Origin of the sequence: Rhizobium sp. RM (assembly GCF_013390595.1) — a bacterium.
GTDB lineage: Bacteria > Pseudomonadota > Alphaproteobacteria > Rhizobiales > Rhizobiaceae > Agrobacterium.
On record NZ_JACAWV010000012.1, the window covers coordinates 1 to 57,671 of the forward strand.

Consider the following 57,671-nt stretch of genomic DNA (forward strand, 5'->3'; position numbering starts at 1 on the left):
GTAATTCCATTTGGAGAACGATTATCGGCGGTTCCAATTTCGGCGTTGTGGCATTAGCGCCTGGGAATTCTCTCTAGGCTCCAGACGCGCGAGCGGTCCTGGAAGTCCGGCGGAAAAATGGGACTTAAGTTCGATTCCCTTCAAGAGCATAAATTGTCCTTGGGACGTCGGCATGCGTGACTAACAAACCCGGATAGCCACCGGCCCCGAGCTTGATCCGATAGTACGTATCTGGAGGCGGTTCTGCTCCGGCATTTTCAGCTACAGCGTCATTTTGGCTGTGCTTTTTGCGAATACTAGACGCCTCGTCTTTATTGAACGGGATCGAGGCTTGCAAAATATGACACTCTCCTCCTTGCAACCAATCATATATCATGCATGATGCGCGGCTCAGTTTTGGAGGAACCAACCACACGGCGTGCCTAGCGTGCACGCGTCGGGCGGCGTGATGGTTGCGGCTATGGGAGTGAAAATGACAAGTACAAGTATGGATCAGATCGACTGCGAGGAGCACGGCGCCAGCACTGCAACATCGCGCCGAAGCACATTGTCCGGATTTTTGGGGACAGCGCTGGAATATTACGACTTCGTGATCTACGGGCTGGCTGCTGCAACGGTCTTCAACACGTTGTTTTTTCCAGCAACAAATCCAACCCTTGGACTACTGGCGAGCTTCGCCACCTATGCTGTAGGCTTCGCCGTGCGACCTGTCGGGGGACTGCTCCTTGGGGCGATGGGCGATCGTCTGGGCCGAAAGTATATCCTGGTCGTCACCATCGTTCTTATGGGGGTTTCTACCTTTGCAATCGGTTTGCTCCCAACCTACGCCCAAATCGGTGTCTGGGCGCCCATCCTCTTGCTTGCTTTGCGAATGCTGCAGGGGTTTGGAGCAGGGGCCGAGCTAGCAAGTGCCTCAACGTTGCTTGTGGAAAGCGCGCCGGCGGATAAACGAGGGTTTATCGGTTCGATCCTTTGCATCGGGACAAATACCGGTACTCTTATCGCCTCAGCTGTATGGCTTCTTGTGACCCTCCTGCCGAATGAGCAATTGTTGAGCTGGGGGTGGCGTCTGCCATTTCTTGCCAGCTTCCTTGTGGCGATGTGGGGCCTTTGGATGAGGCGCGGTGTAGAGGAAAGTCCGACATTTGTGGAGGTTTCTGCCAAGCAGGAACGAAAGACAATCCGTGAGATTTATCGCGGTGTCTTTGGTAGCGGAAGAAAGGCTTTCGCGACATGCTTCGGGCTTCGGCTCGGCGAGGGTGGTACATCCGTCGTTTATCAGGTGTTCCTCGTCGGATACATCGGCACCTTGTCCAACAGTAGCAAATCGATCGGCACAATGGCGCTTATTGTCGCGTCAGTATTTGCTTATCTAAGCATTCCCGTGGTCGGGAAGCTAATCGACATTTACGGACGCAAGCCGGTATACATCGCCTTGTCTGGTTTCCAGACACTCTTTGCCATTCCCGGCGTCTACATGATCAACACCGGAAGTACACCGCTTATTATGATCGCCTTCGTTCTCGCGTTCGGCACGTGTGTTCTTGGTATGTACGCGATCGAATCTGCATGGATGGCAGAGATGTTCGGCTCTCGCCATCGTCTGGCAGGGATTACCGCATCGAAGGAAATTGGTGGCCTGCTGGGCGCGGGTATCGCACCGTTCATATGTGCGGCTCTCGTTTCCTATTTCAGCTCGTGGTGGCCAATCGCTTTCTACATCATGCTCCTTGCCGCGATTTCTCTGATATCGGCTTGCTTGGCGCCGGAGACGAGAACACGCGATCTTATCGACGAACGCGACGCCTTGTAATTGGCGTCTGCCATCCACTGGAGTTTTGCACCCGGTCCTTGATCCGATCGGGTGCGACTGCGTTATTTAACGTCGGCTCCCCGCAGTCGTTTACCGGACGTTGCGCGGCAGCCTTTGAAAAAGCCGGTACACGCGAACAACCCGTGGCATCGGAAAATCCGTTTTATTTCTCAGTCAACGTGGACCAACGAAGTGTCGCAACTGATCAGGTCGTGCTGTGAGGCGACTGGACTTTTTGGTCGGCATGCCAGCGCGTATGGAAGTTACTTTTGGGAAGGCGCTTCAAAACTAGCGCAGCTCACATCATATATGATGCATGATGCTTGACGCATGATATTCCCTCAGCTATCTTCATATGGCTGATGGTGGAGGCCACAGCGGAGGACTGCCAGTAGATCTTGGCCCGCCGGATGCCGGCGCCTTCTAACTTTAAAATTGTGGGATTTGTTCATGCAGAACACCGAACTTGGGGCGGAGCAGATTGCCTTGCTCGAGGAGAGGGCGAAGTTCGTCCGTCTGGAGACCATCAGGCTCATCAGTATTGCGAAAGTCGGACACTACTCGTCCGTTTTTTCCTGTGCTGAGATTTTCTCTTCCCTCTACTATGATGTGATGAACATCCGACGCGGCGAGCCGAAGTGGGAGGAGCGTGACCGCTTCCTTATGGGCAAAGGCCATGCGGCAGTTGGGCTGTTTCCGATACTCGCCGATCTCGATTACTTTCCGAAGGAATGGCTCGACGACTACACACGTCTTGGTAGCCCTCTCGGCGATCATCCTGATATGCGCAAGGTACCAGGCGTTGACTTCAGCTCTGGCTCGATCGGCCACGCGCTTTCAAACGGCGTGGGCATGGCGCACGGCGCACGTATCCAGAAGCAGCATTTTGACGTTTTCGTCCTTCTCGGGGACGGAGAAATGCAGGAGGGCCAAGTTTGGGAAGCCGCGCTGAACGCATCAAGCCACGGTGTTTCCAACGTTATCGCGATCGTCGACCGCAATGGTTACCAGTTGGATGGCAAGGTCGATGACGTGATCGCGATTGAACCACTGGATGAGAAATGGCGTTCGTTTGGTTGGGAAGTTCATGTCGTCGATGGTCACGATATCGTCGAACTGACCCAGAAACTTCGGGAGGTGAAGGCAGACCGAAGCCGGACGAAACCGTGCTGCATCATAGCAAAGACGCTTAAAGGCAAAGGTATCGACTATATGGAAACCGAGCCCGGCTGGCATCTCGGCTGGCTTGCCCCAGACGATGAAGAACGTGCACGCCAGACAATTCTTGACGGAGTCCTATCATGAATGCCCCACAAAACCCGCAGTCCTGGCAGTACCGTGATCTGAACAAAAAGGCGCCATCACTGTCCGTGCTCTCGGACGCGCTGATCGAACTGGTCGAGGCTGGTCATCCCATTGCCGCAGGCACCGCAGATCTCCAGCACTCAAACGGTCTTGTTGCCTTTGCAGAGCGCTACCCCGACCGTTTCGTCCAGTTCGGCATCTCGGAGCAGAATATGGTCTCCGCGGCGGCCGGCATGGCCACAACCGGTCTGATCCCATATGTCGCGACCTTCGCTTCGTTCATTGGCCTGCTTGCGTGCGAGCAAATCCGCATGGACGTTGCGTATTGCGCTCAGCCGGTGAGACTCATCGGTCATCATACGGGCATATCAATGGGTTTCTACGGTACGTCGCATCATGCCACGGAGGACATCTCCACCATGCGTGCGATCGCAGACCTGACTGTCATTTCTCCGTCTGATGGCCAACAGTACAAGCAATTGCTATTGGAATCAGCTGTCTACAAGGAACCCATCTATTTCCGTACCCATCGTGGCCACGATCCGGTGATCTACGACGACACGGAGAAGTTCCGCATCGGCAACGCGAAGGTCCATGCCATCGGAAAAGATCTCACGATCATTGCCTGCGGCATGCCAGTCCATGGTGCAAAAGCGGCCATGCAGGCGCTCAATGCAAAGGGCCACTCGGTCGGCCTGATCGATATGCATACGATCAAGCCACTGGATGCCGATGCGGTTCTGGAAGCGGCGAAGGCTTCCCGGACCATACTGACTATTGAGGAGCACAACATTCTCGGCGGATTGGGCTCTGCAGTTGCCGAAGTGATGGCTGAAAACCCCGGCACTGCACGGCTTGTGCGGCACGGGATCATGGATGAATACAGCCTGATCGCACCGCCAACGCACCTTTACCGGCACTACAAACTCGATGCAGCTGGTATCGAGGAAGTAGCATCTCGCTTCGTCTGATCACGAAAAATCCAAGATTAATAACGGCAACAAAAAAGGCGGCTTCGAAAGAAACCGCCTTTTTATTTGATTATTGGGAGCGATTAGCTCCCAATGCCCCCCAGGCAGATATATTTGAGTTCCATATAATCCTCGATGCCGTATTTCGAGCCCTCGCGGCCGGTACCAGACTGTTTTATGCCACCAAATGGTGCAACCTCGGTGGAAACCAGTCCTGTATTGACCCCGACGATACCGTATTCGAGCGCCTCTGCGACCTTGATGACGCGAGACAGATCACGGGCATAGAAATAGGCGGCCAATCCGAAAATCGTGTCATTGGCCATTTCTATGACCTCTTCAACGCTGCTGAAGCGAAAGACCGGGGCGAGCGGCCCGAAGGTTTCTTCACGTGCAACCGCCATGTCCTGACTGACATCACGCAACACCGTCGGCCGGAAGAAACGTCCACCACGATCATCTTTTTGACCGCCAACGACAAGCGTCGCCCCTTTCGACAGGGCATCCGCGACGTGCTCTTCGACTTTTTCTACCGCAGCGTTGTCGATCAACGGTCCGATTTTCGTTTCTGCAGCCAGCCCATCGCCAATCTTGAGATTGGTCACGGCATTCGCCAGTTTCTCGACAAAAGCTTCGTAGATGCTGTCATGGGCGTAAATGCGGTTGGTGCAAACGCACGTCTGACCTGCGTTGCGAAACTTTGAGAGGATTGCACCTTCGACCGCTGCATCAATGTCCGCATCTTCGAAGACGATGAAGGGTGCGTTTCCACCAAGCTCGAGACTGAGCTTTTTGATCTGGTCCGAAGCCTGGCGCATCAGGATACGGCCAACTTCCGTTGATCCGGTAAAACTTAGTTTTCTGACTTTCTCATTCTCGCAAAATTCGGCGCCGATCGATGAACTGGAGGCTGACGTTAGGACGGAAAACACGCCAGCGGGAACACCCGCGCGCTCTGCCAAGACCGCCAGCGCAAGTGCTGAAAGCGGTGTCTGTTTCGCGGGTTTCGAAATGAATGTGCAGCCGGCAGCAAGTGCCGGTGCTGCCTTTCTGGCGATCATGGCGATCGGGAAATTCCAGGGGGTTATGGAGCCCACAACACCAACAGGCTGCTTGATGACCATGATGCGTTTGTCTTCGGCATGACCCGGTATCATGTCACCGTAGGTGCGTTTGGCTTCCTCAGCGAACCACTCGACATATGCCGCACCGTACGCAACTTCGCCTCGCGACTCCGAGAGCGGCTTGCCCATTTCCGTGGTGAGGATGATGGCCAGATCCTCCTTATTTTCCATCATCAGCTCGAACCACTTGCGCAAGATCTTGGAGCGCGCGCCTGCCGTAAGCGACGCCCATTTTTTCTGGGCAATGTGGGCGCAGTCAATGGCACGCGCGGCTTCCGGCCGCCCCATGTCTGGTACGAGCGCTATTGTCTGACCGGTAGCGGGATTGTCGACAGCCAATGTAGCGCCACTGTCGGCGGTTGCCCATTGACCGGCAATGAAGGCTTTGTCTGTAAGCAGGCTCGCATCATTGAGCCGGGATCGAAGATCGTTTGTCATTATATGCTTTACCTCTTTTATGCGAATTCGAGCATGACCTTGATGGCCTGCTGCCTGTCTCGGGCGAAGGCAAACGCATCATCGGCGCGCTCAAATGGAAATGTTCGCGAAATAATCGGCCGAACGTCGATCGTGCGGTCCGAGATTAGCTGGACAGCCAGATCGAATTCGCTGTCGAACCGGAACGTACCCCGAAACGTGATTTCCTTGGTGATCATTGGGTTGAATGCGGCCTTGATCTCGTCCGGTAGCAAACCCACCTGAACAATCGTTCCACTTGGCTTGGTGACACCAATGGCCAACCGCATTGCGGCGGGACTGCCAGAACACTCGAAGACCACGTCGAATTGTCCCCGATCGCGGAATTCTTCCTCCATGACATCTGCCGCGGAGACGTTCCAGGCCGCTTCCGCGCCCAACTTTTTTGCAAGTTCGAGAGGCATGTCGGCGATATCGGTAGCCGAAATCGCGTCGGCACCAGCGTGTCTGGCTGCAAGAAACGTGAGCGCCCCAATTGGTCCAAAGCCCGTGACGAGCACACGCTTTCCTCGTAAATCCGGCGCCTGGGAGACGGCGTGAAGGCACACAGCCAGCGGTTCAGCGCAGGCCGCCTCCTCGAGTCCAGCCATTTCGCCGACCGGGACTGCTTGGGTCGCCCGCACCACAACATACTCACGAAAACCACCATCAATATGGGGGGTCCGCATGGCGCTGCCCATAAAACGCATGTCCGAGCAATGTCTGGACATACCCTTTACGCAGAAAGAACAAGTACCGCACGCAAGCGATGGATTGACCGCAACCGCCGTGCCGACAGCGATACTGGAGACACCGGCCCCAAGGCGCTCGACGATGCCTGAGAGTTCATGTCCTGGCACCATCGGAGATTTGATGCGCACGGTTCCGAAGCCGCCGTGGTGGTAATAGTGCATGTCGGAGCCGCAGATGCCGCCTCGGTGAATTCGAACAAGCACGTCACCTTCACCCGGCATCGGTATCGGGCGATCTTCAATCATAAGATTGTGTGGTGCGTGTAATACAACTGCCTTCATTGTTCCTCCCGTGGACTTTAGCGTTGACGGAAATCAAATATCATGCATGATACGTGATGACAATGCGAGGGAGGCGCAAATGGAGATTAACGGGAGAACGCAAGTTCTCGTGCACATAGCGTATCCGTCGGCGCATTTGCGAACGCCACAGCTCTTCAATGCGCGTTGCGCCGAGCGCAGGCTGGATGCAGTACTGGTGCCCTGGCAAGTCCATCCCGACAATCTTGCGGGTGTGATGAACGCGCTGCGTGTCAGCGAGAGCGTACCCGGCGCAATCATAACGATTCCCCATAAGGAAACGGTGGCTGCCTTGTGCGACAGGCTCGAAGGTCCAGCAGCATTGCTCGGCGTTGCAAATGTCGTCCGCAAGGAGGATGACGGGGCGCTGGTTGGGCGCATTCTTGACGGTGAAGGCTTTACCGGCGGGCTGAGCCGCACCGGGCGCAATCCCGCAGGAAAACGGGCGCTCCTGATAGGGGCGGGAGGCGTTTCAGTCGCTATAGCCGATGCGCTCCTGGCATCAGGCATTCGCGAGCTGGTTATCAGCAACCGCACTGAGTCTCGTGCCAATGCGCTGGTGGAACGGTTAACACCGCTCTATCCCGCCATTCCCATCAGTGTCGGGAAAGCAGATGGCACGGGCTTTGACCTGGTAGTCAACGGAACGGCACTTGGCATGCACGATAACGATCCGCTGCCCATAGATCCAGCTACGCTGGAGCGCGGGACTATAGTCGCCGAGGTCATCATGTCCCCCCCGGTCACGAGACTTTTGCAGGAAGCGCGGTTGCGTGGTGCGACGGTCCACGAAGGCGTTCATATGCTGACGGGCCAGATAGATCCTTTCATTGATTTCGTCGTCCGAAACGCTTCGGGCGAGCATTTTTCGAATATCCGGAGAGAAAAAGCATGATCATTTTTGGGGCTCCCCGCCGCTACATTCAGGGGCCAGGCGTTCTTGCAGCCATTGGTAAAGAACTTGCGGGTTTCGGCACTTCCGCGATCCTGCTTGCCGACGACAACGTCAACAAGATCGTGGGCAAAGCCATTACCGACAGCGCGAAGCAGGCCGGGGTCACAGTCACAGATCTTCGTTTTGGCGGTGAAATCACCTATGCCGAAATCGAACGGCTCGTGGGTGAGGCATCAGGTGCGAAATTCGATGTGGTGATCGCAGCCGGTGGCGGAAAGACCATCGATACAGGAAAACTGGTATCGAAAGCTCTGAAAGCAGCGTTTGTTTCGGTGCCAACAGTTGCCTCGAACGATTCTCCCACCAGTCATATCGCCGTAGTCTACGACCGCGATCACAAGCTGGTCGGCGTCGAGCAAAATCGTTCTAATCCTGATCTGGTGCTGGTCGATACAGCAATCATCGCAAAGGCACCCCTCAAACTCCTGTCCGCTGGCGTGGGTGATGCACTCGTCAAGCGCTTCGAAGTCGAGCAATGTGTTGGTGCGAAGGGTAACAACGTATTCGGTGCTGGCTCGCCGCGTTCTGCCCTTGCGCTTGCTCACGCCTGTTACGATACGGTGCGAGACCATACTGTGGCCGCCTACCAGTCTCTTGAGCGTGGTGAACCGGATGAACATCTGGAAGCACTGGTCGAGGCCTGCGTTCTAATGAGCGGCCTGGCATTTGAAAGCGGTGGGCTTTCGGTCTCGCATGGCATGACTAGAGGTCTTTCTGCGGTGCCCGGAGTAGCCAACGCCCTTCACGGTCATCAGGTTGCCTATGGGCTCCTCGTCCAGCTCGTGCTTGAAGGGCGTGACGACGAATTCATGGCGGACATGTACAATTTTTACCGGGACGCCAGATTGCCACTGAAGCTAGCTGATCTCGGCCTTGACGATCGATCGAATTCGGTTGTGGACACCATCGCGACCGTGTCGGCCGAGGCCGCGCACATGAAGAAGTTTGCAAAGCCGATTTCAGCCGAAGACATTGCCCGCGCCATCACAGTCATCGAGGCCGCCTGATCATGATCACAGGAACCGAACTTTTCTCGTTGAAGGGCAGGGTTGCGCTCGTGACTGGTGCCGGGCGTGGCATCGGGTATTCGTTCGCCAAAGGACTTGCTTCGGCCGGCGCGCATGTCGTTATCAACGACATCAATGCCGATAACGCCAATGCCGCAGTTGAAAGTCTGAGGGCCTCAGGTTGGAGTGCCGAAGCAGTTACCTTTGATGTGACTGACACACCAGCTGTTGCCGCAGCCGTCGATGGTATTGCAGAGCGCAATGGCAGGCTCGACATCCTGATGAACAATGCCGGTATTCTTATTCGAAAGCCGGTCGAGAGCCATGACATGGATGACTGGAACAAGGTCATCGCCATCAATCTCAGCTCGCTCTATGGCGTTGCTCGGGAGTGTATCCGCCACATGCGCAAGCAGAAATATGGCCGTATCATCAATACTGCTTCCGTTATGGCCATAAGCTCGCGGCCGGGCGTTATCTCCTATGTTGCTGCCAAACATGGGGTGGTCGGCATTACACGCGGATTGTCGGCAGAGCTCGGGTCCTGCGGTATCACCGTCAATGCGATCGGTCCTGGCTATATCCTGACGGATATGAACAAGAAGGTATTGGGAACCGGGACATTCGAGCAGCAGGTCATCGACCGCACGCCACTGGGACGTTGGGCCGAGCCAGATGAACTCATGGGGTCGGCGATTTTCCTGGCGTCCGAAGCGGCCAGTTTCGTGACCGGTCATGTCTTGATGGTGGATGGTGGCATGACAGCCAACGCATTCCTGACAGAAAGTGCAGATCTGGGCGCGGCAAGCTGATGACGACAATTACACAAATCGAGGCAAGGTCTGTCTGTATTCCGCTGCAGAAACCGGTTCAGCTTGGACCGATAACCATTGTACAACGGGACTATGTCGTTGTGCGGCTAGTGCTTTCGGATGGATCGGAAGGTTACGCATATGGTTACGATCGCGGCCTGCCACTGTTCGACCTGGTTGCAAGAGCCGCCAGACTTTATCCTGGCGAAAAAGCTGCCGACCGAAACCGGCTCCGCAAGCTTGCACTGGGGCCGACCCCCGCACCACGTGCAGCCATGATCCGGGGGATGAGCCTGTGCGATGTTGCCTTGTGGGACGCATGGTGCGTCTCCATCGGCCAGCCGCTTTCCAATGTGTTGGGCGCAGTCCGTGACAGGGTCGCTGTGATGCCGGTGATTGGTTACGGCATGACACCACAACGGGCCGCAAAAGAAGGCGCCAATCTCGCAGCTCGCGGGTTCAGGACCATCAAGTGCATGATTGATGGCCATGACTTTGAGGCTGACAAGGCAGTGATGGAAGCTCTGGCCGGTTCGTTGCCGGCAGGAGTTAAATTCGGGATTGACGCGCATTGGTCGTGGACAAGTATTGATCAGGCGCTTGCATGGTGCCGGCTCGCGGAAAAGCTTGGTGGTGCTTTTGTGGAAGATCCGTTCGCGCCGACACAAGTCCATGCCATCGCATCTCTGTCAGTACGTCTCGATATTCCATTGGCGGTTGGTGAGGATGTCATTGATCTGGCCGGGTTCCGTGATCTCTCCGCTGCAGGTGGTATTGTTCGGGTGGATGCTTCGGTGAGTGGTGGAATCACCGGCGCGGTCGAAGCGATTGCAGTTGCCCGCGCCTTTGACAGACCTGTTATTCCGCATGTTTTTGCGGGTCTCCACGCGCAACTGGCACTGGCGTTCGATACGGTCCGCTGTGTCGAAATGATCATGCCGGAAGTTGGTGCCGATCCTATCGATCAGTTCTTCCTGTCTCCCCCGATCGTGGAGAACGGAGAGATCGTTGCCACTGGGCGGCCAGGCGCAGGACTGGCCCTCGACTGGGACCGTCTGGCTCCCTACACAAACCGTCAGGATATTTTCTCAAAATGACAGATCAGCAATACCTCGAGAAGTGGGGACAATCCAGCCTTGACCATACTGGATGGATTACCCCTGATATCGATCGCTCCGTAACTTTTTGGACCAACGTCATGGGCTTTGAAGCAAAGCCGGTCGGCGAGCGGCGGGAGCCTTGGATCTCACGCTTTATGGGGGTTCCGGGTGCTAAGGTGAAGCTGGTGCATCTCTACGGTCATGGCGGCCATATCGAGTTCATTGAGTTCGAAGAGCAGGACACGCCGTCTATTCCTCGCGGGAGCCAGCCTGGCGCGGCTCACATTTGCTTGAGAATCAAAAATGTCGAGGCGCTTCGCGACGATATTCTCCGTCATGGCGGATCCGAGCAAGGCCAACTGGCCGAAATAACCGAAGGCATCGCGGCCGGCTTACGCGGGCTTTACATGCGTGATCCACATGGCGTGCTTATCGAGTTGGTCGAGCTACCCAGATCATAAAGAAGTATGTTAGATCATATATGATTTGTTCAGTTGCCAGAAAGGAAACCGCATTGGCCCAGAAACCTCTTTCGCGGGAGAACCTATCGACACAGCTTTATGGCAACTTGCGCACGGCCCTTATGGATGGCCAGTACGCTCCTGGCCAACGCCTGACAATATCGGGTGTTGCGGAGGAGTACGGGACGAGCATCACTCCAGTGCGAGAGGCTATTTTCCGCCTCGTTAGCGAACGCGCACTGGAAATGCGTGCTGCGACGTCCGTTCAGGTACCTGACCTATCTCCACAAAGCCTGCGTGAGGTGCAGCGCATCCGCATGGAGCTTGAAGGCGTTGCTGCGGGGCGCGCGGCCGAGCTGGCGACAAAGGCGGACATAAAGGCACTCAAGTCGATCAACGCTGAGTTCATCAAGGCGGCTGCCACAAGTCCTGAGCGCGCAAGCGTTCTGAACCGCGATTTTCATTTCGCTATCTTGCGTATGGCACAGTTGCCGATCCTGGAAAGCATCTGTGAAAACATGTGGGTTCTTATGGGACCCTTCCTTCGCACGTTCCACGACCGTATGCCGGTGAGGCAGCTTTCGGGCGACAATCACAAGCATTATGACCTGATTGCAGCGCTGGAAGCTGGGGACGTAGAGGCAAGTCGCGCCGCCATGCAGGAGGATATCCTGTGGGGTGAGGAGATGGTGCGTACCCTCGAAGCAGAGCGCAAAACCGCCGTCTGATTAATCCTGAATTTCTGAATTTTGTGGCCGTCGATGACCTCATCGGCGGACGCTTTTTCACGTCTGGAGAACCCTATGAAACTTCTTTACGCAGTTCCTTCGCCCTATTCCCGTAAGGTGAGGGTGGTAGCACACGAGCTTGGTGTGCCGCTTGAGCTCGTTCCCGTCAACGCGATGTCAGACGACCGCGCCCTTGGTGCGATCAATCCCCTGAACCGTGTGCCGGCACTGCTGGCGAACGATGGTACCGCCTTCTTTGATAGTCCTTTGATCAGTGAATATCTTGATGTCACCTATGGTCCGAAGCTCTTTCCGCTTGAGAGCAGCGCGCGTTGGCGGGCGCTGTTGCAGCAGGCACTTGGTGACGGGATCATGGATGCTGCTGTCCCACAACGCCATGAAACCCTTCGCCCGACAGAGCAGCAGTCCCCTGAGCGGATCAGGCTTTACAGGCGCTCCATAGATCAGGCGTTGGCGCGTCTTGAGGATGAGGTAGCAGAACTTTCCCGTTTTCATGTCGGTACGATCTCGATCGCCTGTGCGCTCTCTTATCTGGATTTCCGATTTTCAGCCGATGCTTGGCGCGATCGTCATCCCGCACTTGGCCGGTGGTTGGAAGAGGTTTCGCAAAGACCGTCCATGCAGGCCACTTTGTTTGAATAAGACGCAGCCGTGGGCCGGTGGCGGGCTTGACGCCGAAAGAATATGATGCATGATATATGACTGAGGCCAAGAGGATCGAGTGTCGCTGGAGGAGCAATGCGTCGCTCACGACCACTGGTCGCGATCGTATTAACCGTGCCGGGGAGGCACGACACGTCCATCGGGAGGAAATATATGTTGAAATTGACACGTCGAGCCGTCTCAGCGGGTGTAGCCGTCAGCCTTGCAGTGTCCTGTGCGTTGCCAGCATTTGCGCAATCGCCAACGTTGCTACGCATGAATATGGTTGTCTCCAATCAGGACAAAACCTTTCCACTCTGGCAGGATTTTGCAAAGGAGCTGGAGGCTGCCTCCAACGGAACCTTGAAGGTCGAGATTTTCCCATCAGAATCTCTGGGAAAGACGGTCGACGTGATCGATGCAGTTTCCCGCGGAGCTCCGATTCTGCAGGATTCAGATCCGAGCCACCTGTCCAATTACGTGCCCGATTTCTCCACCTTCATGGCACCTTATCTGGTGAAAAAGCCTGAAGACATCGAGAAGCTCTGGACGTCAGATACTGTGAAGGCCATGGAGACCAAGCTTGCCGAAAAAGGCTTGAGGGTTGTGACACTCGTCTACTTTGGCACTCGCCATCTGCTCTCCAACCGGGTGATCAAAACCCGGTCCGATACGGCGGGCATGAAGATCCGAAACGCTCCGACGAAAATGTGGAATGAGGTCTCCAAGGTTCTCGGTGGCAATCCGACGAACACAGCTTGGTCGGAAGCCTACAGTGCACTCGAGCAGGGTGTTGCTGATGGAGTGGAGGCGCCGCTGTCGTTGCTCTACTCCTCCAAGCTTTACGAGACACGTCCAGACATCTCGTTGACCGGCCACCTTGTTGCAACCACGTCGATCCTGATGAGCCAGAAAGTCTATGACGCTTTGCCGGACGACGCAAAGAAGGCCGTTGATACGGTCGGGCGAGCGGAACCTGCCAAACGAATTCCAAAAATTCAGGCTCTGGAGACGGAATTCCGCAAAACCCTTGAGGACAAGGGCATCAAGTTCAACGATGTCGACAAAGCTTCATTCCTCGAGGCGGCAGCCCAAGTCCCGGCCAGTTTCCCCGAATGGACTCCCGGTGTCTACGAAAAGATGGCTGAGACCATCAAGTAGGACCGCAGCTTCTAAGTGCAGCAGACCCGGTGTCTGGCATTGCCAGGCACCGTCACTCTACATCGGGGTCGATAATCATGAATACCATAAACAGGATAATGGGAGCCTTCGCCAGGCTTGAAGCTTACGTATCGATGGCAGCATTTGCGGTCATGGTATCTGTGATTTCCATCAATGTGATCATCCGTTTTACCACCGGCAACTCCCTCGTGTTCACAGAGGAAGTCGCCTACCTCGCCTTTGGCTATTCGGTATTTTTCGGACTGTCTTTCCTGTTTAGAACCCGCGCCATGATCGCAGTGGATCTTGTCGTCGACATGCTGGGCGATCGCAGCAGATTTGTAGCGAACATCATCAGCTATGTGATTATGGTCGTCATTTGCGGGTACTTTTTCTACCTCAGTGCGGGTTTGGCGCTAACAGGCTGGGTACGGCGCACCGCCTTCTTGGATATTCCCTACTTCTGGGTCAATCTTGCGCCAGCCGTCTCGTTCGCTCTCATGACCTTCTACAGCCTCGTTTTCCTCGGAATGCTTCTCAAGGGAGAAGAGCTACCTTCCGTCGACCTCGAAGAACAAATGTAGGACAAGGGCCATTCCCGCAACTTCTTTCAGTTTTTTGCTCTCGCAAGGGAGCCTATGGGGGCTCAAATGAGCTTTACGTCGTATCTGCCGCTTTTTCTGCTATTCGGTTTATTCATTCTCCGTGTTCCCGTTGCGCTTTCACTCATCGGTGCTGCGGCGTTCTATTTCGTTTTCGTCAACAGTCTGATGCCGACCGATACGATGGTCACGAACCTCATGGCGAATACGGAAGCCTTTTCCTATCTGGCCATCCCGTTGTTCACCTGTGCCGGTGTGATCTTCAACTATTCGGGAATTACCGAGAAGATCCTGAAACTCTCAAATGTGCTCGTCGGCCATTACACCGGCGGCATGGCGCAGGTGAACGTGCTCGTCAACATGCTGCTCGGCGGTCCCTCCGGTTCGGCCAATGCGGATGCAGCCATGACCACGAAGATGATCGTGCCGGAAATGACGCGCCTTGGCTACGACAAGGGTTTTTCGACCGTCGTTACTGCAGCGTCGTCGTGCATCGCGCCAATCATTCCGCCCGGTATTATCTTGATCCTCTACGCACTTGTCGCAGACGTATCGATCACGCGGATCTTCTTTGCTGGCTATCTTCCCGGATTGCTGATCTATGTCGCAATCGCGATCACAGTTGCAATCATCTCGAAAAAACGTGCCTACAAGCCGAGCCGCGACAGTCGTGCGTCCTGGCGAGAGATTGGTATCCAGGCACTCGATTCAAGCTGGGCACTTTTCCTTCCGATCGTCATCCTCGGTGGTCTGCGCTACGGTTTGTTTACACCGACTGAAGCAGGCGCAGTCTGTGTGATCTATGCTATCCTTGTCGGAGCCTTCGTCTATCGTCGTCTGCGCTGGGCCGATGCTGCAAAAATTCTGATGGAATCCGCTCTGGCAACTGCTGGCGTTATGTTCCTTATCTGTGCTGCCACAGTGTTTTCTGCCTATCTGACTTGGGAGGGCATCCCGGGAATGGTGGCAACTGCGTTGACCAGCAGCATTTCCGATCCTCTTTTGATGTTGCTTGTAATCAATCTCATCCTGCTGCTTGTAGGGGCCTTTTTTGAAGGCGGATCTGCGATGATTTTGATGGCGCCGCTATTCGTACCGGTCATTCTGGGGATGGGGATTGATCCCGTTCACTTCGGGATCATCATGTCGATCAACCTGACGATCGCAGGTTTCACTCCACCGGTCGGGACGATGATGTTCATCACGATATCGATCGCCAAGGTCAAAATCGGCCACTACATTCGCGAGAGTTGGCCTTTTCTGTTCGCCTTGTTGGTCGTTCTCTTTCTCGTCACCTACATCCCTTGGATTTCCCTCGTCGTACCTCAGATGTTCCTTTGATCCATGGTGCTTTGAGGCAAGTCGTTGGTCGCAGGTTGGGTCGATTATCTCTAATCTTGATCGACCGCTGCGGTCCTTTTCGAAAACCGGACGCTTTTTAGGGTGATGCCCCGATTTCAACGAAAGCGCATTCCTTTCGCGGGTCCGTTTCACAGTTCTTGCGGAGTATTCATGAGCAAACGCGCGGCATCCTCACTGGCCTTGGAAAGCTCTCAGTCAAATGTACCTGCATTGCGCCGATCTGTTGATATTCTTGATATGGTTGCCGGTGCGGAAGGTGCGCTAAGTGCTGCTGACATTGCCCGCCTGCTTTCATTGCCCAAAAGTACCACCCACGGGCTTTTGAAGGTCCTGGTCGAACTTGAGCTGCTTCGCAAGCTCGAAACTGGACGGTTCATTGTTGGCGCCCATCCGACGCGCTGGACCAAGAGTTTCGACACAGAATTTGATATCGTCTCGAAGTTCTACGCGCTGGTCTCTGAACGATCCGATTTTCGAGTCTGTACGATTACGTTGACTGTTCTTGATGGCAATGATGCCGTTTCCATTGGCTCCAGCAATGCGGACCGCTCAATGGGCCTCACTTTTCCGGTAGGAACAAGATTACCGGCATGTTTTTCGGCATCTGGCAAAGTTCTTTTGTCGGAACTGTCAGAGATCGAGTTACACAGCATGCTTCCAAACGGGTTGCCCGCACCTACGACATTGCTCAGTACCAGAACGATGGAGCAACTGGTAAAAGAACTGGCTGAAACGCGCGAGCGTGGATTCTGCTTTGAGCAGGGGCAGGTGAGGGAGAGCGTGAGTTCCATTGCAGCGCCGGTCCGTGATCCCCACGGAAGGACGGTGGCTGCAGTGTGTGCGAGCACGTTCTCGTGCGAGATCGGACCCCAGAACATAGATCGGATTAGAGAGATGGTTGTCGAATTCGCGAACCGACTAACCGGATAATCTTGCGGTGACCGTACCTGACCCAGGGCAAACGACAGGGATGTCGGACATATTCCAAGACAGGATGCTCAGTACTGCTGGCCCTCGGCTTCAGTCACCAATGTATCGCACAGACAGCACATTACAGGAATGCCATCAGATGGACCCCGATTGGATGCGCAGAAAACGTCTTGAAAACATGGCTTATAGATTCTCGCGCAAGGAGATCTTCATTGGGATGGAAAAGATAACTGGTGACCGCTTGCGCTCTCCGACGATAGAGGCTTCCATATTCTGAACCGCGGCTTCGGCCACGCGCTCAAACTCATGACTGAGGGCAACGTCTATCAATTCCTCAATCAGGTGACCGGGAGTTTGATCGGATATCTCGGCACTTACAACCCGAACATTTCGATCTGGGCATTCTGCTAGTGCTTTGACAACGCCGTCGATACCCCCGCCACTCATGAAGATTCCGCTCAGATCTTTGTTCTCGGCCAGAAGCTGACGTGTCGCGAGGGAAGCGGTCTCGTCGTCTTCGTTCGTTTGCCTTGTCGGGAGGCGTGTAAGTTCGCACGTTGCTTCCTGAAGATAATTGAGGAAGCCTGCTTCATACTCTTTCTGGCACAGATACTGTTCAGAGCCAATCAGGACTGCGATCGTGCTGTTTGGTGGGCAAAGGCGAGACATGAACCATCCGGCTGTTCGCCCAAGTTTCCATCCGTTGGTTCCAATAAAGCCTGTACGGTTTGACGCGGAAACATCTGAAAGCAGTGCCCAAAATGGGACGCCCCGTGCGGCAAGCTCGTTGATTGCCTGATTGACGCGCGGATGTTCAATGCAAACACCGGCGATGCAATCGCATTCATCCGCAAGGCCGAGTAGGGCATCAGCGATCGAGCGTGGCGACATATCATCGACATGACGAATAATGGCGCGCCCCTTGATTGTGGTCGAGGCGTGGGTTGCGTCAACCAATGCTTTTGCAAAGCTTCCATAAAGGTGCCGCTCACGCTTGTTGAGCACGAAACCCAGCGTTCTTGCCGGAGCATCTTCGGAAATTCGCTGGCGAAGGCTCGGAACGCCCTTGAAACCTATCTTCTGCGCGACGGATAGAACATGTTCGGCGGTGGCGCGTTGAACCGGGCCTCGCTTGTTCATGATGCGATCAACTGTCGAAACACTGACGCCTGCAGCTTTGGCAAGATCGATGATCGTAACCCGGTTTTTCATGGCTTGATATCTGTTACACCGTTGAATGACTGACGGACCGGTTTTCAATGAGATATGGCAACGGGAGTCAAGCTGCCATATCTTTGAGCGACTTCGCTGCGCGTTCAGTTCGCAAAAAGGTTAGGTCGGGCGTTCAATTGCTTGCGCATCTTTGCGACGTCGCCTGAGCTTACCGGTGTTGCGGTATTACCCCAACTGTTACGGATGTATGTGAGCGTTTCGGCAATCTGGCGATCATCCATTTTCCACTCAAACGAAGGCATGCCGGCACCCGTTGGTTTGTCATGGGTCGCGACGGCGCGGGCACCAACCAACATTGCTCGAATAAGGTTGGTAGCATCATCTGCCATGACAGCGTTGCTCTTGGCGAAGGCCGGGATCATCGACGGAATGCCTTCGCCCTGAAAGCCGTGGCAGGCCGAACAATTGACCTCGTAACGCAGCGCCGAAGCTACCATGCCCGGCTCGTCGGCGGGGATCGGCGCTGGAACGGTCGTCTTGCCTCCCTCGATCGATTTCAGGTAAATCGCGACCGCATGAAGGTCGGGATCGGTAAGGTATTGTGTCGAGTTCTCAACCGCTTCCGCCATCGGACCGGTGGCGATCGAAAGGTGGTTCGAACCGGTCTTCAGATATTCGACGATAGCCTCGTTGGACACGTCGCCAAGCCCGGTATGCGGGTTGCCTGTGATGTCGGGCGCAAACCATTCACCCAGATTTCCGCCTTCCAGGTAATTGCTTGCCATTTCAGCGCCGAGTGCGTTGCGCGGGCTGTGGCATGCTGCGCAGTGTCCGCCGCCTTCAACGATATATTTGCCGCGGTTCCACACGTCCGATTGCGCCGGGTTAGGGACGAAGCCGTTATTGTCGAAGAACAGCATGTTCCAGCCGGCCATGGCGAGACGGATATTGTACGGGAAATTCATCCCTGCATTCTCGTCCACCGCATGTGCCGCCGGCTCGACGTTGGACATGTAGGCCCACAGGTCATGCATGTCCTGGTCGGTCAGCTTGGCATAGGCGGTATAGGTCATCGCCGGATAAAGGAAACCCTTCGAACCCTGACCATGGCGCACGGCATCGAAAAAGTCCCGCTCCGTCATCGCGCCAATGCCCGTATCGCGATCCGGCGTGATGTTGGAGGACAAGAGCGTGCCGAAAGGCGTCTTGAACTCATAACCGCCAGCAAATGGTGATTTGCCGTGCTCGGTATGGCATGCCATGCAGTCGCCGGTTCGCATCACGTATTCGCCGCGCATGATGGCGTCCGGGTCGGTCGATTTGAAGTCCGCCAAGGCCACTTTGTCATCCGCCACTGAGGAGCGTCCAGTATTGAGACTGTCATAGACCCAAAACCCCACACCTGCAGCCGCGACCGCGCCGATGGCGGCAAAGCCGCCGAGTATCTTTTTCCAGTTTGGCATGGATCAGCCCTCCACCAATGCGCCGGGACTGCGGACATAGTTTTCACGGATGGCGCGAGCGGCGCGAAGTGCAAGCGCGCCGACAGTGCCGGTCGGGTTGTAGCCGCCATTGTTCGGGAAGGCAGAGGCGCCGACGACGAAGACGTTATGGCAATCCCAGCTTTGCAGATAAGGGTTGACTGCCGACGTGTTCGGGTCGGCCCCCATCACGGCACCACCGATCGTGTGGTTGGAAGCAACAATTGCGGTGGTGAACGGTTTGGCTGCGAAGTTGAAAGGCTCGACATGCGACGCGCCCATCTGTTTACCGATCTCGACGGCGCGATCCATAGTGAATTTCGCCATGGCACGGTCGTTTCGGGCATAGTCGTAGGTCAGTCGCAGAAGTGGTACACCGTACCGGTCCTTGTAAGTCGGGTCGAGGTCGAGATAGCCGTGCTTGGTGGGCATCGACGTGCCCTGGTTAAACAGCACGCCGTAATTCTGGTAATATTTCGAATAGGCCTTCTTGAAGCCGGAGCCCCAGCGCGGCGTACCCGGCGGCAGGTTATTGGCCTTGGCGATCGGCGCGCCATCGCGCGACAGCGTCAGGATGCCCGCGCCCCCGATGAAGTCCAGATCGGAATGGTCGAAATTGTCGCCGTTATAATCGTCGATCTGCGAGCCGAGGCCGCCGGTCCCGATGAACGGATTGATCTTGTCGCCCTCGAACCACAGGTCTGCGCCTGAAACAGTCTGGAACGAGAAGTTTCGGCCGATCGTCCCTTCCGAGGTGATCGGGTCGTAGGGTTTGCCGATCTGCGAGTTCAAGAGCAGGCGGACATTGTCCATCTGAAACGCCGTCAGGCAGACGATGTCAGCCGGTTGCTCGATCTCATTGCCGGCCTCGTCGATATAGGTAACGCCCGTCGCGGTCTTGCCGTCGGCAGCCTTGTTGACGCGTGTGACGTATCCCTTGGTGATGACGGTGAAGTTGGGCTGGCGCATCAGTGCCGGAAACACACAGGCCTGCGGGCTCGATTTCGAATAGTTGCCGCAGCCATAATAGAGACAGAAACCGCAATAGGTGCATGGCCCCATGCTAACACCAAGCGGGTTCACATAGGCCTGCGAAACGTTGGCGCAGGGAATGGTGAACGGGTTAAGCCCCATCTCCGTCGTTGCCTTGTTGAAGATCTCCATCATCCGTAGGGTCTTAAGCTTCGGGGTCGGATATTCGCGCGAGCGTGGACCCTCGAAAACGTTGCCTTCCCTAGAGATTTCGCCCTTCAGGTTACCGGCTTTGCCAGCGATACCGGAAATCCGCTCCCAGCGGTCATAATCCTGTTCCAGGTCATCATATGTGATGCCCCAGTCCTGCAACTGCAGCTCGCCGTCTTCGGCGCGGGCCATGCCGTAACGCTCGATCGTGCGTTTGCGCACCTCGAAATCCCAAGGCGTGAAGCGCCAGGCCATGCCGGCCCAGTGGAAGCCTTGGCCACCCGTTCCGCCGCCCAGTTCGAAAATGCCGAAATCACGCTGCGGTACCGCTGTCTGGTTCAGGTTATTGCGCATCGTCACTGTGTTGTCGCGCGGCGGCGCCAGCAACTCCTTTCGCGAACTCCAGCGAAGTTCGTCGGGATCGACAGCCGGCGGGGTGTGGGTAGATGTGTCGAGCCAGGGACCGCGATCGATTGCGACCACGTTCATCCCGGCGCGGGAAAGTTCTTCGGCGATGAGCGAGCCAGCCCAGCCGAGACCGACGACAACGGCGTCGGCCTTTGGACGTTTTGTAACCATGTATATTGCCTTGGTGTAAATTCGTGCGGAGAGGGCGTGTCAGTCCTTGGGAATTAGGCTGACTGGGACGAGGTTGAGTTCCTGTCCGGTGCGATCGGTGTAGGCGCGGTAATCGTAGCGCGCGCCCGGAAACCCGATCATCTTCCAGCCGGCCATGTCTTTGTTGCCGCCATAGAGCGGATCGGCGAAGTAACCTTCGCGGACATTCATCAGCATCAGCTCGAAGAAGGCCTTGGTATTGACGTCCTTGCCGAGGTCGATCTCGCCTATTTCCATCCCGGAAAGGATCTCGTCCTGGCGATTAGGTTGCAGGTCGGCGAAGGATGCGCCGTCCGTCTTGCGGGCATAGGTCTCGAGAGCCTTTAGACCGGTACGGTAACGCTCCCGCGGAGTGGCGATGAACTGCGCCTTCTGCAGCATTTGCTCTTCGTGCGGCTGCGCTGGACCCTCTCGATAGACCGACGCTCCTTCCCCAAACGCGCCGGAAAGCTGGGCGTCGAGGAAGTCAAGACAGCCTGCTTCCGAGGCAGAGGGGCCTAGATCGTCGCCTGGAATGAACCGATCAAAGACCGCCTTCAGGGTCTTCACCTCACGGTCATCGGTAAGGAATGCGCGGGCACCCCCACGCTTTATCGTCTTTGGCAAGAAATTTGGGTCAAGTGCCATATCCTGCGGATATCCGTGCAGGACCTCAGCGTTTGCTTTTTTTGCTGCCACCGGTGCCGCAATAAGGGCTCCGAGCGAAAACAGTGCTTCTCTTCGTTTCATCGGATACTTTCGATCGAACACGCGCCATCGGCCGCGGAATGACCGAAGACATGCTCGTTTGATTGGTGGAAAAGGACGTTTAGGAGGCCGGCCGAAACCAGTGCTCAACCCCGCGAATGGGGTGCTATTAAAAACGTGTGTTCGGCGGATGCGTGCCGAAAAGACAGATTGAACCAATGGATCGATATAAGGGGCGTTGGCTGGTCTGAATGTTCCAAAACATCTCTACCTCATGCCTCCCTCCGACCTCCCTATCGCCGTGCATCTGACGCGACAAGACGCCGCAATGCGAATTCAATGACGAACCGCAAAACTCTTTCAATTTGAATGAGAGATTGAGGCATCGATCGCGCGGGCTGGGCCCTCAGAATGGATTCAGCAATTTTCGATAGTGTGGAGTTGAACCGGCGTCATGAGCGAGGCTGGGGGATCTTCCTTGCGTCCAAAGAAAGCTGCGAGTGCCTCAATCGCAGTGCGAACCTCGAAAACCGGTCCTTGGTCGATGACCACGTCGATCAGGCCCTTTCGAAGCAATTGTCGTCTGTCGTCCGTCAATTCGTGAGTTATGAAGACGATTTCTCCGGCTCGGCCCAGGGATTCAACGGCATTAACGACGGATGACGCTCCCGCTGACGCGTTGTAGATGCCGCGAATGGCGCAGTTGCGTTTCAAAGCGCTGAAAACGAGATCCCCCGCCCGTTCAGCGCGCTCAAGACTTTCGAGCACGTCAGTTATACGGCAATCAGGATAGCGTTCGTTCAAGACGGCACGGAATCCGGCTTCACGCTCTTCATGTCCCATCATGCTTAGCATGCCGGAAACCACAAGGACATCTCCACCGCCCTTGCCCAGAAGGCGCCCCATCATATCCCCGGCAATTCTGCCGGCCTTGACGTTGTCGGGACCGACGTAGGCAAAACGCTCCGAGCCTGCGATGTCTGTGACAAGCGTGATCACCGGCTTGCCCAACCTGCCAAATTCTCGCAATGCCGCGGCAATACTTTCATCTGCCGCACTGACAATTACCAATCCATCGCATGTCTTCAGCAGGCTCCTGATCAGGCTAGCTGTTGCACCCGGCTTCGCCGGCTCGATGTGATAGATCCGGAATTGAAAATTGAACTGTGGAAAATCCCGCATTGCTGCCTCAAAATTAGTCTGGACAGCGGCGTGAAAAGGGTTTTCGGGGCGCTGTAGCAACACCGCAATCCTGAGCGTTCGGGCCGCCCTCTGATTGAGAGCACGATCAATCTTGAGCTTGCGAGCCCATTCGACAACGCGTCTTTCCTTCGCTTCCGTGACGCCGCCGCGATTATTGAGAACCCGGTCAACGGTCGAAAGCGAAACGTTTGCAGCTCCGGCTATGTCCTTGGCCGTGATCTTTCCCATGCTTAGAACCTCCATTTGAAGAAATCTCTTCAAAAATAGAATACCGCGTCAAGAGCCTAAAGCTATCATCTTCTCCAACCGAACGTCATGGAGGGCGCTTCGGGGCAGGGAGGCTAAATACATGATCGAGCTCGCCGTTTTTGGCGCGGGCCGCATTGGGCAGGTGCACGCCCTGAATGCGGCCGCCCACCCTTCAGTGCGCCTGAAATACATCGTTGACCCCGTAGCTAGCGAGCATCGCGACCATCTGGCAATCCAAACCCATGCCGTGCTCTGCGAGCCGGAAGTGGTCTTCGCCGATCCCGACGTCACAGGCGTCATCATAGCAAGTTCCACTGATACCCATGCGAAACTTCTTTTGCGGGCGGCCCGAGCAGGCAAAGCCGTATTCTGTGAGAAGCCGGTCAGCCTTGATTTTTCAACCGTCGTGGACGTCACAAGCAAGGTTGAAAAATCCGGTATAGCCTGCCTCCTGGGATTCCAACGCCGATATGATCCGGATTTTCGTCTGATCCGAGAGAGAATTGTGAGCGGGCAGGCTGGCCGATTGGAGCATATCGTCATGCACACGCGCGATCCGTCACCGCCGCCACGCGTTTATGTCGAGCGGTCGGGCGGAATGTTCAGAGACCAGGCAATTCATGATTTCGACATGGCCAGATATCTCCTTGGAGAGGAAATTGCCATCGTCTACGCCGCTGGAAACAGCTTAATAGATCCGGAGATCAAAGCCGCAGGTGACATAGACACGGCAATGATCACACTGACCTCGGTTTCGGGCCGCTTCGTCCAGATGATCAATTGCCGGCGAGCGCCCTTTGGCTACGATCAGAGGCTCGAGGCCCTTTGTTCCAACGAGGTGCTCTACGTCGAAAACCGGCCGCAACGAGGCGTCATGATCGCCGATGCAAACGGTTTTCATTCCTCGACACCCATGAGCTATTTCATTGAACGGTTTGCCGACGCCTATCGCGCAGAAATGCACGCCTTTGTCGACATGATCGACAATGGCTCCAAACCCCTTGCTGGGATCCGTGATGGGCTGGAGGCGCAGCGCCTTGCCGAGGCGGCCATCGTTTCGATGAAAACTGGCTCACCCGTCCGCATCAGTCACGACTGGCACCCTTGAGAAAGTAGGCATTACTATGAATATCACCAATCTTCTGCCCGAAGGTGTCAGGATTGCCGTCAGCCCGTTATCATGGGTGAACGATGTGCTTGAAGATCTCGGACGCGACATACCGCTAGAGACCTGTCTCAACGATGCGGCGGCAATCGGCTATAAAGGTGTCGAGTTGGGTCGAAAGTTTCCCCGAGAGGTGGCAGTGCTTCGCCCGCTCTTGCAGAGCCACGACCTGGAACTCGCCTCCGGCTGGTACTCGGGGGAGCTTGCGGAACGTGGCGTTGATGCTGAGATGGCCGCGGTGGCCGCTCACGCAGCCCTCCTGCGCGATATGGGCAGTAAGGTTCTAGTCTACGGCGAGGTAGCGATGATGACGCCAGGCGCCCCCCTTGATTCACCGATGTCCGAACGCCTCATCATGCCAACGGCAGATCTTGCCGCCTATGCTTCCAGATTGACGGAATTCGCAAAGCGCCTTCGCGGAGCGTACGGTCTGAAACTCGCCTATCATCATCACCTGATGATGGTCGCAGAGACCTTCGACGAGATTTCCTCGCTCTTCGACAGGGCGGGGCGGGAGGTAGGGCTTCTGCTTGATACCGGACATGCCGCCGGTGGTGGGTTCGAGTACGCGAGGCTGATTGACCGTTTCGGCGATCGTATCAACCACATCCATCTGAAGGATATGCGTGAGCCCGTAATGGCAGACGTCCGTGGCAACGATCTCAGCTTTAATGCTGGTGTGCGCGCCGGCATGTTCACTGTTCCTGGTGACGGCAATGTCGATTTCGGCCCCGTCGTGCGCTTTGTTCGCAATGATTATCAGGGCTGGCTTGTTATCGAGGCTGAACAGGATCCGGCCAACGCACCGCCGCGGCCAGCAGTGACCCGAGCCTTCCTTCACATGCACGACCTTTTCGCAGCTTGACCCGATTGGAACGGAGAGAGGCCATGGCCCAGAAAACACTCAATATCGGCCTGATCGGTTCAGGCTTCATGGGGCAAGCCCACGCCGACGCCTACCGTCGTGCTGGCATGCTCTACCGCGATCTCGCAGCCTTCCCACATCTTTATATGCTCGCCGATGCAAACGAGACACTGGCTGCGGATGCTGCTGCCCGATACGGTTTTGAGAAAAGCACCGGCGATTGGCGCCGGCTGGTTGAAGATCCGAAAGTCGACATCGTCGACATTACCTCACCAAACGCCATGCACCACGAGATGGCACTCGCAGCGATTGAAGCAGGCAAACACGTCTACTGCGAAAAACCGCTTTCGGTGACTTTGGCAGAGGCCGAAGAAATGGCCGCAGCAGCAAAGAAAAAAGGCGTCAAGACGATGGTCGCCTTCAACAACATCAAGACACCGGCAGCCATGCTCGCGAAGCAGCTGATCGACAAGGGCGATATCGGCCAGCCCATGCGCTTTCGCGGTTGGTTCGATCAGGGTTTCTTCAATGATCCTGAATTGCCGTTCTCTTGGCGTTGCACGCGTCGTGAGGCGGGATCAGGGGCTCTGGGAGATCTAGGAAGTCACGTGATTTCCGTCGCGCAATACCTCTTGGGTCCAGTTGAAAGCGTTATCGCCCAGAGCCAGACGTTCTTTCCAACGAGGCCCGTGCCCCAGGGTGGCTCAGGTTACGGTGCAAAGGCCGGCATTGATGCCCCTCGCGCGACGGTCGAGAACGAGGATCAAATCCAGGCACTTGTCCGCTTCAAGTCTGGTGCTGGTGGCACAATCGAGGCATCGCGCGTGGCCGCAGGCAAGGTATTCGGTGTCTACTGGGAGATATCTGGGACCGAAGGTACGATCATCATGGACGGCGAGCGCTTCAATGAGCTGAAGATATCGCGTTTCAACGATCCCAAACCGGACCGAGGTTTCAAGACGATCCTCGCCGGTAGCCAAGTACCGCAGTTTTCAGCGTTCTTCGGTTTCGATTTTGCCGGAGGCGGCCTTGGCTACTTCGACGTCAAGGTTATCGAGGTTCGGGATCTGATCCAAGGCATCATGGGCGATCTCGATTGTTACCCCAACTTTGAATTCGGTCTGGCAAACGAGCAGATCATAGACGCGATGGAGCGCTCGCTTGCAACGGGCCAGTGGGAACAGACTGTGGTCTGAGCAATACGCCGACGCACATTTAGGAGTATTTGACATGACATTTCCATCTGCCCTCCCTGCGTCCCGATTGCGGCCACCCCAGGACGCTCCTCCAATGCGCTGGGGCATTTTGGGAACTGGCTGGATCGCAGCAAAGTTCACAGAATCGGTCAAGGCACACACTCGGCAGGTGATCGCGGCCGTGGGATCGAGATCGGAAGAGGCTGCGAAGCGGTTTGCATCCGAGTGGGGCATCCAGAACGCCTATGGGAGCTACCAAGAGCTGGTTCAGGCTTCCGACATAGATATAATTTATGTTGCCACCCCACATGGTCAGCATCACGAGCACGTCCTGCTCGCAATCAATGCCGGTAAACACGTGCTCGTAGAAAAGCCGATGGCCTTGAACCACGCCCAAGCGGCCGAAATGGTCGCTGCGGCTCGAAAGAAAGGCGTTTTTTTTGCCGAGGCACTCTGGACGTATTTCCTGCCGAAATTCGACGTTGTTCAACAGATCCTTGATGCCGGCGTCATTGGTGACATCAAATCGGTCTATACGGAGTATGGCGAATATCTTCCACGGGACCACCGCATCTTCGATCCAACACTGGCTGGCGGGCCACTACTTGATCTCGGAACATATCCGGTCTCTTTGCTGACGAAGTTGCTTGGTGTGCCGTCCAAGGTTGTCGGCGTCGCTACCGATGATCCGGCCGGTGTTAATGGGCAGTTGGCTGTCGCAATGATGAATTATCATGGCGCCCAAGGTACTATGGCAACAACACTTTATGGTTTTACTCCAACAGGTGCCGCAGTGATCGGAACGAAAGGCTCGATCCGCTTTGCGAACGAATTTCATCTGCCGGGGTCTTTTGAAGTGTGGTCGCTCGACGGGTCTGTCAGACTGAAATACGACGAGCCGCGTGGTGCGCATTTCGAAGGTCTTTTCCACGAGGCCGCCGGCATCGCTTATGTAATAAGCGAAGGGAGCTTCGAAAGTCCTTGCAGACCACTCGATGCTTCCCTCGACACAATGAAAACACTTGATGCGATCCGTTCGGCAGTTGCAATCAATTTTAGTCGAGCAGGCTTGCGTGAATGACCTCGAGCGCAAAGCTTCTATCAGGTCGTGCGAGCTTGCTCTTCTCGCAACAGACTTACACCGGACGCAAGTACCTCGCCTAGTGCGATGGCCGCAATGGATTTTTGCATAACGCCCGCACCCGTCACAGTGAAGCAGACGGATGCAAGCTCTGACAAAGGTGACAGCTCCGTGTCTGTCATCGCGATGACGGGGATTCCCCGCCTAATAAGTTTTGAGGTGGAACCTGCCATTTGATCCGCATCCGATCCACAGGCAAAAACGATCGCTGCATCGCCACGGGCAGCACAGGCCAATTGTTCCTCACCGCCAGCAATATCTGTGAGCAGGATCGTCTTGATTTTTGACCGCATCAGGACGTGCCCAATGCCGACCATAACAGGATACGTGCTTCCTCTTCCGATAACAAACACGCAATTCGCACAGTTGATGATGCGGACGGCAATTTGGACATTTCGTATCGTAATCGAACTAGACAGACCATCCAGCGCGCGGTGGAATGCGTCCAATGTCTGGCGAAAAATCCGGGTATCCGGCCCCTCGTTGCGCTCGGAAATTTTCTGATCTGTCCTTCCAACGCCCCTTGAGACCTTATCGCGCAAGGCGTCGCGAGACATCGTCTGGATCGCAGCAAAGCCGTCATAGCCGAACAGTTGCGCGAACCGTATCAAGGTCGATGGCGTGACATGTGCAGCTGCCGCGATGTCAGTGGCCGAATTCAGGGCGACGTCATCAGGGGAATCCAGTATATAACGCGCAATTGCTGCGAGGCGTTTCGGCAACGAGACATACCGTGCGCGGATTCTCGCCCGCAGGCTATCGAAATCCTCGGGCAATCCAGCACCTTCACCCTTGCTATCAGGTTTGGCGGGCATCGCGTTCCATGATCCATTCGACAGCAGGGTCGGGTACGAAGCGCCATTTGCGCAATGGTCCTGCCATCACGTTGAGATAGTACATTTCGAACCCGTGCGGTGCTCCACACGGATGATGACCGCGCGGAACCAGCACAACATCGCCATCTGCAACGGCAATTGTTTCATCAAGGCTGCGATCGTCGGTATAGACGCGCTGAATCCCGAAACCGTTTATCGGATTCACTCGGTGATAATAGGTCTCCTCTAGGTAGGTGATACGTGGATAGTCGTCCTCGTCGTGTCGATGACTTGGATAGGAAGACCAGTTGCCAGCTGGCGTAAAAACCTCGGTCACCAAAAGACTATCGCAGTAATCTTCGGCTTCCATTGCAATGTTGTTGATGTGGCGTTGATTGGAGCCGACGCCGCGTGGTGTCAGTTTGATACCATCGGGACCGATCCTTCGAGCGGTGTGTCCGCCTCTTCCCGGCGCAAGACAGACGGCGATGGTACACTCGGTTGTCGCGCGCGCTTCCCAGCGCACATCATTCGGCAAATAAAGGCAGTGCGGAGCTGTCTTTTCGAAGACGCTCATCCGTTCACCGAGCTCACCCCAGTCCTTTCCATCGGCAGTAAAGCTGGCCTTGCCCTCAACCATCACCAATATGGCTTCCATGCTGCCGGTTGCCTCGCCGATGATCTCGCCTTCGCGCAAGCGATAAAGGTTGAAACCGACATACCGCCACCCGGCGGACTGAGGGGTAATTTCGTGGACCTTACCGTGGCTACCGAATGGTCGGCGCAAAAGTTGGCTCATGATGATGTTTCTCCAATTTTCGCGTTGCGGTTCATGCCGCAGCTTTGTCCAAGCCGACTTCGCGGGAAATCGATTTCAGCGCCTTCAGGCCCATGTTCTGGTAATGGAACGGTTCCCGAACGGCGCTGTCCTGTTCGGCCTCAATGACGAGCCAGCCGGAGTAGCTGTGCGCGGCCGCAATCTCTAGAACCGGTGCGAAGTCGACGCAGCCGTCGGGATCGCCAGGAACCGTAAAGACGCCGCGGCGCACACCCTCGAGGAAGGACAGGTTTTCCGAACGAACCTGTTTCATGATTTCGGGACGGATGTTTTTGGCATGGATGTGCGTGACGCGGCCCATGTACCGGCTTGCGATATCCTGCGGGTTTGCACCGCCAAAGGTGCAATGGCCTGTGTCAAGCAACAGACGGGTATAGGGACCAGCCATTGTCATGAAGCGGTCAATATCCGCTGCACTTTCGACAATCGTCCCCATATGGTGGTGATATCCCATTTTAACGCCCTGATCGTGCGCATATTTGGATAACGTCTCATACCCTTGGGAGAAACGCGCCCATTGGTCGTCAGTCATGATTGGCCGATCGTTCACAGGCGTTCCGTCGCTGCCGTGGACAGTGTTAGAGCACTCACACGCATTGATGTGATCGCCACCAGCGGACTTGGTCATGTTGATGAAAGTCTGCAAGGCCGCAATCTCAGTCGCGATGTCGTTCACCAGCAGGTTGGTCGAATGCCAACCACCAACGAAGCGCAGACCAAACTCCCCGAGCTTTGCCTTCAGCGCCTCGCCTTCGTTTGGCATCTTGTGTCCCTTCTCGATGCCGTCGAACCCGATCTTGCGGCAGTCGGAAAGGCAATCCTCAAGCGACAGATGCGCCCCGATCGTCTGATCGTCGTCATTGGACCAAGCGATGGGGTTGGTTCCATAAAGTATCATTGTTAAATCCTCCGCGACGCACTCAGCGTCAGTTGATGCGCTGGCGCTTCAAGTTCGCCTCGTAATGGGCACGCGCTTTCTTCAGTTCTTCCGTATTTCCGACTTCGGGAACTGCCACGTCCCACCACCCGCCTCCAATGCCGGCACCTGTCTCGGCTTCGGTATCGATAACGATTACGGTCGGAATTGAACGGGCGCGGGCGTCGACAAGCTCGCGCTCCAGTGCGGCTATGTCGTCGACCTTCAAAGCATGGGCACCCATCGATTGGGCGTGCGCAACGAAGTCTATCTCCGGCTGCGCCTCGATGTTGCTGTCCTTGTACATGTTGTTGAATTCCGCCCCGCCGCACTCCTGCTGAAGCCGGTTTATGCAGCCGTAGCCCCGATTGTCGGTCAGCACTATGGTGAACGGCACCCGCATCATGACCGCGGTGGCAAGTTCTGAGTTGGCCATCATGTATGAGCCATCGCCGACGAAGCAGATGACGTCCTTGTTTGTGTCCGCAAGCTTAATCCCGAAGGCGCCGGCGACTTCGTAGCCCATGCAGGAATAACCGTATTCCATGTGATAGCCATTGGCCGACGCACGCCACAGCACCTGCAGTGCACCGGGCATCGTGCCAGCCGCACACATGGCGACCGTGTTTTCCTTGGCCTGACGCAGCACAGCGCCGATGACATGAGCGTCTGATGGCAGGAAGTTCTCGCCATCCCGCGTCGGAGCGGCGAGCGCGTCGTCAGACAGCTTGAACCAGGCATCGCGCGCTGCGAAATCCGGATCGGTAAATCGATGACCACCAAGACCTGCCGACAGACGGGACAGTGCAACCTTGGCGTCTGAAACGAGGGCAGTAGCACCATGCTTGGCGGCGTCATAACCGGTAAGATTGATCGACACGAGCTTGCGATCTGGGTTGCCGAAGGCCGTCCAGCTCCCGGTCGTGAAATCCTGAAACCGCGTACCTATCCCGACAATGAGATCGGCATCTGCTGCAACCTTGTTGCCGCAATCGGTTCCGGTCACTCCGGGCGATCCAAAGTTCAGCTTTTCTTTCCAGTCTATGGCGCCCTTTCCGGCCTGGGTTTCGACGATCGCGATATTATGCGTCTTCGCAAAGTTCAGCAGCTCTCGCTCGGCGCCAGAATAAAGCACGCCACCGCCGGCCACGATCACCGGGCTCTTAGCTGCCTTCAGCGCCGCCACCACGTCCTCCACCTCGCGGGGATCGGGCTCAGGCCTGCGAATGCGCCAGGTTTTTTCAGCAAAGAAGCTTTCCGGCCAGTCATAGGCCTCTGCCTGTACATCCTGGCAGAAGGCAAGCGTTACCGGGCCGCAATTGGCAGGGTCGGTCATCACCTGCATCGCCCGGGGCAAAGCCGACAAAAGATGCTCAGGCCGGGTGATACGGTCGAAGTAACGGCTGACGGGACGGAAGCAGTCGGTAACGCTCATGGTGCCGTCATCAAAATCCTCAATCTGCTGCAGGACCGGATCGGGTCGACGATTGGCAAACACATCGCCGGGAATGAACAGCACTGGAAGGCGGTTGACGTGGGCAAGCGCTGCCGCCGTCACCATGTTGGTCGCACCTGGTCCGATCGATGAGGTGATCGCCATTGCCTTTCTCCGCCGCTTGGTCTTCGCGTAGGCGATGGCAGCGTGCGCCATGGTCTGTTCATTCTGGCCGCGCCAGGTGGGGAGTGTTCCCTGGATACCATGCAGAGCCTCACCGATGCCGGCAACGTTGCCATGCCCGAAGATCGCCCAGACACCGTCTATGAAGCGCTCACCATCCTCGTTCATCTGCACCGACAGCCAGCGGAACATCGCCTGTGCTGCGGTCAAACGGATCGTTGTCATATCAATTTCTCCCTGGCGGCGTTGCGTGCCGCATCCCAAATGTCGCAGAGCCGGCGATATCTGTGCGCCATCTCGGTGACCGCATCCGCATCGGCGGTGTCGCCTTTCATCCACCCGCGCGCGACCTCTCCGAATATCGTGCGCCCAACAGCAAAGCCCTTGACCAGCGGGTACCGAGCGGCGACCTTGAAGCTGGCCTCAAGCTCCGCCTCTGGAGCATCGAGACCGAGCACAACGATGCCGCGGGTGTTCGGATCGTTGTCGTTAATTGCGGCGCAGGTCTTCTCCCATGCGGCAGCGCTGACCATCGGCTCAAGTTTCCACCAGTCCGGAAAGATGCCAATCTCGTAGAACCGACGGATCAGGGTTGCCGTTGTGTCGTCGTTGACCGGGCCGGCCTTTGAGGGAATGATTTCCAACAGGAATTCGAGTCGATTACGCCGGGCAGCCGAAAAAAGTCGGCTGATCGTAGCTTCTTGCTCGGCTCGCATCGCTGCCGTGTCATCCGGATGGCAGAAGCAGAGCACCTTGACGACATTCTCCAACGCCCATTCACCGAGGCCTCCATAGTCGAGCCCAAGCTCAGGCTCCAGCGTCAAAGGACGTGACCCTGGCCATTCGACGGGTCGTCCGATCCACAGCCCGCTTCCGGAGGCCGCATGCAGCGCCTGCCTCCCAAGCCTGTTGTCGCAGAGAATGCCATAACCCTTCTGCCCGTTCTGAACATCGAGCGTCGCTTTTAGGCAAAGCAGTTTGAATTGCCCGATCCGCTCTGGTGTCGCGCCATCCATCGCCTCGAGTTGCATACGGTGGTCGAAGGCAAAAACGCGCATCGTTGACCAGTCATTGTGGCGGTTGGTTGCCCAATGGATCTGTTCCAGCTCTCGATCGTTGCGAAGCGCCTTTCGCCTGACACCACGCGCCAGAAAGAATTCCAGTTCCTCCAGTGAAGGGTAGGCCGGGGTACAGCCATGCCGACTGACGGCGAATGCGCCGCAGGCGTTGGCGTATTCCAATGACTTCGGCCAGGGCGCATCTTCCAGCCAGCCCTTGATCAGGCCGGACATAAAGCCATCTCCGGCACCAAGTACGTTGAAAACCTCGATCGGGAAACCCGGTCCGCTTTCGCCATCGTCGAGACTGTCAGGTATCGCATCGGTAAAGGCCACGGCGCCCGCGGCACCTCGTTTGCAGACCAGTGTGGCAGACGAGACGGCTCGTACGGCGCGAAGCGCCTTGATAGTGTCGGTCGATCCGCCGGCGATGTGGAATTCCTCTTCTGTGCCGACGACCAGGTCGAAGAGGTTGAGATGGCTTTGAAGTTTGGCCGTGACGCGGGCGCTTTCGATGAAACGGCTTTCTCCGTCACCGTGTCCTGCCAGTCCCCACAGATTGGGGCGATAGTCGATATCGAGGCCGATGCGGCTGCCATGTTTGCGGGCGAGGTCGATCGCCTTGAGGACGGCGCTTTCGGTTTTAGGGTGGCTGAGATGAGTGCCAGTCACAACCAGTGCACGGCTTTCGGCAATGAAGCTCTCGTCAATGTCGTCTTCACAGAGCGCCATGTCTGCGCAGTTCTCACGATAAAAAATCAGCGGAAACCGCTGCTCATCGCGGATGCCGAGTAGGACGAGGGCAGTCAATCTCTCTGGATCGGTCTTCACCCCGCGCACATCGACGCCTTCTTTTTCGAGCTCTTCACGGATGAAGCGGCCCATATGTTCATCGCCGACACGGGTGATCAGGCCGCTCTTGAGGCCAAGCCGCGCGGTTCCGGCTGCCATGTTGGTGGGTGAGCCGCCGATATATTTCTGGAACGATCCCATGTCTTCCAGCCGGCCGCCGACTTGCGCGCCATAGAGATCAACCGAAGAGCGGCCAATCGTAATCACATCCAGGTTTTTTTCCATTTCACTCCTCCGGCACTCCGGGAGACATTCGCGTCAGCGGATTGCTCGCGGCAACGCCGCGAGCACTAGGTGTCATATTGATCGGGCGATGTGGTTGATGCTGTCCCGGACGGCGCTCACAGGGTCCTTCAGTGCATGAACCTCGGTCGCAAAAGGCTCGAAACTGAAGGGACCACGATAACCAGCGGCGTTCAGTGCTTTTATCTGCGCGATGTTTTCCAGGCGATCGGCACCATCGACAAGTACGCGATGCGCGTCGAGCATGTCGGCAATGGAAACTTCGGGATCAACAACGCCCGAGATATGGACGAGGCCAGTCTTGTCAGGAAAAAATTCCGTCTCGCCGGCCAGATGATGGTGGAAGGTATCATGCACGAGCTTGTAGACGCCTTCATCTCCCGCCGCTTCAATGGCCTCAAGTGCTTCCCTTTTCGTGCGTAGCGACGAAATCGGGAAGCCGAGCGGCTCGACAAGCCCGATAAGGCCACGCTCCTTAAGTATCGGCTTCATCGCCTTCAGTGCCGCCACGAGGTCGTCGAATGAGACTTTAGTACCATCGTTGAGCGGGCACATGACCAGTGCCTCTGCGCCACTAGCTGCGGCATAGTCGGCCAGCGCCACTGCTTTGGCCCGAAGATCGTCTGTCCAGACATTGAATGGATAAAGCGCGTTGATCGAAATGATGGAGACGCCGGATTTTGTAGCTGCAGCCTTGACCTCGGTGGGTTCGATTGTGCCGACAACATTGGGCAGGTCGTTGCGGATTTCGACCTCGGTAAGACCAAGGGTTCGAGCCGCGTCGAAGAACGCTTCGAGCGAAAGGGTGGGCGTGGTGATATGGTTGAGTGCAAAACGCATGGGGAGCCTCAATTGTACAATGTCGGACGGGCCGGCAAGTTGATAGCGACGGCCTGGCCGTCCCTTTCCTGCGCGGCGACGCAGGCGTCAGATGTGATTGCCGCCACATAGCCGTCCCATGATGTCGGGCCGGAGGCTGTCCCTTGCGTTGCGGCATCGACGAAGTCCTGGAGCTCGACGTCGTAGCTTGCGATGAAACGATCTTTCCAGTCGGTCAGGATATCGTTCTGAAGTTTGGCTCCAAGCCGCATCTGGATCGCCATCGGTTCAGGCAATCTAGCAATCCCGTCTTCTCCAACGACCTCGCACTGGATGTCGTAGCCATAATGGCAGTTCACGAAGACCTCGACATTGATGATCGTTCCCTTGGCTGTTTCGAGAATGACGATCTGTGGGTCTTTCAGTTTCGCATGGCTGCGCGCGGCAGCGCGTGGGAAAAGAACGCGGGCAGAAACGTAGTCGTCGTCCAGCAGCCAGCGGAACACGTCGATCTCGTGAATCAGGGTGTCATGGATCGCCATCGGCGTCACATATTGCTCGGGAACCGACGGATTGCGATGCGCGGCATGAACAACGATTGGTGCGCCGATTTTACTGTCGACAGCCTGCTTCAATGCAACATAGCCGCTGTCGTAGCGACGCATGAAACCAATCTGGACGAGACGTTTACCGTGCTTGACCTCTGCGTCCACGACACGTTTCGCGCCCTCGGCGGTCGTTGCAAGCGGTTTTTCGCAAAAGCAGGGTTTGCCCGCTGCGATGGCGGCCAGCACGTACTGCTCGTGTGTTGCGCCCCAGGAGGTGACAAGTACCGCGTCGACATCGGGTGCCGCAATCAGCTCTTCGCCGGTGTTATAGATCGTCGCCTCCGGTGCGATCTCGGTCTTTACGGCTTCGGCAGACGCCCGGTTCACGTCGCTCAGCGCCACGATTGTCGCACCACCGAGAACCTTGTTGATCCTGCGCGCGTGTTCACGGCCGATGGCACCTGTGCCGATGACCCCAATTCTCAACGTCATTTGAAAAGCCTCACTTCTGGTATTTGTCGATGTATCTGTTGATTTCGGAGCACATGAAGCGTCCGGATTCGTCGGCCTTGTCTTCCCAGGCGAAAACGCAGGACGTCACGATCCCGTCAAAGCCGATTTCGGAAAGCGTGCTGAAGAAGTCTTCCCAGGGAACTTCACCCTGGCCGATATTGAGGTGCTGGTGGACGCGCGCCTGCGTCCCGGGCGGATTGAGTATGTAACGCAGGCCGGAGCTTGCCTTGTGATTGAAGGTGTCGCCGACATGAACGTGGGCAAGAACATCTTTTGCCTCGCGCAGCATAGCCTTCGTGTCATCGCCGAAATAGAAGGTATGCGGCGCGCAATAGAGGAACCTGACGTTCTTCGAGTTCACCGTTCGGATGATATCGAGCGCTGGCTGCAGCGTCTCGCACCAGTCTTCCGGATGCGGTTCGACATTCAGCTGGATACCTTCACGTTCAAAGATAGGTACCAGCTCTTCCATAGACCGCCACCAGGCGTCCTCGCAGGCTTCGATCATCGAGCCGGTATGGCAGCAATAGCATGAACCCTTGTCAGGGTGCGGACCCCGTCCGAATTCTGAGTTCATCGTATCGACTTCGAGCTCGACCGCGATTTCGATCGCGCGCTTCCAATGCTTGACCGCCGCCTTTCGTTCGGTTTCATCATTGGAGGCCCAGCGATACATCGGTAACAGCGAAGCAATGCCGACATCGGCCTCTTTAAGCGATCTCTTGAGTGTCCTGATCCGCTCGGGGAATACGCGCGGTGCCTTGAACCATTCGAGGAAATCGGCGCGAGGCGATAGCTCGATCCAGTCGAAGCCGAGCTCCTTCACCTTGTGAGGAAGTTCTTCAAGGCTCAAGTGTCGATGCATGAACGGGTCTATGGCGATCTTCATGGATGCCTCCATTTCTTTTTACTTGTGCAAGGGAATGGTTGGGGCGCGACGTTGAGAGGAGCCGATCGCGCCCCAAGGCTGCTACTTCGCGTAGCTGGCCATGTTCTCGGGTGTCACGAGTTCGAATGGGACCCAGTAGGTCTTTTCGCTCTTTTCGCCGCCCGCCATCTTCACTGCTGCCTGCGCGGCGACCTCACCCTGCTTGGTGGCGTTCTGGTAGACCGTGATGTCGATGTCGCCGGCTTTCATTGCAGCCAGACCGTCAGGCGTCGCGTCGATCCCTGCGATCACAATCTTGTCCAAGGACTTCCCTGCCGCCTTGAGCGCCTGTGCTGCTCCGATCGCCATTTCGTCGTTGTTTGCAATGACGGCGTCGAACTCAATGCCGGCAGTCAACCAGGACGAAACCAGATCCTGTGCCTGTGTGCGGTTCCAGTTCGCGGTCTGTTTCTCGAGAATCTCGATATTGCATTCCGGCTTCGAAAATACGTCTTCGACGTCTTTGGTCCTGACCAGGGCTGCATGGTTTTCAAGCGGTCCCATCAGGATCACTGCCTTGCCCTTGCCGCCCAGCAGCTTGCAGGCGGCCTGAGCTTCCATTGTTCCGGAATCGAGCTCATTGGAGCCGACAAACGCTGTGCCCTCAGGCAACCCAGCATCAAGTTCTGCTGGCGGGTGATTGACATAAACGAGCGGCACGTTGGCGTCAGCCGCAGCCTTCGTGATGGCAGCGGTCGCGTCTCCATCAACAGCGTTCACGATCATCGCGTCGACGCCATTGGCGATGAAATTCTGGACCTGGTTAAGCTGTTTTGCCGGGTCAAGCTGAGCGTCTTCTGTCAGAAGCTCGATCTTACCGTTTCGCTCGGCCTCGCCGCGAATACCATTGAGAAGAATGGTCAGGAAAGGATTGTCGAATGAGGTCATGCTGACCGCAACACGGGTATCGCTTGCCATTGCTGGAATAGCCAGTGTCAGGCAAAGCGATGTCGTCATCAGAAGCTGTTTCATTACAGTTCCTCACAAATTGGATATTGATACGGGCTTGCCTGGAGAGGCGAGGGCAGGGCGGGCAGCTAGCCCGCCATCGATCAGCTTTTCTTGACGCGTTTGCGCTGCCGGTAGACGTCAGCCACAACGGCCGCGACGATGATCCCGCCCTTCAGCATTTCTTGGTAGTAGGCGTCGAGCCGCAGGAAGGTGAAGCCGGAGATGATTACCCCGAAGATGATCATACCGATCATGGTGCCGAGAACCGAGCCGCGTCCGCCGGACAGGGAGACGCCCCCGATAACAGACATGGCTATGGCATCGAGCTCATACATGGTGCCCATCCCCGCTTGGGCAGTGAGGCCACGGGCCGCGACCACGATTCCGGCGAGGGCGGAAAGCAGACCGGCGACGGCATAGATCTTTACGACGTGCCGCTCGACATTGATACCGGAAACGCGTGCCGCCTGCGGGTTGGCGCCGATCGCATAGGTGAATTTGCCGTAGCGGGTATAGCGAAGCACGACATGCATTATCGCCGCAACGAGCAGAAAGATGAAGACAGGGGCCAAACCCTTGCCAAGCGCGGCGAAGCTGTCGGTCGGAAAGCTAATCGGCTGGCCCTTGGTATACCACTTGGCGAAGCCACGGGCGGTAACCATCATGCCGAGCGTGGCGATGAAAGGCGGTATCTTGGTATAGGCAATAAACCATCCGTTGATCGCTCCACAGATGAGACCGACACAGAGACCGACCCCAATTGGCACAACCACCGGCAGATCCGTCAGATGCGGATAAACCGCGCGCTCGAAAGTGCCGACTTGCGCCAGACTCATGGCGATCATCGCCGTGGCGCCGACGATCGAACCCGAACTGAGATCGATGCCGCCGGATATGATGACCTGGGTCACGCCGATTGCTATGATGCCGATGACCGAGACCTGCAAGATCATGATCGACAGACGTTGGGTGTTGCCGAGAAAGCTTTGCCCCTGAAATATCCAGCCGAGGATTTCGAAGGTGAGCGAAATGCCGATCAACACGAGCAGAATGTTGAGCTCGGACGGAAGCCGTCGCTTCGCTGTCGGCGAAGGCGCCGTTGATTGAGTAATTGTGTTCATTGTTTCCTCCCTTTTCCGCCGTTACCGGGCAGCAAGGTCCATGATTTTGACTTGAGTTGCTTCGGCGCGATCCAGAAAGCCGGAGACGTGGCCTTCGTGCATGACCATGATTCGATCGCTCATTCCGAGAACCTCGGGGAGTTCGGACGAGATCATGAGCACGGCGACACCCTCGGCTGCCAGGCCAGTGATAAGCCTGTGGATCTCCGATTTGGCTCCGACATCAATCCCGCGCGTCGGTTCGTCGAGGATCAGAATTCGCGGCTTTGTCAGGAGCCAGCGCGCAATCAGCAATTTCTGCTGATTGCCACCCGACAAATTTTCTACCGTTTCATGCAGATCGGGTGTCTTGACGCGAAGTTTGGCCGCCATATCCTCAGCCAGTTTCGTCACAGTCGACTGATCGACAAAACCAGCCTTGACGTGCGAGCGGGTGATCAGCGCCGACTGGATATTCTCCAAACAATCCAGGGTCAGGAAACAACCTGTTTCCTTTCGGTCTTCTGTCAGAAATGCAAGCCCAAAGGCCATGGCCTCGCTCGGGCTGGCGATCGAGACCGTCTTGCCATCGATCAGGATCTCACCGGAGCTTGCCGGAGCGACCCCAAACAGGGCCTCAGCAACATTAGAGCGTTTGGAACCGACCAGACCGGCTAAGCCGAGGATCTCGCCGCGGCGGATTGAAAACGAGATGTCGTAGAAGACGCCAGGGATGGTTAGGTTTCTAACTTCGAGGATCACGCCGCCGATCGGGCAATCAACTTTCGGAAACATGTCGGTGATCTCGCGGCCGACCATCATGCGAATAATGTCGTCGCGCGTCACGTCCTTGGAGGGATGGGTGCCAACGTATTTTCCATCACGAAAGACTGTGAACTCATCGGCAATCTCAAAGAGTTCGTTCATCTTGTGGGTGATGTAGACGATGCCAATTCCTCGAGAGCGAAGATCGCGGATGATCGCAAACAGGTGCTCTACCTCACGATCGGTCAACGCCGAGGTTGGCTCATCCATTATCAGGATTGAGGATTCGTAGCTGACCGCACGCGCGATCTCGACCATCTGTTTTTGTGCAACGGTGAGTTCGGAAACCTGTTCTTTCGGATCGAGGACGATGTTGAGACGCGCAAACAGATCCTGTGTCATCTCGACCATCTTCGAGTGATCAATCAGGCCGAAGCGGTTTTTGGGCTCGCGACGGATCCATATATTCTCTGCCACCGTCATCCAGTTCATCAGCGCCAGTTCCTGATGGATCATGGCGATACCCTGCTCCAGAGCATCGAGCGGAGACTTCAGCGTGACAGGTAACCCACGCAGTCTTATTTCACCGGCGTCCGGCTGATAGATTCCAGCGATGATCTTCATCAGCGTGGACTTACCCGCGCCATTCTCGCCCATCAGCGCATGCACGGTTCCCGGGCGGATCCGTAGTTTGACGTCATCGAGCGCAACGACACCGGGAAACTCCTTGCGGATGCCTTCGATTGCCAGCAAGCCATCGCGCTCAGTATTTTCGAGCATCTGTTTGATCGCTGCAGCAGTTGTTTGAGTTACCATTGCAAGTCCTCCGTCTCGCGAAAGAGGAAGGCATCGAGACGCCTTCCTCGCATGGCCGCGCAGGTCAGTTCTTCGCCTGGTAATTTTTGAGATTTGCAGGAGTAACGAGTTCGAAGGGCACATAAACCTTCTTTTCGATCGTCTCGCCCTTGGCAATTTTGAGCGCTGCATCGACCGCGCCTTTTCCCTGGCCTGCGGCGTTCTGGAAGACGGAGACGTCGAGATCACCGGCAGCCATTGAAGCCAAAGCATCTTGCGTCGCGTCGATGCCGGCAACAATAACGTCTTTCATGTCGCGCCCGGAAGACTTCAGTGACTGGATGGCACCAATGGCCATTTCGTCATTGTTGGAGATGACGGCATCAAACTTCACGCCAGCTGACAACCAGTTGGTCATGAGGTCGGCCCCTTGGGTCCGCGACCAGTTTGCGGTCTGCTCTTCGACGATTTTGATGAAGCTGCAGTCGGGCGTTGCGATGACATCCTTAATGTCCTGTGTGCGCATGCGGGCGGCCTGGTTAGAAAGCTCTCCCATCATGACAACCGCGTTCGCCTCCTTCTTTCCTGCTTCCTTAAGAATACGGCAGACTTCTTGTGTTTGCAGCGTTCCCGACTGCTTCTCGTCCGAGGCAACGAAGGCTTGTTTCTCCGGTAGATCATCGACGTTAACCGGCTGCCGGTTGACATAGACGAGAGGGATACCAGCAGCTGAGGCTGCCTGTGAGAGCGCGGTGGTCGCATCGGTGTCGACCGGATTGACAATGATTGCGTCGACGCCCGAGGCCACGAAATTCTGAACCTGGCTCAACTGCTTGCCGACATCGTTCTGTGCGTCTTCAATTTGAAGGGTGACGCCGTCGAGGCCCTTGGAATAGTCAATCATTCCATTGCGCAGGACTGTCAGGAAATTATCGTCGAACAGTGCCATCGAGACACCTATCGTTTGGGCAGATGCGGATGTTGCCAGCATGCTGGCGAATGCCGCCATGATCAAATGTTTCTTCACGTGTTTCTCCTCCACGGTTTTTATCTATGTGTTTGCACTTTGCGCTATGCGGCGCGGTGCCTTGTGAAAGGCAGCAAATCTCCAAGGGCTCCGGCAGTGCCGGTTCCCGTGATCTTTTTGCCTGCGATTTGCAAAATGCAGTGGCCTCCTGTCTCCACCACCGCACCCCTACAATTTCCTAGAGGGTGGCCGCCGTCAACAATTTGTCAGCGGGAAAACTATCAACTCTGATAGAAAGAATTATCATCCAATGATAGAATCTATCATTCAGTTAAAGGCTTTCAGGAACCAGCAAGTGGGCCGGCAAAAACCGCTGCCCGGGGCTTTCTGCCATCCCGTGTTCTTTGGTATGGATCATCGTCATGATCAAATCTGTGCAAAGCTCTCGCAGCGGGGTCTGAAAGATCCCGGATATGCGCCGCTCGAGGAGTGCTTGGCGTGATTCCGGCGTCAATTCATTTACGAGGCACGCGATGGATTCTGATCTGTTTTGTTGAATGAGCGCCTCGATTGCCCCTTCCATGCCCCCTCCGATACAGTAGAGACCGACGAGGTCGGGATAGCGTGATAACGTTTCCATCATCAGGCCATAGGTCAGGCGGCGGGTCTCGAGATTGACGAGTGCATCGAGAACTTCGAATTCAGGCGCGTACTCCCGCATGTAAGCTCTAAATCCCGTTTCACGCAGCGAATGACCATGAAACCGGTGTCCTCCAAGAAACAGGAGCACCTTTCCCGGAACCGGCGAAAGCTTGGAAATCATCCATGCCGCAGTGCGGCCAACCTTCATATTGTTCGTGCCGAGATAGGCTTCACGGACACCTTGTGCGAAGTCCGAAAGCAATGAAAACGTTGGTACTCCCTTTGATTTTATTGTTGTAACGGCTTTGGTTACATCATGATGGTCGGGGCCAGTTGCCGCAATAGCGTGAACCTTGCCTGTCATTCCAAGGATTAACTCAGCGAGTTCACCAGGTTCTTCTGATTTCGCAAACTCGATCCTAAGATTGATATGGCGATCTTTGATAGAAGACGCTGCGACTTGAAGTTCGTGCGCGAAGTCCTTGTAGAAGGTTTGACGCTCTTTCCGCAGGACAATTCCGAAATTATAGGTTGGGAGGTCGCCTGTCATACGCTGACGGATGATATTCGTACCGTGATAGCCGATTTTTTCCGACGCTTCATACACCTTCTTGGCCGTTTCTTCCCTCACAGGAAGGCGCGCATTTAGGACACGGTCAACGGTTGCAACGCTCACACCGGCCGCTGCAGCGAGATCTAGAATTGTTGGACGCTTCACAGGCAATCCTCATAATTGATTGTTATCATCAGCAGATGAAAGAAATCCTCGCATTAACAGTCACCAACATCAATTGGGAAATCCTGCCCCAAGTGCAACGTGCCGGTTTGCAGGGGATCAGACCTCCTCCTGCAAATGGGCCATGAATGCTTTATGGAAGGTGTTGCGCCGGATTTCTCGTTAGGTGGTCGACCTATGGCTTCCCAGCCGCCGGGCCATTTCGTTCATTGTGACTTTCTGATCAACCAGACGGTGAAGGAGGCGGCGATCGACGAGGCTTAATCGCGTATAATATCCGGACAAGAAAAAATCTCCAAAGTGAAGCCATTGAAAATTATTAGCATAATATCGACAAGGCCGAGGACCGCGCGCGCATGGTGGCGGTTTCGGACGCCATTTTTGCAATAACCCGCAAGCATGGAGGCATCTTCTGGGGCGAACATGGCAAGGGATTGCGCGGTGCCTACCTTCGGGATTGGATCGCGGCGGAAGCCTATTCTGCGCTGCAGGGCATCAAAGCTGCCTTTGACCCGGAGGCGCGTTACAACCCCGGCAAGCTGGTAACCAACAAGATGCCCATCATGGGCATTGCGACAACGCCGTTTCGTGCGTTCAACGGGCCGGAGGGTGATCCCCTTTCGCTCGCCTTCCGCTGCAATGGCAACGCGCAATGCCTGAGCTACGCGAAGACGACGCCCATGTGTCCAAGCTTCAAGGCAACGGCGGATATCCGTTACAGCCCCAACGGCAGGGCGGATGCCCTGCGTACCTGGCACAAGGCTCGCCGTGAGGCTGACGCTGATCTGCCTGTTCTGGAAAAGGATGATGGCGACATTGGACAAGTGTCTTGGGTGCAAGGCCTGCGCCTCCTCCTGTCCTGTGCAGGTAGACATTCCGACCATGCGACAGGCCTTTATGGCCGATTATTTCAAGCGACATCGCCGGCCGCTTGCGGATCGTCTTGTGATGATGGCTGAGCGGTTCAGTCCGGCGATCATGGGGCTCGTGCCGTTTCTCGCCCCCGTATGGCCAATTGCCTCGAAGCTCGGTGGGTGGCTGACGGAGAGCCAGGATCTGCCTCGGCATCTGGCTCGGCTTCCCCAGGGTCTGCAGTTACGCGAAGAAGACCTTCATCCGGGACACTTGCCCGAAAACACCTTAATCATCGCGCAGGACTGGTTCACCGCACTTTTCGACGGAGCAGTACAGTGGCAATCGATCGCTGGGCTAAGGGCACTTGGCTACAATGTCCGCTTCCTTCCTATGAGGCCGGGCGGCAAGGTTGCGCTTAGTCTCGGTGACACTGCGGGTTTTCGCCGAATGGCAGATGCCTTTTCCCGTCAGTTGCAAGCGGCGGCGACGACCGGCCTTCCAATTATTGCCCTCGAGCCCGCCTTTGCCATGATGTTGCGCCAAGATTACGCCAAAGCCGGGTTCGCTCTGCCGCCCGTTTTTCTGCCTCAGGAGTTCCTTGCTGTCGAGGTCGATCGGCGTGACTTCCCGAAAGCCAATCATGACAGCCCGATAAAGCTTTTGTCACACTGCACTGAGGCTACCGCCCTCCCGCAGACCGGGATGCTTTGGAAAAAAGTATTCGGGGCAATGGGCCTGAAAACGAATACACCGTCTACCGGGTGCTGCGGCATGGCGGGGCTTTTTGGGCATCAGAGGCGGCATCAGCCGATGTCGCGCCGCCTACTTGATCTTTCCTGGCGTAGCCATATGGAATCGGAGGATACGACCGTCGCAACCGGCTATTCCTGTCGATACCAGGCAAAACGCTTCTCCGGCACGCAGCCGGGCCATCCGCTGGGATTGATTGCCGATTTGCTTTCGAAGTGAAGGGGCCTGGCGGCTTGTCGAGCTGCCGTGTCTTTCGTAAGCTGAAGGAAATTAGAGGAAATGGGCATGCCTGCCAGTATTCGTCATCTCCGGATGTTTGTGGCATTGGGGCAGACCAATTCCGTTACCCGTGCTGCCGATATAAACCATGTCTCACAGCCTGCCGTCACTCAAGCCATTACCAAGCTCAGCCAAGATACCGGGCATGTCCTGCTTCAACGCAGTCCGCAAGGCCTGTTTCTCACCGATGCTGGAACGCTGCTGCACTACCGAGCTGATCGCGCGCTGCGCATTCTTGACAATGCAATGTCAGACATGGATCGAGCGATCCGCATCCAGGCGACATGGCAGCAACTTGCCGCGCTGATCGCGGTTACCGAGACCGAAAACTTCACACTTGCGGCGCACCAGCTCGGCCTTGCCCAGCCGACCGTCCATCGCGCCACCACCATGCTGGAAGGGGCGGCCGGCACGACGTTTTTTCAGCGTACGGCGCATGGCTTGATTTCGACGCGCGCCGCGCTTCAGTTGGCCCAGGCTGCCCGCCTCGCTTTGGCGGAAATTGATCAGGCTGACGCCGATCTGGCGGCTCTCGATGGTCGCGAAGTGGGTCGCATCGTGGTTGGAGCCCTACCGTTGTCGCGCTCGGGTTGGCTTCCACGCGCCATTCTGGCCTTTCGAGAGATCAGGCCGCGGTTGTCGCTGCAAGTGATTGACGGGCGGTACGACGAACTGCTGCATGGTCTGCGCCGGGGCGAAATCGACATGGTTCTTGGAGCGCTACGGTTTCCGACACCTATTGAAGACATCGAGCAGGAACGGTTGTTCGACGACGAGGTGGTCGTCGTTGCGCGGCGCGACCACGCCCTGATGAACAAGGCCGATCTCGTTTTTGCAGACCTGGCGTCGCATCCCTGGGTCATGCCGCGTAGATCCACTCCGTTACGACGGGTTCTCGACACCTTTTTTGGCGCTGAGGCACCAATTAATGTCGTGGAAACATCATCCGTAATCATGATGCGGGAGATCCTGCGGCAGAGCGACCATCTCGGCGGGCTATCGCGTATGCAGGCGGAGGTGGAGCTGGGCGTTCTCGGGATATTGCCGGTGCGCCTGCCCAATGCGATGCGGCCCATCGGAATCACCACCCGCGCCGGCTGGGAGCCGACGCGGGCGCAGAGAGAATTGAGGGACGTGCTGCGGCAGACGGCAGCTGAACTTAATTAGTCCTTTAAACGCGAAAGAATAGCGTCAGCGCGTTCCGGATAATTCTCATCGCCGGCCGGCAGGATGAGGTCGCCGATCCGCTGCTGCCAGTCGGCTGTTGCGCTGGCCAGTCCGTTGGGCAGACCAAGTTCGGACAGTGTGATGGCAACTTCGCGCATTTCGGCTGCGCGGCGCCTTCCATGCACCATCATGCGCTCCAGATTATAGGCGGCTTGGCGCGGCCAGTCGATATTGGGGTTGGACGACTGCAGCGAGGCAAGAACGCGCTCCTCAATGCCGGCGCGCCGAGCCGCCAACAGGCATTCTGCCGTCAATGCCTCCATGCCCTTGATCATAACAGAGCGTATCATCTTGATGGACGACGCCTCGCCGACTTCAGGACCGGAAACACGCGCTTCCATTCCGAGGCTGGTCAGAACGGCGAGGGCTGGGTCGGCATGCGGGCCCGCCAGCAGCAAAGGTGTGCGATGCAGTTTTGGATAGACCGGCGCCATGATGGCGACATCGACATATCGCCCGCCGGCAGAACTGATGATATCGGCTGATCGCCGCTTGGCGCCCGGCGAGCAGCTGTTGCCATCAAGCCAGAATGCACCAGCCTTTAGGTATGGAGCAGCCTGTTCTGCCGCCAGCACCGCGCGATCGGCTGTTACCAGGCAGAAGACGACATCAGCACCGTCTAAAACGGATGCCCGGTCGGATGCCAACACGATTCCTGTCGCCATCGCCCGTTCGGCCGGTTTTCCTGCTGCGCCGGCCTGTTCGACTTTCTCGTCATAAGCCATCAGACCCGACGAGATGTCTGCTCCCCAACCTTTTGCGAAGGCTTCCGCCGCCTCGCCAAATCCGATGAAGGCGATCTTAGGGTGACGTTCTGTCATATTCTCGTTCCTTATTTCTCTTGTCGTCTTGCGGACATTTGGATGCCGGTGCGGATGACGATCCAGTTGGGAACCTGCCCTCAGCCGAACATCGTATTGGGGATGAGAAGGGCGATCTGCGGAAACAGGATGATCAACAGTAGGCCGACTATCATGGCAAACAGGAACGGCATGACACCGCTGAACACGGTCTTCAGCGGAACATCGCCGGCCACTCCTCGAACCACGAAGACATTCAACCCGACCGGTGGCGTGATCATTCCCATTTCCACGACAATCACGGCAACGACTCCGAACCAGATCGGATCAAAACCAAGCGCGGTAATGACAGGAAAGACGATTGGGACCGAGATCACCAGCATCGACAGGCCATCCATGAACATGCCCATGATGACGTAGGCGATAATGATCGCGAATAGCGTTCCGTAAGGTCCGAGTCCGAGCCCTTGCAGTCCCTCGCCCAGAAGTGCCGGGATCTGCGTGACGGCGAAAAATGGATTGAGAACGTTGGCGCCAATAACAATCATGTACAGCATGGCGGTGGTTTTCAGCGTGTCCATCACTGCCGCCGCAAATCCTGCACGGTTCAGCTTGCGCCCCGCCAGGGCCAAGAGGATGACGAGCGCCGCACCGATGCCGGAGGCTTCGACGGGCGTGAAGGCCCCAATGTAAATTCCCCCAATGGTCAGCACCATCACGGCCATCAGCGGACCTGCCTGCTTCAGGGTGGCAAAACGTTGCCGGATCGGGACGTTGGGGCCCGCAGGCGCCTGTTCAGGTTTGCGCAAGGCGACCAGCCACACCGTCAGCATAAATAACACCATCAGCAGCAGTCCAGGCAGGATGCCCGCCATGAATAGGCGTCCGATCGACTGCTCAGTCAGGATCGCGTAGAGAACGAAACCGGTCGAAGGCGGGATCAAGAAACCCAATGTCCCGCCTGCTGCCACCGCGCCTGTGGCAAGGCCATCGGCATAACCGAGCCGCTTCATTTCCGGCAGGGCCACTTTTCCAATCGTCACCGCTGTTGCGACAGATGATCCTGAGACTGCGGAAAAGGCTGCACAGCCAAGGACCGATGCGGATGCCAAGCCCCCCCGAAAATGCCCTACCCACGCGAAAGCTGCGTCATAAAGACCGCGCGAGAACCCTGCCGCCGATGCAATGTTACCTAAGAGGACGAACATTGGCACCACGATCAGCGTTTCGCTGGCCACGGCCGAATAGCTTTCCGTCAGCATCAGTGCGCCCGCGGTACGCAGCCCTTGAAGTGCCCACATTCCGAAGAAGCCGGCAAGCAGCATGGCGAACGCCACCGGGGTCCGAAAGATCATCAAGAAGAACAGGAAGAAAATACCTAGAAGGCCAATTGTCGTCGGTGACATCATCGGCCTCCCGTGCGGACGATGGTCAAGCACTGCGACGCCATGACGATGACACACAATGCGATGCCAATTGCAAGAATGCCGTAGAACGGCCAGGTCGGCAGGTTGAGCATATTGGTCGTATCTTCGAACTCGTGAGCGTCTAGTGCCTTGAGAATGGCTCGTTGTGCGAGAGTGGACAGGACGAAACCGGAAAGCAGTCGTGAGCCTATATCCCCGATAAACCGGCCAACCCGTCCGATGGCATTGTCAAAGACGTCGACGCCGACATGGCCGCTTTGAGCTGTACAGTAGGGCAAGGCTGCCATGACCAGTGTCAACGCGGCTAGCTGGTTGATCTCGTTAAGACCCAAAACCGGTATGTTGAACGCATACCGCAAAATGACCCCGACCGAGATGAGAATGACTAAAAACAGCATGGCTGCGGCGGCGATGACGGCCAGCCAGACCGTCACCCTTTCAAGCCAGCTTTCTGCCGGCAGAGTTGCATCACCAGACATGCTCATTTCGCCTTCAGAGCATCTGCGACCGCCTGTGCGCCTTCGGTCTGTTTGATTGCCTCGGCAGTGACTTTGTCGGCCGCGGTATTGAATGGCGCGGCCTGCGCTTCGGACAGCGCGATGACTTCCTTGCCCGGCAGCTTGGCGAAATCGGCGAAACCCTTTTCGGCGACAGTTAGCTGGACTTTCTGCCCATCGAGAGAAACCTGCTTTCCGGCTTCGTCAACGACCTTTTGCTGTTCAGGCTTCAGATCAGCGAAGGTCTCCCGGTTCATGAGAATGAAGAACGGGGAGTTGGTGGTCTTCATTCCCTTGGTAATGAAGTTTGCGACTTCGCCAAGTTTGAAGGCGTTGACCGCCGTGCCGTCGATCATCGCCCCGTCGATCACACCGGTCTGCAGGGAGTTATAAATTTCCGACACAGGCATCGAGACCGGTGTCGCGCCCCAGGCTTCGACCAAGAGACCGGTATTGCGGGACGGAACGCGGATCTTCATCCCCTTTAGGTCGTCCAGTGCTCGGACCGGCTTCGACCGGGTGAAGAGAACATTCTCCGCACTGGACCACATCCCCACCAGCTTCACGCGGCGGTATTCCTTGGAGAACTGATCAAGGTGAGCCAGAAGGGTCTGGGTGCCGTCCTTTTCAGTCAGGACGCCGGGTAGTTCCGCGGTGAGAGTCAGTGGGAATTGGGATGCCGTGTAGCCAGGCAGCGAGACTGCAAACTCTGCGACGCCATCGACAACGCGGGAATACTGCTCGACCGGCCCCGCACCCAGTTCGCCCCCATTGTAGAGCTTGACCGTGACTTCTCCAGCGGTGCCCTGTTCCACGGCTTTGGCAAAAGGCTCGAAGGCGCGCGATACATAGGGATGTGTCGGCGCCATGTAATTGGCAAATTTCAGTTCAGCGCCGAAAGCGGACGTCGAAATCAACAGAAGCGCCACGGGCGCGATTTTTGAAGAAAATCTCATGGTAACCCTCCCAGGTTCAAGGCCTCGTGCCTTGTCACCTTGCATAAGATATCTTTGGCCGACGGCCCAATTCAAACACGACGGGCAATCATAAGAATATGCTATAATCTTTCCTTTTCACTGGATGCTAACCTGACATATCCGTGCAGATTTATCTTAACCTGCAATAGCTTTTTCTTATGGATATAACGTTATTCCAATTTGCTTTTCCGTCATGCCACCGATCAGATCCAAAATTCGAGCGAAGGGAGGAAATATTCGCCATGACAATAGTCGTTCATTCAATTTCCCTGGTCCAGGCATCGAACGAGACATCCAAACGTAACGGCCTTGATGGACGTGTGCGCCCCGCTGTAAGTCGCACTTTTTACTGCGCAGGTGACCGATGAATGAGATAGTGTTTCATGACATCGCCCATCTCGGTCATGTCGAGATGCTTACTGACCATTACGACGAAAGCCTGGACTTCTTCACGCGCATCTACGGCCTCAAGCTTTCGGGGCAGGACAAGAATAGCGCCTATCTGCGAGCCTGGGACGATTACGAATACTGCACTCTGAAGCTGACGCGGTCACACACGACTGGCGTCGGGCATATCGCCTATCGCGCCTCTAGCCGAGAAGCGCTTGAACGGCGTGGGAAGGCCATAGAGGCTTCGGGTTATCATGTTCTGGGCTGGAACGAAGGAGACCTCAGCCACGGGCGGGCTTTCCGCTTCGAGGATCCGTTCGGCCATGTCTTCGAAATCTATTACGACACCAACTGGTATGAACCGCAGCTCGAGGCAGAGCGCAGTGCTCTTAAAAATACCGCCAGTGCTTTCACCGGCGCTGCGCCCCGCCGATTGGACCACCTCAACCTCTTATCTACCGACGTTACTGAATTCAAACGCTTCATGGAGACCTGCCTCGGTGCCCGCGTCACTGAATTCATCCAGCTCGACAACGGCCGGATGGGCGGTGCCTGGTTCACTGTCAACAACAAGACGTATGATCTTGCCTGCACGGAGGAACATGGTGGCGGTGTGGGAAGGCTCCATCACGTGACGTATGCCACCGATCAGCGCGAAGACATTTTGCGTGCCGCCGACATTTTCCTTCAAAACGGTGTGCATATCGAAACCGGCCCCCACAAGCACGCCATTCAAGGGACGTTCTTCCTTTATGTCTGGGAACCAGCGGGCAACCGCGTCGAACTCGCCAATTCAGGCGCACGGCTCATTCTTGCTCCCGATTGGCGGCCGATCATGTGGACTGAAGCTGACCGAAAAAGGGGCCAGGCATGGGGCTTGAAGACGATCGAGACCTTTCACAGCCACGGTACGCCACCGATCTTGAAGGATTGACTGGATCAGAGGACTGACCGCCCAAATCGGCGACGTCCCTACGCCAAGCGTTTCTGACAGCCATCTTGACTATCCGAAGCGCTCGGTCCAGCGGATCAGCGGCCGCGCCAGCGGCATAAGAAGAAATATGCGCACGACCTGCGCTGCCGTTACAACTGGGACGCTCTGGTGGAGGAACTGCGCCGTCAGCGCCATTTCGGTGACACCGCCAGGCGCGATGCCGAGAACGGCGCTGCGCCAGTCGAGGGGCGTGAAACGGGCTAGAACTGCCGCAGATCCGCATGTCAGCACCAACAGACAGACCGTTCCCAGCAGCGAGATTGCCAACTCCCTACCCGCGCCCCGTAACAGGCTCGCCTGAAAAGTTGATCCAAGCCACGACCCGAGAACCACTTGTGCAGTGGCCAAAACGACAGGGGGGTAATGCGGCAAGGCGACGCCGCCTGCCGTCAGCATTGCCGCGATTGTCAAAGGCCCAAGAAAAAAGGGATTTGACCAATTGAGGCTTCTGAACAGCAGGCCGCCAACCAAGCCGATAATGGGAAGGGTCGCCAACCAAGGGTCAAGAAATGCTTCCACTCCTGCGGCGCTCGGCACTGCTCCCCTGCGCGCGCCATCAACAAGGTAGAGAATCGTAGGGATGACCACGACGACTGCAGCAATGCGCAGCGACTGCGCTTTTACGACCGGCGCGGCGGGTTGACCGACGCTCTCGGCGATGATGGCAGCTTCCACCGGCGCCAATGGAAATGTCGCCAACGCCATGCGTGACAGCCGGACGCCCGCCAGTTTTGCCTGAACGAAGGCGACGACCAGCGAGAAGCCTGTCGTCATTGCCGCCATGCCGACCAGAAGAGGCAGAAGGTCAAGGACGATGGTAAGCGCATCGCCGGTGAAGGAAAGACCGACGGTTGTCGACACCACAGCCTGTCCAAAAGGGCGGGTGCGGACCGGAAGCGGGCGGTGGATTAGGCCGCGAAGGGAAAGACCCGCCGTCATCAACAGCGGGCCGATCATCCACGGCAAAGGCATGTGCAGAGCCGAAAACACCCAGCCCGCCACGGCCGCCAGCATATAGGTCATCACCAGCCGCCGCCAGCCATGTCCATTCGGCTGACCTGTGCCGGAGATGGGCCTCATGGCATCGGCAGCCCGAGCAGCTTTCCGAAAAGAAGCACGGCAATCAACCAAAGCCCTAGCCCGGTTGCCCCGGCTCGCAGGAGCCGACGCTCACCAGGAAAAAGTAATGTCACAAGTCCGGATGCGGCAGCGATCGATAAAGGCAGCCCTATCCAGTTGACGCCCGCTAGGCAGATGACGAAGATCAGGAAAGCAACAAATGCCCTATGCGCCCTCGAAAAATCGCCTTGCTCGTCTGCGAATGCTCCTCGCATCGTGATGACGAGATAGGCCAGGGAACAGATCGTCCCAAAGATTCCAACCTGAACCGGTAGGGCGCCAGGTCCGGTATCACCGGTCGAGTGACCGGCCGGCAAGGCCAGCGCCATCATCAGGAATGCGCCGCAACCGGCAAGGCAAGCGACGCCGGCGATGAGGTCGCTGACCGGGTAAACCCGGCCAGCGCGAGTAATATCTCGATCGCTCATTTCACAAATCCGGCAGATTTGAGGAACTCAGCCTGTTCGGTCAGATCTTTTTTGACGCGACTGGTGAACTCTTCCTCGCTCCAGTTCGGGCTGTCCTGAAACTGCTCTTCCTGGAATTTCTTCCACTCGGCAGACGCAGTGACCTTGTCGATTGCGGTCTGGATCGACGCAACCACGTCATCCGGCGTGCCTGCTTTGACAGCAACGCCACGCCAAATCGCCCCTTCGAGATCGAAACCCTGCTCCTTGAAGGTCGGTGCATCGGGCAGGAACGGCGAGCGTTGGGCAGTGCTGACACCAAGAAGCCGGATTTCACCGCTCTTCACCTGCGACAGCGCTGTCGACGGTGTCATCATTGCCGCATCGATATGCTTGCCAAGAAGCGCCAGCGTCACCTTGCCCGAGGCATCGTGCGGGATCCACCCGCTTTCGAAACCGCCCTGTTTCATCATCTGGTACAGCATGTACTGGTGAAATCCGCCAGACGAATGACCGCCCACCTTCATACCGTTGGGATGATCCTTCATATATTTGACGAAATCGTCGACGCTCTTGTAGGGGCTGCTGTTTAGGACAGCGAGAGACGACGGTTCCGACTGCATGGCCCGCAGCAACCTCAGATCATCGACCTTGAACGGGATCAACCCTTGCGCGATGCCAAAGGTCAAGGTGCCGGTCAGCACCAAGATGTTGTAGCCGTCGGCCGGCTGCGCGACGATCTGCGACAGGCCGACAGCACCGCTTCCGCCGGCACGGTTGTCGACCTTCACGGTCCAGCCGCTTTCCTTTTCCAGCAGTTCCGCAAGTTTGCGGCCGTAGGTATCGAGAGCGCCGCCGGCGCCTGACCAAACCACGAGGGTCACGGCTTTCGTCGGATAGTCTGCGGCCGCGGCAGCCCGAGGCAATGCGGCGCCTGTGACTGCAGCCATGCAAAGAGCGGCAATGGTGGAGCGCAATAAATGTCCCAAACCTCGGGACTCATTCATGGTTGTGGTCGCGGTGTGCATCGTTTCTCTCTCCCTGAAATGATGGCTAGATGCGTGGATGGTATGGCTCAGGCCGGATCGACGGCCACAACGCGTCGTGCAGACCAGAGCCGATAGATCGGCACCGCTAGGCTGACGGCGCTGAGGATCAGGAACAGCACGCTGATCGGGTCGGTCAGGAAGATCATGTAGCTTCCCTGCGACGACACGAGCGCCGTGCGATAATTGGATTCAATCAGGTAGCCGAGGACCATTGCCAGGATGACCGGCGCCACGGGGAAGCTGAGTTTTTTCATGAGATAGCCGAGAAGGCCAAACCCGAGCGTCATCCAGACATCGAACATCAGGTTGCGGATAGCGAAGGAGCCGAGCACGGCAAAAGCGAGAATGCCGGCGGCGATTACTCCGGTCGGAAGCAGCAATGTGCGGGCCATTATCGGCAGGAAGAGCGACCCAACGAGATACTGTACCAGCGATGCAATGATAACGCCGAAGAGGATCGAATAGACCAGAGCCGGCGATTCCGTGAACAGCTGCGGGCCAGGATGCAGGCCGTGCATGATGAGGGCGCCCATCATGATAGCAGTTGTCGGCGATCCCGGTACACCCAGCGACAAGAGCGGGACGAGAGCGCCACCGACCGTTGCATTGTTGGAGGCTTCGGGAGCCGCGATACCGTTGGCGGCGCCCTTGCCATATTCCTGCGGGTTCTTGTCGCGGGCGCGTGCATAATCTCGGGCGACCCAACAGGCGATGTTGCCCCCGACGCCGGGTAAAATGCCCAGCAAAGTACCGATCACCGAACCGGACACCATGGATCGCCAGGTTTCCTTGAGCAGGGCGGCCGACATGAAGACGTGCCCTACACGGCTTTCACCCATCTTGGTGCGCCGGGCCTGCTTTTCGGCAAGGGCGATAGCTTCAGAGACCGCAAAAAGCCCGATCAATGCGGCTAGGAACGGAACGCCCTCGTAAAGCTCGAACTGGCCGAATGTGAAGCGTGGCGTTCCAGCAATCGGATCGATGCCGACGGTGGCAAGCGCCAAGCCAAGAACAGCGCCTAAAAGGCCCTTGACCAGCGAGCCACCTGAAAGGGCTGCAACTGAAGTCAGGCCGAACAGGCCGACAGCGAAATAACCCGCCGGGCCAAACTGCAATGCCAACTTCGCCAGCGGCATAGCCAGCAGAAGAAGTGCGAGCCCACCGAGAATCCCGCCGACCGTGGAGGCGGTCAAGGAAATCGAGATTGCCTCGTTTGCCCGTCCCTTCTGCGCCATCGCATAACCGTCGATGGCGGTCGCCGCGGCGGCCGCGGTCCCTGGCGTCGATAGAAGAATAGCACTTATCGACCCCCCGTATTCGGCGGAGGTGTAAAGGGAAATCATCAGCAGCATGCTGAGTTCGGGAGACATATTGTAGGTGAAAGGGATCACCAGACTAAGTCCGATAGACGGACCAAGGCCTGGCAAGGCGCCGATAACTACCCCAAGTAATGCCCCGATGAGCAGAGCCGCGATGCCTGATAGGCTAAAGATCACAGCCAGCGACTGGATTATGCCGTCCATACATTTTCCTCCCGATTGACCAAATCCGGGCGCCACTCCTCAGGCATCCCAATCAGTCACTTGTTCCTCTGCCCAAATAACCTTCAGGACAATTTAAAACAGCAAGTTTCTATATAACTTTATGCTATTGTGGCGCGACGCCCTTTTGTAAAGCTGCACCCTGCGACCTCGCAGATTGCAACACAGCGACCTGGTGCCAACGGTCAGGGCCAGTAGATGCGCATGGGGTTATCGACCAACAGTTTTTGTTGGAGAGTTACCGTTGGCGCGATGTGCGGGATGAAGTCAACGAGATGGCCGTCATCCGGCATGTGCGATGTCATATTGGGGTGTGGCCAGTCCGTTCCCCACAAAACGCGATCGGGAAATTGCTCCACGAGCATACGCGCGAAAGGTACGACATCTTCATAGGCAGGACCGCCGATCTTCGACAGACGCTCGGGGCAAGTGACCTTGCTGATGATGTTTTCGTGTTCCGTCATTAGACGGACGAAACGGCCGAATTCCGGGCCGCTTGCAGGCTGCGTCACATCTGGACGACCCATGTGATCGACCACGACGGTCGTCGGCAGCGACGTGAAGAAATCCCAACGCTCCTCGAGATCCGTCGCTTCAAAATAGATGACGACGTGCCAGCCGAGCGGCGCAATACGGTCAATGATGGCGTGATAGTAGGCGTCCGGCTTCGGGTCGACCAGGCGTCGCACAAAGTTGAAACGTACTCCGCGCACGCCGGCTTCGTGCAACTCAGAAAGTTCGTCGGCCGATACCGTGTCGCGAACCGTTGCCACACCACGGGCCTTGTCATTTGAGGCGCGCAATGCGTCTACCAGCGCCCGGTTGTCGGCGCCGTGGCAGGTGGCCTGAACGATGACATTGCGTTCGAAACCGAGATAGTCGCGAAGAGCGAATAGCTTGTCCTTGCCGGCGTCGCACGGGGTGTATTTGCGCTCAGGTGCGAAAGGAAATTCATCGCCTGGTCCAAACACATGGCAATGGGCATCGACCGCCCCGGCTGGAGGGCGGTAGCTTGGCTTGCTCGGTTCGGGGGCAAAGCACAGCCACTTCGGATCCATCTGAAACTTCGGCATCACAGCCCCCTCGACTTGAGCTGCGCGTCGAGCCGTGGATAGACCCGACGGGCGTTTAACTCGAAGACTTTCCGCTTGTCGGCGTCGGAAATTTGCAGTGCGTCGACATAACGCTTGGTGTCATCGAAATAGTGTCCGGTTTGCGGATCGATCCCGCGCACGGCACCTACCATTTCCGAACCGAACAGGATGTTGTCGATATCGATCACTTCGAACAGAAGATCGATTCCCGGCTGGTGATAGACGCAGGTATCGAAAAACACGTTCTTCATCACATGCTGGTCAAGCGGCGGGCGCTTGAGCATATCCGCCAGCCCGCGGTAACGTCCCCAGTGATACGGAACAGCGCCACCACCGTGAGGGATGATGAAGCGCAAATCCGGAAAGTCTTTGAACAGGTCACCTTCAAGAAACTGCATGAACGCTATCGTGTCGGCAGCGATGTAATAAGCACCGGTCGCGTGCATGGAACAATTGCAGCTACCCGACACATGGATCATTGCCGGCACGTCAAGTTCGACCATTTTTTCAAAAAACGGGTACCAGGCGCGGTCGGTCAGGGGTGGGGCGCTGAATTGCCCACCTGACGGATCCGGATTGAGGTTGCAGCCGACGAATCCGAGTTCGGAAACGCAGCGCTCCAGTTCCTCAATCGAGGTCTCTATCGAGATACCTGGCGTTTGCGGCAGCTGGCAAACGCCGGCAAATGTTTCGGGATAAAGGTCTACGACCCGCTTGATCAGATCGTTGGAACGCCGTGCCCAGACCTGGGCAGCCGACTGGTCACCGATATGCGGGGCCATCGCCGAGGCACGGGGAGAAAAAATCGTCATATCGGCGCCGCGTTCGCGCAGCAACCGCAACTGGTTGGCCTCGATCGTCTCGCGGATCTCATCGTCCGATATGTCGGGGTAGGCAGGGTCGATGTCGCCGCCACTCTTGATGGCGTCTTCCTGCTGCGCGCGCCATTTCGTGTGGGCGGAAGGCGCGGTCGTATAATGGCCGTGGCAATCGATGATCATGACGTTGAAATACCTCCTGCACGTGCGAACGGTCGGCATAAGCAGAGCGCGTCGCAGATTTCAAAATGAACGTGGAAGGCGGGTCGCGCTGTCATGCCTGGCGAGCGGCTCTCCTCCCAACTCGTGGGCAAAGTGTATCGAAGAGATTTGTATCAGGCATATCGAAACGGCTTCTTCTCCATTAGTTTTTCTGAAGTCCATTCTTCACATGTAGTCTTGAATTCGGTGATGAACGCCGTCTGCAGCTGCGTGGGGCGCCAGTCGCTACGGGTGGTCAGGCCAATCTTGCGCTTTGAGGTGAAGCTGCCGCCGACTTCGACGAGGAGGCCGGCACGGCGTTCGAAGACGAACTGATCACGCGACATCAAGGTCAGCCAATCATCGTTCAGCATGAGACCGCGACCGATCGTTACGGAATTGCTTTCGATATGAACAGGAGGAGGCTCTAGCCCGTTTTCGCCAAAGATGGCTTCCCAGCGCGTCCGCATCGGCGCACCGCCCGTCGCAATCACCCACGGGAAGCTTCGCAAACTTGATAATGTCGGAGGTGAACCTCCAGCCAGGGGATGGCCGGCGCGAGCGACGATGACGAGGTCGTCGTCGAAGACGGCTTCCTGAACCACATCTCCCACGGGTACTGGCTCGCGAAGAGCGCCGATAAGTACGTCCAACTGCCCATTACGCAGGCCGGCAAGCAA

At 56.5% G+C, this 57,671-nt stretch carries 53 protein-coding genes and 2 pseudogenes (1 of these 55 running past the window's edge); 22 read left to right on the forward strand and 33 right to left on the reverse strand.

Annotation, left to right across the window (positions count from 1 at the left end; translation table 11 throughout):
• Positions 1-448 precede the first annotated feature (448 nt).
• The 3 genes from HWX89_RS13325 to HWX89_RS13335 all read left to right on the forward strand — a co-directional run bounded on the left by HWX89_RS13325 (position 449) and on the right by HWX89_RS13335 (position 4,089).
• Entirely contained in the window at positions 449-1,813 is a 1,365-nt protein-coding gene (locus HWX89_RS13325; RefSeq protein WP_210271394.1) for an MFS transporter, read from the forward strand.
• Between the two features lie 450 nt (positions 1,814-2,263).
• Complete coding sequence (locus HWX89_RS13330; RefSeq protein WP_138794057.1) at positions 2,264-3,118, forward strand: transketolase; 855 nt, start codon at positions 2,264-2,266, stop codon at positions 3,116-3,118.
• Positions 3,115-4,089 (forward strand): transketolase family protein, encoded by a 975-nt coding sequence (locus tag HWX89_RS13335; RefSeq protein WP_138794056.1) that lies wholly within the window; start codon positions 3,115-3,117, stop codon positions 4,087-4,089. The genes HWX89_RS13330 and HWX89_RS13335 overlap by 4 nt, the downstream gene beginning before the upstream one ends.
• A gap of 83 nt (positions 4,090-4,172) precedes the next feature.
• On the opposite strand, the gene HWX89_RS13340 is transcribed toward HWX89_RS13335, so the two are convergent.
• Positions 4,173-5,651: an NAD-dependent succinate-semialdehyde dehydrogenase gene (locus tag HWX89_RS13340; protein ID WP_138794055.1), complete on the reverse strand. Its 1,479-nt coding sequence runs from the start codon at positions 5,649-5,651 to the stop codon at positions 4,173-4,175.
• Positions 5,652-5,668: 17 nt separating this feature from the next.
• Positions 5,669-6,703, reverse strand: coding sequence for an L-idonate 5-dehydrogenase (locus HWX89_RS13345; RefSeq protein WP_138794054.1), 1,035 nt, complete (start codon positions 6,701-6,703; stop codon positions 5,669-5,671).
• Between the two features lie 79 nt (positions 6,704-6,782).
• On the opposite strand from HWX89_RS13345, the gene HWX89_RS13350 reads away from it, so the two are divergent.
• From HWX89_RS13350 to HWX89_RS13400, 11 genes are all read left to right on the forward strand, one after another.
• Positions 6,783-7,616 carry a shikimate dehydrogenase family protein gene (locus tag HWX89_RS13350; RefSeq protein WP_138794053.1) on the forward strand — a complete coding sequence of 278 codons (834 nt, stop codon included), beginning with the start codon at positions 6,783-6,785 and terminating at the stop codon, positions 7,614-7,616.
• Complete coding sequence (locus tag HWX89_RS13355) at positions 7,613-8,683, forward strand: glycerol dehydrogenase (protein WP_138794052.1); 1,071 nt, start codon at positions 7,613-7,615, stop codon at positions 8,681-8,683. Before HWX89_RS13350 ends, HWX89_RS13355 begins: the two co-directional genes overlap by 4 nt.
• A gap of 2 nt (positions 8,684-8,685) precedes the next feature.
• Positions 8,686-9,495: an SDR family NAD(P)-dependent oxidoreductase gene (locus HWX89_RS13360; RefSeq protein ID WP_138794051.1), complete on the forward strand. Its 810-nt coding sequence runs from the start codon at positions 8,686-8,688 to the stop codon at positions 9,493-9,495.
• Positions 9,495-10,592 (forward strand): mandelate racemase/muconate lactonizing enzyme family protein, encoded by a 1,098-nt coding sequence (locus HWX89_RS13365; protein ID WP_138794050.1) that lies wholly within the window; start codon positions 9,495-9,497, stop codon positions 10,590-10,592. The genes HWX89_RS13360 and HWX89_RS13365 overlap by 1 nt, the downstream gene beginning before the upstream one ends.
• Positions 10,589-11,056, forward strand: coding sequence for a VOC family protein (locus tag HWX89_RS13370; RefSeq protein WP_022557607.1), 468 nt, complete (start codon positions 10,589-10,591; stop codon positions 11,054-11,056). The genes HWX89_RS13365 and HWX89_RS13370 overlap by 4 nt, the downstream gene beginning before the upstream one ends.
• A gap of 53 nt (positions 11,057-11,109) precedes the next feature.
• Positions 11,110-11,784: a GntR family transcriptional regulator gene (locus HWX89_RS13375; RefSeq protein WP_246705161.1), complete on the forward strand. Its 675-nt coding sequence runs from the start codon at positions 11,110-11,112 to the stop codon at positions 11,782-11,784.
• A 75-nt stretch (positions 11,785-11,859) separates the two neighbouring features.
• Positions 11,860-12,447, forward strand: coding sequence for a glutathione S-transferase family protein (locus HWX89_RS13380; protein WP_138794048.1), 588 nt, complete (start codon positions 11,860-11,862; stop codon positions 12,445-12,447).
• A gap of 174 nt (positions 12,448-12,621) precedes the next feature.
• Positions 12,622-13,608, forward strand: a complete 987-nt coding sequence (gene dctP / locus HWX89_RS13385; protein ID WP_178340753.1) for a TRAP transporter substrate-binding protein DctP — start codon at positions 12,622-12,624, stop codon at positions 13,606-13,608.
• Positions 13,609-13,685: 77 nt separating this feature from the next.
• Positions 13,686-14,192 (forward strand): TRAP transporter small permease, encoded by a 507-nt coding sequence (locus HWX89_RS13390; protein WP_022557611.1) that lies wholly within the window; start codon positions 13,686-13,688, stop codon positions 14,190-14,192.
• A gap of 66 nt (positions 14,193-14,258) precedes the next feature.
• The gene (locus HWX89_RS13395) at positions 14,259-15,551 is read left to right on the forward strand and encodes a TRAP transporter large permease (RefSeq protein WP_121557832.1); all 1,293 of its coding nucleotides are present in this window, start codon (positions 14,259-14,261) and stop codon (positions 15,549-15,551) included.
• Between the two features lie 171 nt (positions 15,552-15,722).
• A complete protein-coding gene (locus tag HWX89_RS13400) occupies positions 15,723-16,502 on the forward strand; it encodes an IclR family transcriptional regulator (RefSeq protein ID WP_178340754.1) in 780 nt (259 codons plus the stop codon).
• A 183-nt stretch (positions 16,503-16,685) separates the two neighbouring features.
• Here HWX89_RS13400 and HWX89_RS13405 read toward each other — a convergent pair whose 3' ends face one another.
• The 6 genes and pseudogenes from HWX89_RS13405 to HWX89_RS13425 all read right to left on the reverse strand — a co-directional run bounded on the left by HWX89_RS13405 (position 16,686) and on the right by HWX89_RS13425 (position 23,074).
• Positions 16,686-17,507 carry a substrate-binding domain-containing protein gene (locus tag HWX89_RS13405; protein WP_353505681.1) on the reverse strand — a complete coding sequence of 274 codons (822 nt, stop codon included), beginning with the start codon at positions 17,505-17,507 and terminating at the stop codon, positions 16,686-16,688.
• A 72-nt stretch (positions 17,508-17,579) separates the two neighbouring features.
• Positions 17,580-17,714, reverse strand: a pseudogene (locus tag HWX89_RS26535) (LacI family DNA-binding transcriptional regulator); the annotation flags it as partial.
• A gap of 104 nt (positions 17,715-17,818) precedes the next feature.
• Positions 17,819-19,138, reverse strand: a complete 1,320-nt coding sequence (locus tag HWX89_RS13410; RefSeq protein ID WP_138794044.1) for a c-type cytochrome — start codon at positions 19,136-19,138, stop codon at positions 17,819-17,821.
• A gap of 3 nt (positions 19,139-19,141) precedes the next feature.
• Positions 19,142-20,917 carry a GMC family oxidoreductase gene (locus tag HWX89_RS13415; RefSeq protein ID WP_138794043.1) on the reverse strand — a complete coding sequence of 592 codons (1,776 nt, stop codon included), beginning with the start codon at positions 20,915-20,917 and terminating at the stop codon, positions 19,142-19,144.
• A 39-nt stretch (positions 20,918-20,956) separates the two neighbouring features.
• On the reverse strand, positions 20,957-21,685 hold the full coding sequence (locus HWX89_RS13420; RefSeq protein WP_138794042.1) for a gluconate 2-dehydrogenase subunit 3 family protein: 729 nt from the start codon (positions 21,683-21,685) through the stop codon (positions 20,957-20,959).
• 375 nt (positions 21,686-22,060) lie between these two features.
• On the reverse strand, positions 22,061-23,074 hold the full coding sequence (locus tag HWX89_RS13425) for a LacI family DNA-binding transcriptional regulator (RefSeq protein ID WP_178340755.1): 1,014 nt from the start codon (positions 23,072-23,074) through the stop codon (positions 22,061-22,063).
• 121 nt (positions 23,075-23,195) lie between these two features.
• Here HWX89_RS13425 and iolG point away from each other — a divergent pair, with 121 nt between their 5' ends.
• From iolG to HWX89_RS13445, 4 genes are read left to right on the forward strand one after another with little or no spacing between them, the layout of a single operon-like run.
• Positions 23,196-24,203 (forward strand): inositol 2-dehydrogenase, encoded by a 1,008-nt coding sequence (iolG, locus tag HWX89_RS13430; RefSeq protein ID WP_138794040.1) that lies wholly within the window; start codon positions 23,196-23,198, stop codon positions 24,201-24,203.
• A gap of 16 nt (positions 24,204-24,219) precedes the next feature.
• Positions 24,220-25,125, forward strand: a complete 906-nt coding sequence (gene iolE, locus HWX89_RS13435; RefSeq protein ID WP_178340756.1) for a myo-inosose-2 dehydratase — start codon at positions 24,220-24,222, stop codon at positions 25,123-25,125.
• Positions 25,126-25,148: 23 nt separating this feature from the next.
• A complete protein-coding gene (locus HWX89_RS13440; RefSeq protein ID WP_138794038.1) occupies positions 25,149-26,321 on the forward strand; it encodes a Gfo/Idh/MocA family protein in 1,173 nt (390 codons plus the stop codon).
• Positions 26,287-27,402: a Gfo/Idh/MocA family protein gene (locus HWX89_RS13445; protein WP_210271396.1), complete on the forward strand. Its 1,116-nt coding sequence runs from the start codon at positions 26,287-26,289 to the stop codon at positions 27,400-27,402. The genes HWX89_RS13440 and HWX89_RS13445 overlap by 35 nt, the downstream gene beginning before the upstream one ends.
• A 20-nt stretch (positions 27,403-27,422) precedes the next feature.
• On the opposite strand, the gene HWX89_RS13450 is transcribed toward HWX89_RS13445, so the two are convergent.
• From HWX89_RS13450 to HWX89_RS13515, 14 genes and pseudogenes are all read right to left on the reverse strand, one after another.
• Complete coding sequence (locus HWX89_RS13450) at positions 27,423-28,277, reverse strand: MurR/RpiR family transcriptional regulator (RefSeq protein WP_138794037.1); 855 nt, start codon at positions 28,275-28,277, stop codon at positions 27,423-27,425.
• Positions 28,261-29,076 (reverse strand): 5-deoxy-glucuronate isomerase, encoded by an 816-nt coding sequence (iolB, locus tag HWX89_RS13455; protein WP_138794036.1) that lies wholly within the window; start codon positions 29,074-29,076, stop codon positions 28,261-28,263. Before iolB ends, HWX89_RS13450 begins: the two co-directional genes overlap by 17 nt.
• Positions 29,077-29,107: 31 nt before the next feature.
• Positions 29,108-30,013 carry a myo-inosose-2 dehydratase gene (iolE, locus tag HWX89_RS13460; protein WP_138794035.1) on the reverse strand — a complete coding sequence of 302 codons (906 nt, stop codon included), beginning with the start codon at positions 30,011-30,013 and terminating at the stop codon, positions 29,108-29,110.
• 28 nt (positions 30,014-30,041) lie between these two features.
• On the reverse strand, positions 30,042-31,874 hold the full coding sequence (gene iolD / locus HWX89_RS13465) for a 3D-(3,5/4)-trihydroxycyclohexane-1,2-dione acylhydrolase (decyclizing) (protein WP_138794034.1): 1,833 nt from the start codon (positions 31,872-31,874) through the stop codon (positions 30,042-30,044).
• On the reverse strand, positions 31,871-33,784 hold the full coding sequence (locus HWX89_RS13470) for a bifunctional 5-dehydro-2-deoxygluconokinase/5-dehydro-2-deoxyphosphogluconate aldolase (protein WP_138794033.1): 1,914 nt from the start codon (positions 33,782-33,784) through the stop codon (positions 31,871-31,873). The genes iolD and HWX89_RS13470 overlap by 4 nt, the downstream gene beginning before the upstream one ends.
• Before the next feature lie 72 nt (positions 33,785-33,856).
• Positions 33,857-34,642, reverse strand: a complete 786-nt coding sequence (locus tag HWX89_RS13475) for a TIM barrel protein (protein WP_138794032.1) — start codon at positions 34,640-34,642, stop codon at positions 33,857-33,859.
• Between the two features lie 8 nt (positions 34,643-34,650).
• Positions 34,651-35,661 (reverse strand): Gfo/Idh/MocA family protein, encoded by a 1,011-nt coding sequence (locus HWX89_RS13480; protein ID WP_138794031.1) that lies wholly within the window; start codon positions 35,659-35,661, stop codon positions 34,651-34,653.
• 10 nt (positions 35,662-35,671) lie between these two features.
• Complete coding sequence (locus HWX89_RS13485; RefSeq protein ID WP_138794030.1) at positions 35,672-36,571, reverse strand: sugar phosphate isomerase/epimerase family protein; 900 nt, start codon at positions 36,569-36,571, stop codon at positions 35,672-35,674.
• Between the two features lie 81 nt (positions 36,572-36,652).
• Positions 36,653-37,582: a substrate-binding domain-containing protein gene (locus tag HWX89_RS13490; protein ID WP_138794029.1), complete on the reverse strand. Its 930-nt coding sequence runs from the start codon at positions 37,580-37,582 to the stop codon at positions 36,653-36,655.
• An 80-nt stretch (positions 37,583-37,662) separates the two neighbouring features.
• Positions 37,663-38,682, reverse strand: coding sequence for an ABC transporter permease (locus tag HWX89_RS13495; protein WP_138794028.1), 1,020 nt, complete (start codon positions 38,680-38,682; stop codon positions 37,663-37,665).
• A gap of 21 nt (positions 38,683-38,703) precedes the next feature.
• Entirely contained in the window at positions 38,704-40,242 is a 1,539-nt protein-coding gene (locus tag HWX89_RS13500; protein ID WP_210271397.1) for a sugar ABC transporter ATP-binding protein, read from the reverse strand.
• A 64-nt stretch (positions 40,243-40,306) separates the two neighbouring features.
• Positions 40,307-41,230, reverse strand: a complete 924-nt coding sequence (locus HWX89_RS13505) for a sugar ABC transporter substrate-binding protein (RefSeq protein ID WP_210271400.1) — start codon at positions 41,228-41,230, stop codon at positions 40,307-40,309.
• 289 nt (positions 41,231-41,519) lie between these two features.
• Complete coding sequence (locus HWX89_RS13510) at positions 41,520-42,548, reverse strand: LacI family DNA-binding transcriptional regulator (protein ID WP_138794026.1); 1,029 nt, start codon at positions 42,546-42,548, stop codon at positions 41,520-41,522.
• A 183-nt stretch (positions 42,549-42,731) separates the two neighbouring features.
• Positions 42,732-42,851 (reverse strand): annotated as a pseudogene (locus HWX89_RS13515) (helix-turn-helix domain-containing protein); the annotation flags it as partial.
• A gap of 44 nt (positions 42,852-42,895) precedes the next feature.
• On the opposite strand from HWX89_RS13515, the gene HWX89_RS13520 reads away from it, so the two are divergent.
• From HWX89_RS13520 to HWX89_RS13530, 3 genes are all read left to right on the forward strand, one after another.
• Positions 42,896-43,525: an FAD-linked oxidase C-terminal domain-containing protein gene (locus HWX89_RS13520; RefSeq protein ID WP_353505682.1), complete on the forward strand. Its 630-nt coding sequence runs from the start codon at positions 42,896-42,898 to the stop codon at positions 43,523-43,525.
• The gene (locus HWX89_RS13525; RefSeq protein ID WP_178340758.1) at positions 43,449-44,390 is read left to right on the forward strand and encodes a (Fe-S)-binding protein; all 942 of its coding nucleotides are present in this window, start codon (positions 43,449-43,451) and stop codon (positions 44,388-44,390) included. The genes HWX89_RS13520 and HWX89_RS13525 overlap by 77 nt, the downstream gene beginning before the upstream one ends.
• Positions 44,391-44,456: 66 nt before the next feature.
• On the forward strand, positions 44,457-45,617 hold the full coding sequence (locus tag HWX89_RS13530) for a LysR family transcriptional regulator (protein ID WP_138794023.1): 1,161 nt from the start codon (positions 44,457-44,459) through the stop codon (positions 45,615-45,617).
• Here HWX89_RS13530 and HWX89_RS13535 read toward each other — a convergent pair.
• From HWX89_RS13535 to HWX89_RS13550, 4 genes are all read right to left on the reverse strand, one after another.
• Positions 45,614-46,498, reverse strand: a complete 885-nt coding sequence (locus HWX89_RS13535; protein WP_138794022.1) for an NAD(P)-dependent oxidoreductase — start codon at positions 46,496-46,498, stop codon at positions 45,614-45,616. The two genes, HWX89_RS13530 and HWX89_RS13535, sit on opposite strands and share 4 nt — an antisense overlap.
• An 80-nt stretch (positions 46,499-46,578) precedes the next feature.
• Entirely contained in the window at positions 46,579-47,883 is a 1,305-nt protein-coding gene (locus tag HWX89_RS13540) for a TRAP transporter large permease (RefSeq protein ID WP_138794021.1), read from the reverse strand.
• Positions 47,883-48,383: a TRAP transporter small permease gene (locus HWX89_RS13545; RefSeq protein WP_138794020.1), complete on the reverse strand. Its 501-nt coding sequence runs from the start codon at positions 48,381-48,383 to the stop codon at positions 47,883-47,885. The genes HWX89_RS13540 and HWX89_RS13545 overlap by 1 nt, the downstream gene beginning before the upstream one ends.
• A 2-nt stretch (positions 48,384-48,385) precedes the next feature.
• On the reverse strand, positions 48,386-49,357 hold the full coding sequence (locus tag HWX89_RS13550; protein ID WP_138794019.1) for a TRAP transporter substrate-binding protein: 972 nt from the start codon (positions 49,355-49,357) through the stop codon (positions 48,386-48,388).
• Between the two features lie 385 nt (positions 49,358-49,742).
• Between HWX89_RS13550 and HWX89_RS13555 the strand changes: the two genes are divergently transcribed.
• The gene (locus HWX89_RS13555) at positions 49,743-50,702 is read left to right on the forward strand and encodes a VOC family protein (protein WP_138794018.1); all 960 of its coding nucleotides are present in this window, start codon (positions 49,743-49,745) and stop codon (positions 50,700-50,702) included.
• Between the two features lie 69 nt (positions 50,703-50,771).
• Here the strand turns inward: HWX89_RS13555 and HWX89_RS13560 are convergent, their stop codons facing one another.
• From HWX89_RS13560 to HWX89_RS13590, 7 genes are all read right to left on the reverse strand, one after another.
• A complete protein-coding gene (locus HWX89_RS13560; RefSeq protein WP_138794017.1) occupies positions 50,772-51,842 on the reverse strand; it encodes an AbrB family transcriptional regulator in 1,071 nt (356 codons plus the stop codon).
• On the reverse strand, positions 51,839-52,309 hold the full coding sequence (locus tag HWX89_RS13565; protein WP_138794016.1) for a tripartite tricarboxylate transporter TctB family protein: 471 nt from the start codon (positions 52,307-52,309) through the stop codon (positions 51,839-51,841). The genes HWX89_RS13560 and HWX89_RS13565 overlap by 4 nt, the downstream gene beginning before the upstream one ends.
• Positions 52,306-53,238, reverse strand: a complete 933-nt coding sequence (locus HWX89_RS13570; RefSeq protein ID WP_246705162.1) for a tripartite tricarboxylate transporter substrate binding protein — start codon at positions 53,236-53,238, stop codon at positions 52,306-52,308. Before HWX89_RS13570 ends, HWX89_RS13565 begins: the two co-directional genes overlap by 4 nt.
• A gap of 125 nt (positions 53,239-53,363) precedes the next feature.
• On the reverse strand, positions 53,364-54,860 hold the full coding sequence (locus tag HWX89_RS13575; RefSeq protein WP_138794015.1) for a tripartite tricarboxylate transporter permease: 1,497 nt from the start codon (positions 54,858-54,860) through the stop codon (positions 53,364-53,366).
• 203 nt (positions 54,861-55,063) lie between these two features.
• Positions 55,064-55,951: an amidohydrolase family protein gene (locus HWX89_RS13580; protein ID WP_138794014.1), complete on the reverse strand. Its 888-nt coding sequence runs from the start codon at positions 55,949-55,951 to the stop codon at positions 55,064-55,066.
• Positions 55,951-56,973, reverse strand: a complete 1,023-nt coding sequence (locus HWX89_RS13585; protein ID WP_138794013.1) for an amidohydrolase family protein — start codon at positions 56,971-56,973, stop codon at positions 55,951-55,953. Before HWX89_RS13585 ends, HWX89_RS13580 begins: the two co-directional genes overlap by 1 nt.
• Positions 56,974-57,125: 152 nt before the next feature.
• A protein-coding gene (locus tag HWX89_RS13590; RefSeq protein WP_138794012.1) for a LysR substrate-binding domain-containing protein crosses the window boundary here: on the reverse strand, positions 57,126-57,671 show its 3' portion. Its footprint extends 702 nt past the window's final position; 546 of the gene's 1,248 nt are visible here — the last part of the coding sequence; its start codon lies beyond the right edge, outside the window — the gene reads right to left on this strand; its stop codon occupies positions 57,126-57,128.

Bases quoted from the DNA above. Each gene is read 5' to 3' on its own strand.
- HWX89_RS13325 (WP_210271394.1), top strand. From the start codon at position 449: ATGGTTGCGGCTATGGGAGTGAAAATGACAAGTACAAGTATGGATCAG.
- HWX89_RS13330 (WP_138794057.1), top strand. From the start codon at position 2,264: ATGCAGAACACCGAACTTGGGGCGGAGCAGATTGCCTTGCTCGAGGAG.
- HWX89_RS13335 (WP_138794056.1), top strand. From the start codon at position 3,115: ATGAATGCCCCACAAAACCCGCAGTCCTGGCAGTACCGTGATCTGAAC.
- HWX89_RS13340 (WP_138794055.1), bottom strand. From the start codon at position 5,651: ATGACAAACGATCTTCGATCCCGGCTCAATGATGCGAGCCTGCTTACA.
- HWX89_RS13345 (WP_138794054.1), bottom strand. From the start codon at position 6,703: ATGAAGGCAGTTGTATTACACGCACCACACAATCTTATGATTGAAGAT.
- HWX89_RS13350 (WP_138794053.1), top strand. From the start codon at position 6,783: ATGGAGATTAACGGGAGAACGCAAGTTCTCGTGCACATAGCGTATCCG.
- HWX89_RS13355 (WP_138794052.1), top strand. From the start codon at position 7,613: ATGATCATTTTTGGGGCTCCCCGCCGCTACATTCAGGGGCCAGGCGTT.
- HWX89_RS13360 (WP_138794051.1), top strand. From the start codon at position 8,686: ATGATCACAGGAACCGAACTTTTCTCGTTGAAGGGCAGGGTTGCGCTC.
- HWX89_RS13365 (WP_138794050.1), top strand. From the start codon at position 9,495: ATGACGACAATTACACAAATCGAGGCAAGGTCTGTCTGTATTCCGCTG.
- HWX89_RS13370 (WP_022557607.1), top strand. From the start codon at position 10,589: ATGACAGATCAGCAATACCTCGAGAAGTGGGGACAATCCAGCCTTGAC.
- HWX89_RS13380 (WP_138794048.1), top strand. From the start codon at position 11,860: ATGAAACTTCTTTACGCAGTTCCTTCGCCCTATTCCCGTAAGGTGAGG.
- dctP (WP_178340753.1), top strand. From the start codon at position 12,622: ATGTTGAAATTGACACGTCGAGCCGTCTCAGCGGGTGTAGCCGTCAGC.
- HWX89_RS13390 (WP_022557611.1), top strand. From the start codon at position 13,686: ATGAATACCATAAACAGGATAATGGGAGCCTTCGCCAGGCTTGAAGCT.
- HWX89_RS13395 (WP_121557832.1), top strand. From the start codon at position 14,259: ATGAGCTTTACGTCGTATCTGCCGCTTTTTCTGCTATTCGGTTTATTC.
- HWX89_RS13400 (WP_178340754.1), top strand. From the start codon at position 15,723: ATGAGCAAACGCGCGGCATCCTCACTGGCCTTGGAAAGCTCTCAGTCA.
- HWX89_RS13410 (WP_138794044.1), bottom strand. From the start codon at position 19,138: ATGCCAAACTGGAAAAAGATACTCGGCGGCTTTGCCGCCATCGGCGCG.
- HWX89_RS13415 (WP_138794043.1), bottom strand. From the start codon at position 20,917: ATGGTTACAAAACGTCCAAAGGCCGACGCCGTTGTCGTCGGTCTCGGC.
- HWX89_RS13420 (WP_138794042.1), bottom strand. From the start codon at position 21,685: ATGAAACGAAGAGAAGCACTGTTTTCGCTCGGAGCCCTTATTGCGGCA.
- HWX89_RS13425 (WP_178340755.1), bottom strand. From the start codon at position 23,074: ATGGGAAAGATCACGGCCAAGGACATAGCCGGAGCTGCAAACGTTTCG.
- iolG (WP_138794040.1), top strand. From the start codon at position 23,196: ATGATCGAGCTCGCCGTTTTTGGCGCGGGCCGCATTGGGCAGGTGCAC.
- iolE (WP_178340756.1), top strand. From the start codon at position 24,220: ATGAATATCACCAATCTTCTGCCCGAAGGTGTCAGGATTGCCGTCAGC.
- HWX89_RS13440 (WP_138794038.1), top strand. From the start codon at position 25,149: ATGGCCCAGAAAACACTCAATATCGGCCTGATCGGTTCAGGCTTCATG.
- HWX89_RS13450 (WP_138794037.1), bottom strand. From the start codon at position 28,277: ATGCCCGCCAAACCTGATAGCAAGGGTGAAGGTGCTGGATTGCCCGAG.
- iolB (WP_138794036.1), bottom strand. From the start codon at position 29,076: ATGAGCCAACTTTTGCGCCGACCATTCGGTAGCCACGGTAAGGTCCAC.
- iolE (WP_138794035.1), bottom strand. From the start codon at position 30,013: ATGATACTTTATGGAACCAACCCCATCGCTTGGTCCAATGACGACGAT.
- iolD (WP_138794034.1), bottom strand. From the start codon at position 31,874: ATGACAACGATCCGTTTGACCGCAGCACAGGCGATGTTCCGCTGGCTG.
- HWX89_RS13470 (WP_138794033.1), bottom strand. From the start codon at position 33,784: ATGGAAAAAAACCTGGATGTGATTACGATTGGCCGCTCTTCGGTTGAT.
- HWX89_RS13475 (WP_138794032.1), bottom strand. From the start codon at position 34,642: ATGCGTTTTGCACTCAACCATATCACCACGCCCACCCTTTCGCTCGAA.
- HWX89_RS13480 (WP_138794031.1), bottom strand. From the start codon at position 35,661: ATGACGTTGAGAATTGGGGTCATCGGCACAGGTGCCATCGGCCGTGAA.
- HWX89_RS13485 (WP_138794030.1), bottom strand. From the start codon at position 36,571: ATGAAGATCGCCATAGACCCGTTCATGCATCGACACTTGAGCCTTGAA.
- HWX89_RS13490 (WP_138794029.1), bottom strand. From the start codon at position 37,582: ATGAAACAGCTTCTGATGACGACATCGCTTTGCCTGACACTGGCTATT.
- HWX89_RS13495 (WP_138794028.1), bottom strand. From the start codon at position 38,682: ATGAACACAATTACTCAATCAACGGCGCCTTCGCCGACAGCGAAGCGA.
- HWX89_RS13500 (WP_210271397.1), bottom strand. From the start codon at position 40,242: ATGGTAACTCAAACAACTGCTGCAGCGATCAAACAGATGCTCGAAAAT.
- HWX89_RS13505 (WP_210271400.1), bottom strand. From the start codon at position 41,230: ATGGCGGCATTCGCCAGCATGCTGGCAACATCCGCATCTGCCCAAACG.
- HWX89_RS13525 (WP_178340758.1), top strand. From the start codon at position 43,449: ATGCGACAGGCCTTTATGGCCGATTATTTCAAGCGACATCGCCGGCCG.
- HWX89_RS13530 (WP_138794023.1), top strand. From the start codon at position 44,457: ATGCCTGCCAGTATTCGTCATCTCCGGATGTTTGTGGCATTGGGGCAG.
- HWX89_RS13535 (WP_138794022.1), bottom strand. From the start codon at position 46,498: ATGACAGAACGTCACCCTAAGATCGCCTTCATCGGATTTGGCGAGGCG.
- HWX89_RS13540 (WP_138794021.1), bottom strand. From the start codon at position 47,883: ATGTCACCGACGACAATTGGCCTTCTAGGTATTTTCTTCCTGTTCTTC.
- HWX89_RS13545 (WP_138794020.1), bottom strand. From the start codon at position 48,383: ATGTCTGGTGATGCAACTCTGCCGGCAGAAAGCTGGCTTGAAAGGGTG.
- HWX89_RS13550 (WP_138794019.1), bottom strand. From the start codon at position 49,357: ATGAGATTTTCTTCAAAAATCGCGCCCGTGGCGCTTCTGTTGATTTCG.
- HWX89_RS13555 (WP_138794018.1), top strand. From the start codon at position 49,743: ATGAATGAGATAGTGTTTCATGACATCGCCCATCTCGGTCATGTCGAG.
- HWX89_RS13560 (WP_138794017.1), bottom strand. From the start codon at position 51,842: ATGAGGCCCATCTCCGGCACAGGTCAGCCGAATGGACATGGCTGGCGG.
- HWX89_RS13565 (WP_138794016.1), bottom strand. From the start codon at position 52,309: ATGAGCGATCGAGATATTACTCGCGCTGGCCGGGTTTACCCGGTCAGC.
- HWX89_RS13570 (WP_246705162.1), bottom strand. From the start codon at position 53,238: ATGGCTGCAGTCACAGGCGCCGCATTGCCTCGGGCTGCCGCGGCCGCA.
- HWX89_RS13575 (WP_138794015.1), bottom strand. From the start codon at position 54,860: ATGGACGGCATAATCCAGTCGCTGGCTGTGATCTTTAGCCTATCAGGC.
- HWX89_RS13580 (WP_138794014.1), bottom strand. From the start codon at position 55,951: ATGCCGAAGTTTCAGATGGATCCGAAGTGGCTGTGCTTTGCCCCCGAA.
- HWX89_RS13585 (WP_138794013.1), bottom strand. From the start codon at position 56,973: ATGATCATCGATTGCCACGGCCATTATACGACCGCGCCTTCCGCCCAC.